The sequence below is a fragment of the Rathayibacter sp. AY1D1 genome (genome assembly GCF_002932635.1).
Classification (GTDB): Bacteria; Actinomycetota; Actinomycetes; order Actinomycetales; family Microbacteriaceae; genus Rathayibacter.
The window spans coordinates 1-56,555 of sequence record NZ_PSVY01000017.1; the positions used below are offsets into that span (position 1 = coordinate 1).

The window sequence follows — 56,555 nt, forward strand, 5'->3', positions numbered from 1 at the left end:
ACCCCGCCCCGTCACTCCTGATCCCCCCGCTCACGGGGTAGGCGCCCGCCGCCGCCCCGAGCTGACGCGGATCTCCGCGCGACGACCCCTGGTCGAGGGACGCCTCGACCTCCGGAGCATGGGTGAAGATCGGCGGATGACATCCGTGGGGGGCGTTCCGGAGCTCAGGCTGGCCGTCGTCGACGACCAGCCCCTCTACCGGCACATGCTGTCGTCGCTGCTGCGCGCGGTGCCGGGCGTGCGGAGCGTCGTGGAGGCCGGATCCGCCACGGAGGCGCGGTCGGTGCTGCGGCCCGCGGAGCTCGACGTGGCGATCCTCGACATCGAGCTCGGCGACGGGGACGGCATCGAGCTCGGGCGCCGGCTGCGGTCCACCGCGCCGGGGCTGGGCATCGTCCTGCTCTCGGCCGTCGACGCGATGCACCGCTTCCTCCGCCTCGACCGCGCCGAGGCCCGCGGCTGGAGCTACCTCTCGAAGACCTCCTCCCTCTCCGCCCCCGCGCTGCTCGCCTCCGTCCGCGCGACGGCGGACGGCCGCACCGTGCTCGATCCGGCGCTGGTCGCCGCCCGCGCGGCCCGCCGCGACTCCCCGGTCGCCGCGCTGAGCCCGCGCCAGTACGAGGTGCTCTCGGGTCTCGCATCGGGGCTGACCAACGCCGCGATCGGCGAGCGCCTCGGCATCGCGGTCCGCTCGGTCGACAACCACGTCAACGCCGTCTACGCGGGCCTCGGCGTGCGGTCGGACGGCGAGCGCAACCCGCGGGTCGACGCGACGCTCCTCTTCCTCGAGCACACCGGATGAGCGCCGGCCCGAGCGACACGCGCGAGGACAACCGCATCGTCCTCGGAGCGATGGCCCTCCTCGGCGGCGTCCTCTCGCTGCTGGCCGCGCTCCAGGCCGTCTTCGCGCTCGGGATGCTGTCGCGGACGCTGCGGAGCGTCGATCCGGGGCCGCTGCTCGACGTGACGACGCGCGTCCTGGTCAACGTGTCGACGATCGGGCTCGCGATCGCCCTGGTCGCGGTGCTGCGCCCCGAGCGCTCGACCGGCGGCGCCCGCGTGGCCCGGACGGCGGTCATCGCCGTGGGGATGGGACTCGTCCGCTGCTGCCTCCAGGTGCTGACCGGCGTCTACCCGCTCTCGGCACTCCCCGCTCTCGCGGTCGAGCTGGTCGTCGGATCCACGGTGATCGCGCTGATCACCGCCTACGGCTACCTGCTCGTGCGCGCGGCACGGCGCGTGCGCGAGAAGGAGCGGGAGCACGCCCGCGCCTCCGTGCAGGCGCTCGAGGCGGTGCAGGCCCTGCAGCGGGAGGAGCTGCGGGTGCGGCGCGACGTCGCGCAGAGCCTGCACGGCGGCCTCCAGAACGGACTCGTGGTGCTGACCGCCGAGCTGCACGCGGTCGCGAGCGCATCCGACGAGGCGGCCTCGGAGCGGCTGCTCGCCATCGCCGCCCGGCTCGACCGGCTCCGCGAGGACGAGGTGCGCGCGGTCGGCCACGCCCTCTACCCGGTCGAGATCGACCACGGCCTGGTCCCCGCCGTCCGCGACCTCGTCGCGCGACTCCCTCCCGAGATCGCCGTCGACCTCGACCTCGGCCGCATCCCGGCGCTCGCCGCCGAGGGCGCCGAGGCGCCGCTCGACCAGCGGATGCTCCTGGTCCGGTTCCTGGAGGAGGCGGTCACCAACGCGCTGAAGCACGGCGGCGCCTCCTCGCTGCGGGTGCGCGGCGACGAGGAGGCGGGCGTCGCGGTGCTCACCCTCGACGACGACGGCCGCGGACTCGTCGAGGGGTCGACGCGCTCGGGCCTGGCGCGGCTGGAGCGGCAGCTCGCGGTCTACGGGGGCTCGTTGGAGCTCTCGGACTCGCCCGTGCTGGCGGGGGCGCGGGTGAGGGCGCGGCTCCCGCTGTCCGGCGCGGCGCCCGGCGGGGCGGAGTAACGGGACGGGCGCTCCCGCCGTCCCTCGCGTCGAGCACAGGGCGGTCCGAGGGACGGATTCACACCGGATGGCGAGCAGTCTCCTCGTGCCCGCCCCTCACGCCGGGTAGACCAGCAGATCCTCCGGAGCGACGGTGAAGCCTGCCTCGCGGCCGGGCGCGAGGTCGAGGCGTGCCGCGTCGGCCGGCGGGACGTCGGCGGTCAGGAGCGCGCTGCGCACCCGCACCGCGTCTCCCCGCTGCTCCACATCGGTGATCACGGCGCGGAGGCCTCCCCCTCCGACGGAGACGGCGGAGGGACGGACCGCGGCGAGCACCGCGGCACCGACCGCGACCGGCTCGGCCGCGACTCCGGACAGCTCGTGCCCGCCGGCGGTGCGCAGACCCGTCGCGGTGCGGACGCCGTCGAGCAGCTCGAGCCCGGCGAGCTCGGCGGTGAACGCGGTGCGCGGGCGCGTGAGGACCCGGGCGGTCGGCCCCTCCTCCACCACACGGCCGCCGTGCAGCACCAGAACCCGGTCGGCGAGGGTCCAGGCGTCGAGCACGTCGTGGGTGACCACGATCGCCGAGCGGTCGGCGAGCACCTCGCGGAGCATCCGGCGGAGGACCGGGGCGGTCCGGGCGTCGACCGCGGCCAGCGGCTCGTCGAGCAGCAGGAGGCGCGGGTCGGTCGCGAGGGCCCGGGCGAGTGCGACCCGCTGAGCCTGGCCGCCGGAGAGACTCCCCGGGCGCCGGTCGGCCAGGTCGGCCACGCCCGCGGCGGCCAGCTCGCGCTCGGCCCGCTCGAGGGACCGCGCCCGTCCGGCGCCGGCGCTGCGCGGACCGAACGCCGCGTTCTCGCGCACGCTGAGGTGCGGGAACAGCAGCGGATCCTGCGCCAGCAGGGCGACGGGGCGCCGGTGCGGAGGAGTCCACCGGCGGTCGTCGAAGAGCAGCTCGCCGCCGGCGGTCGCCCGCCCGGAGTCGGCGCGGACGAGGCCGGCGATCAGCTCGAGCACGGTCGACTTGCCCGCGCCGTTGGGCCCGAGCAGCGCGATCGTCTCGCCCTCGGCCACGTCGATCCGCACGTCGATCCCGCGCGCCGCGAGCCGCGCCTCCAGCAGCAGGCTCACCGCGGCACCCCCCGGGCGGAGCGGCCGTGCGCGAGACCGATCACGAGCACCGCGACCACCACGAGCACCAGCGCGAGGGCGACCGCCGCGTCCGGATCGCTCTCGCGCTGCAGGTAGATCTCGAGCGGGAGGGTGCGCGTCGTGCCCTCGAGGCTGCCGGCGAAGGTCAGCGTCGCTCCGAACTCGCCGAGCGCCCGCGCGAACGAGAGGATCGCGCCCGAGGCGAGGCCCGGCAGGATCAGCGGCAGCGTGATCCGCCGGAGCACCGTACCGGGGGAGGCGCCGAGTGTCGCGGCGACCGACTCGTACCGCGCGCCGGCGCTGCGCAGCGCGCCCTCGAGCGTCAGCACCAGGAACGGCAGGGCCACGAAGGTCTGCGCGATCACGACGGCGGTGGTCGAGAACGCGATGCGGACGCCGAGGGCCTCCAGCGCGCCGCCGAGCAGGCCCATCCGCCCGAAGGCGAAGAGCAGCGCCAGCCCGCCGACCACCGGCGGGAGCACCAGCGGCAGCAGCACCAGCGAGCGGAGCAGGCGCTGGCCGGGGAAGGCCGTGCGGGCGAGCACGAGCGCCATCGGGGTGCCGAGCAGCAGGCACAGCAGGGTGGCGACGGCGGAGGTGCGCAGGCTCAGCAGGAGCGCGGCGACGGAGGAGTCGGAGGTGATCAGCGGCAGGAACTGCGGCCAGTCGACGCGGGCGAGGATCGCGGCGAGCGGGAGCAGCACCAGCAGGGCGCCGAGCGCGGCGACGGCCACGACCCAGCGCGGCAGGCCGGACCCGGTGCGCATCAGCCGCGGGCGAGCGGCGTCTCGACGATGACCGTGGTCGCCTTGACCACCGCCACCGCGGGAGACCCGGGCTCGAGCCCGAGCTCGCGGACCGCCTCGCTGCTCATCAGCGAGACCACGCGGTGCGGACCGCACTGCAGCTCGACCTGCGCCATCACGGTGTCCATCACGATGCCGGTGACGATCCCGACGAAGCGGTTGCGGGCCGAGCGCGCGACCGGGGACGGATCCTCCGGCAGCACGGCGTTCGCGCGGGCGAGCCGGGCGACCTCGAGGCCGTCGACGACGCGTCTCCCGGACGCGTCCTTCGCGCTCTCGAGCGTCCCGTTCTCGATCCAGCGCCGCAGCGTGTCGTCGCTCACGCCGAGCGCGGCGGCGGCGTCCCTGATCCGTATCTGCGGCATGGAGTCGATCCTACGTCCGCGGCTGAGCCTGTGCAGTGCCCGTCCCCTCTCCACGAGATGCCGCTCCGGTGCGCCTCCTGCGGCGTGCCGCGCATCCGGGTGGCATCTCGCGGAGAGGGAGGAGAGGAACGCGGAGGGACGGACGCTGGGGATCCCGGGCCGCGCGCGCAACCCCCTGGAGGACCGGCGGGAGCACGACGCACGCTGAAGAGACGACGACACAGGAGGCGGCATGCGCGCGATGGTCTACCGGGGCCCCTACAAGGTCCGCGTTGAGGAGAAGGACCGGCCGAGGATCGAGCACCCGAACGACGCGATCGTCCGGGTGACGATGGCGGCGATCTGCGGATCCGATCTGCACCTCTACCACGGACTGCTCCCGGACACCCGGATCGGCCACACCTTCGGCCACGAGTTCATCGGCGTGGTCGACGAGGTCGGCTCGTCGGTGCAGAACCTCAGCGTCGGCGACACGGTGATGGTCCCCTTCACCATCTACTGCGGCTCCTGCTGGTTCTGCTCCCGCGGCCTCTACTCCAACTGCCACAACGTGAATCCGAACGCCACCGCGATCGGCGGCATCTACGGCTACTCGCACTCGGCGGGCGGCTACGACGGCGGGCAGGCGGAGTACGTGCGCGTCCCGTTCGCCGACGTGGGTCCGACGAGGATCCCCGAGTGGCTGCCGCACGAGGACGCCCTGATGCTCACCGACGCCTTCTCGACCGGCTACTTCGGCGCGCAGCTCGGCGACATCGTCGAGGGCGACACGGTCGTGGTGCTCGGAGCCGGACCGGTCGGCCTGGCCGCCGCGCGCTCCGCCTGGCTGATGGGCGCCGGCCGCGTCATCGTCGTCGACCAGATCGACTACCGCCTCGCCAAGGCCCGCGACTTCGCCTTCGCCGAGACCATCGACTACACCGAGGAGGACGACCTCGTCGTCACCCTCAAGAAGACCACCGGCGGGCTCGGCGCCGACGTCGTGATCGACGCAGTCGGCGCGGAGGCCGACGGGAACCTCCTCCAGCACGTCACCGGCGCCAAGCTCAAGCTGCAGGGCGGCTCGCCGATCGCGCTCAACTGGGCGATCGACGGCGTCCGCAAGGGCGGCACCGTCTCGGTGATGGGCGCCTACGGTCCGCTCGCGAGCGCCGTCAAGTTCGGCGACGCCGTCAACAAGGGCCTCACGATGCGGATGAACCAGGCCCCCGTCACACGGCAGTGGCCGCGCCTGTTCGAGCACATCCGGGCCGGGCACATCACGCCCAGCGACCTGATCACGCACCGCATCCCGCTCGAGCACATCGCCGAGGGGTACCACCTGTTCTCGTCCAAGCTCGACGGCTGCATCAAGACCGTCGTCGTCCCGTAGGAGGATCCCGTGCCGTACACCGCCGACCGCCCCGTCCGCGTGCCGACCGCCGAGGAGCTGCGCGCCCGCATCCCGGGCTGGGGCGCCGACCTCGATCCCGCCGACCGGCCCGCCTTCCCCCGCGAGCGCAGCGACCTCGTGTCGGGCGCGCACTGGGAGCGCCCGGAGAGGATGCGGACGCACGGCCGTCGCGAGAAGAGCATCGAGCACCTCGAGCTGCCCGCCGTCTTCGGCACGGCGCAGCCCCTCCACGGCCTCTCGGGCGCGATCCGCCGCTACGCCTACGACCGGTTCAGCGAGGGGCGCCACGCGCACTGGCTGCTGCTCGTGCTGGGCGACCGGGTGGAGTCGACCGGGGCGCACCTCCGCTCGCTGCTCACGACACGGCCGGACGATCCGATCACCGAGACCGGTGTGCTGGCCGAGGCGCACGCGCACCCGATCGCCTCGCGCCGTGGCCGGTCCGACGTGCGCCACCAGATCCTCGACCCGCTGCTCGTCGGCGGTCCCTGGGTCCTCGCGGCCCTCGGCGCCGTGGCCGTCGCCCGCCGCCTCCTGCGCTGACGCCCGTTCCCCTCTCGCGAGAGGCCGCTCCGGTACGCCTCCGTCGGCGTGTCGCGGACCGGAGCGGCGTCCCGCGGAGGAGGACGGGGGTCAGCGGCTGCGGGGCGCGGCGCCCGCGGTCGGCGCGGTGCGGGTGTCGACGCTCGCCGTGAGTGCCGCGGAGTAGCCGGACGCCGGGCTGCCGGACATCGTCGCGAGCTGCAGGGCTCCGCCGTCGTCGCCGAAGACGGAGTCGGTGTCCAGGCCGACCCGGGCGAGGTTCGCGGCCGAGCCCGCGTACGCGTCGAGGGCGTAGACGGCGGTGCACGCCTCCACCTGCAGGGCGACCTGCGAGGTCGCGATCGCGTTCGACGCGTCGGCGATCGAGTCCACCCCCGGGTACACCTCGAAGTGGATGTGCGGCCAGCGGCCGGAGTAGCAGGCCGGGACGATCGAGGCGAAGGAGACGACGCCCGACGCGTCGGCGACCTGCACGCCGCGGAGGTACGTCTCGTCCTCGACGCCGCGGGAGTACATCGAGTAGTCCCCGTTCGCGTCGCAGTGCCAGACGTACACGGCGGCTCCGGCGAACGGCACGCCCCCGCTCGCCGCGTCGAGGATCGTCAGAGTGAGCGCCAGGGGGACCCCGTCGGCCGTCGCGCCGCCGCCGATGCTGGTGCGCAGGTCGCTGCGGACGATCCCAGAGCGCTCGAGGACGTCGACCCCGTTCGAGCCGTCGCCCGGGTAGGGGCCGGCCGTCTCGTCGGGGATCTCGCCGGCGACCGCGGTGCCGGCCCCGGCCGTGGCGGTCGCGGTGGGAGTCGCGGTGGCGGTCGCGGCGGCGGAGGAGGCGGATCCCGATCCTCCGGTGGCGCACGCCGCGAGCCCGAGGGTCGCCGCCCCCGCGCCGACCAGCGTCAGCACGCCGCGCCGCGAGAAGAGGGTCCCCACGTCGAACGGGAGGCCCTGGTCGACCACCTCCTCCTCGGGGCGGTCGAGCCGGCGGCCCTCGTAGGCCGGTCCGTCGGGCGTGCTGCGGGGCTGCGGGATGCGGGTCATGGTCGTGCTCCTCGTCGATCGTGGTGTCCGTCGCGGGCAACCCTGGCGGCCGGGGCTCTGCGCCTCCGATGACCGTCCTACGACCCTCCTATGACCGACCCGCGGCTCCCCGGCCGTCCTGCTGGCCGTCCTGCGACCCCGCACCGGCCGTCCGCCGACCCTCCTCCGACGCCGAGACGCCCCTCAGGGTGCTCCCAACCCGGGTATCCCGTGGCCTCTCACGGCGCTCCGAACCCGGCCGCCGCGAGCACCGCGCGCCCGGCGTCGGAGGCGACGTACGCGACGAAGGCCGCCGCCGTGGCCGGGTCGCCCGCTCCGGTCAGCGCCGCGATCGGGTACGTGTTCACCGCCTCCGAGGCCTCGGCGAAGGGGATGCCGGTGACCGAGCCCGCGGCCCCGCGGACGTCGGTCGCGTAGACGAGCCCGGCGTCCGCTTCGCCCGAGGACACCTTGCCGAGCACGTCGGTGACCGACGACTCCTCGCTCACGGGGGAGATGTCGACACCGGCGGCCTGCTCGACCGCGACGGCCGCTGCTCCGCACGGCACCTGCGGCGCGCAGACGACGGTGGCGGTCCCGGGCCGGGCGAGGTCGGCGAGCGAGGCGACCTGCGCCGGGTTGCCGGGAGGCACGGCGATCTCGAGCGTGTTCGTGGCGATGTCGACCGGGTCCCCGTCGACGAACCCGGCCTCGGCGACGGTGGACATCGTGCGCTCGTCGGCGGAGGCGAAGACGTCGGCCGGGGCGCCGTTGACGATCTGCGTCGCAAGATCGGAGGAGCCGGCGAAGGAGAGCTCGACCTCGGCTCCGGGCTCGGCGGCCTCGAACCCCGTGGCGAGCTCGGTGAACGCGCCCTTCAGCGAGGCGGCGGCGAAGACCGTGATGGAGCCGCCGACCGAGGACGTCGCGCCGCCGGTGGCCGCATCGCCGGCGGGGGTCGACGGAGCGGAGCAGCCCGCGAGCAGGAGGAGCGCGGCAGCGGCCGGGACGAGGGGGAGCAGTCGACGACGCACGGGGACCTCCGGATGTGGGCTCCGCAGATGCGGCGGACAGCTGATTCTAGAACCTCAGGTGCGGAGCCGGGCTGGGAGGAGGGCCTCACGTGCGGCGGAGAGACGATCCGAGGACCGGACCGGCCGGGCGATGCACCTGCGCGGGGAACGACCGCCCGCGCGACGCACAGCGGCGGGCGGACCGCAGCCCTCCGGCTCCGGCCCGCCCGCCGCTCGTCGCGGCCGCCTCGACGGCGGCCCTCCGCTCAGCTCTGCGGCGGCGAGTAGAACTGGAGGTCGTTGCCCTCCGAGTCCTTGAAGGGGAGGATGCGGCCCCACTCGTGGTCGCTGATCTCGCCCTCGATCGGCGCGCCCCGCGCCGTGAGGCGCTCCAGCTCGTCCTCGATCGAGCCCTCGGGCTGGAACGAGATGACCGCCCCGCCCTGCTCCGCGACCGTGGCCGACTCGCGGGCGTTCAGGCCGATCATCAGCCCGCCGGCGTCCAGCTCCGACCAGTCGTCCGAGGTGTCCTTGACCCCGAGGCCGAGCGTGTCGCGGTAGAAATCGACCGCCCGCTCAATGTCCGTGACGGGGACCCAGACCGTTGCGACTCCTGATGCCATGTCGTGCTCCTTCGCTCGATGATGCCGATCCTCCGACGCTAGGTCGGGGACGCCCGGAGCGGGGGCCCTTGCGCCGACGCGCGGAGGCTGCTCTCGCGCGGCGCCTCTCCGCCGAGCTGCCGTGCTCACGCGCCCGGCAGCGGTGAGGCGCCGGCTTCCCGCTGCCCGTCAGTGCCGAGACACCGCCCCGCGCCGAGACACCGCCCCTCGCCGGCGTCCCGGCGCGCAGCGGGACGTCTCGGCCCGGCCTCCGCGCGCGAGCGCTCCCCGCCGACGTCACCGACGACGCGGCCGCCGAGGCGGGCGTCGCCTGGATCGAGGAGGCGGTGGGCCCGCTGCGCATCCTGGTCAACAACGCCGGCGTCCAGCACCGCGTGCCCCTGCTCGAGCTCGAGGTCGCCGACTGGGAGCGGGTGCTGCGCACGAACCTCACCAGCGCCTTCGTGGTCGGCCGGGCGGCGGCGAAGCGGATGATCCCGCGCGGCGCCGGGAAGATCGTCAACGTCGCCTCGGTGCAGGCCGATCTCGCGCGGCCGACGATCGCGCCCTACACCGCCTCGAAGGGCGGGATCCGCAATCTCACCCGCGCGATGACGGCGGAGTGGGCGCAGCACGGCATCCAGGTCAACGCGATCGCTCCGGGCTACATCCACACCGAGATGACGCAGGGCCTCGTCGACGACGAGGCGTTCGACAGCTGGATCCTCGGCCGCACGCCCGCCGCGCGCTGGGGCCGCGTCGAGGACCTGATCGGCCCCGCCGTCTGGCTCGCCTCCGACGGCTCGGACTACGTCAACGGGCAGGTCGTCTTCATCGACGGCGGCATGACCGTCGTCGTCTGAGTCACCCCTCGACCCACCGAACGGAACCCGTATGACCGCGCTCGTCCCCGCCTCCACCACCCGCGTCGTCGTCCACGCCGCCGGCGACCTCCGCGTCGAGGAGGCGCCACTCGCGCCGCGCGGCCCCGGCGAGGCCCTCGTCGCCGTCGCGTAAGGCGGGATCTGCGGCTCCGATCTGCACTACTGGACGCACGGCGCCGCGGGCGAGTCGATCCTCCGCGAGCCGCTGACGCTCGGCCACGAGGTGGTCGGCACGGTCGTCGAGGTAGCGGTGGACGGCTCGGGACCCCCGGTCGGCGCGGCCGTCGCCGTGCACCCCGCGACCGCTCGCGGCGAGTGGCCCGACGGGCGCCCCAACCTCGCGACCGAGGGCACCTACCTGGGCAGCGCCGCGCGGATGCCGCACACCCAGGGCGCGTTCGCCCGCCACGCGGTGCTGCCGGCGCGCATGCTCCGCGAGCTGCCCGCCGGTCTCGGGCTCCGGGAGGCGGCGCTCGCGGAGCCGGCGAGCGTCGCCTGGCACGCGGTGTCGCGCGCGGGTGAAGTGTCGGGACGGCGCGCGCTGGTGATCGGCAGCGGCCCGATCGGGGCGCTGATCGTCGCCGTGCTGAAGCGGGCGGGGGCGGCCGAGATCGTCGCCGTCGACCTGGCCGAGGAGCCCCTCGCGATCGCCCGGGCGGTCGGCGCGACCCGGACGATCCGCGCGACCGACGCCGACGCGATCGCCGAGGTCGCGGCCGACGTCGTCTTCGAGTCCTCGGGCAGCCCGCGCGGCCTCGCCTCGGCCGTCCGGGGCGCCGCCCGCGGCGGCACTGTCGTGATGGTGGGACTCCTCCCCTCGGGCGAGCAGCCGACCCTGATCTCGCTCGCGATCACCCGGGAGCTGCGCCTGATCGGCTCCTTCCGCTTCGTCGACGAGATCGACGAGGTGCTGGCGGCGCTCGCCGACGGGAGCCTCGCGGTGGCGCCGGTGGTCACGCAGGTGCTGCCGCTGGAGCGCGCGCTCGAGGCCTTCGAGCTCGCCCGCGACGCCTCGCGCTCGAGCAAGGTGCTGCTCGACTTCACCCCGTGACGGGCGCTCGAGGCGCCTCCGGAGGGTCGGGATCGCCCGAGCGTTCGGAGTTCCCTCGGACGGCGGCGCCGCCGGAGCACTACCGTTGCACCATGGCGTCCACCGATACCCCCGATTCCGCCCCCGAAGCCGACACCGCTTCCGAGAGCGCCCCCACGCTCACCTTCTCCGACCTCGGTCTCTCCGACCCGGTCCTCAAGGCCCTCAAGGAGGTCGGCTACGAGACGCCCTCGGCCATCCAGGCCGCGACGATCCCGTCCCTCCTCTCCGGCCGCGACGTCCTCGGCGTCGCCCAGACCGGCACCGGCAAGACCGCGGCGTTCGCGCTGCCGATCCTCTCGCGCCTCGACGTCTCGCAGAAGACGCCGCAGGCCCTCGTGCTGGCCCCGACCCGCGAGCTCGCGCTGCAGGTGTGCGAGGCGTTCGAGCGCTACGCGTCCGGCCTCCGCGGCGTCCACGTCCTCCCCGTCTACGGCGGCCAGGGATACGGCACCCAGCTCTCCGCGCTCCGCCGCGGCGTCCACGTCGTCGTCGGCACGCCCGGCCGCATCATGGACCACCTCGAGAAGGGCACCCTCGACCTCTCGCAGCTGAAGTTCCTGGTTCTCGACGAGGCCGACGAGATGCTCAAGATGGGCTTCGCGGAGGACGTCGAGACGATCCTCGCCGACACCCCCGTCGAGAAGCAGATCGCGCTGTTCTCGGCGACGATGCCCGCGCAGATCCGCCGCATCTCCGGCAAGTACCTGAAGGAGCCGGAGGAGATCACGGTCAAGAACAAGACCACGACCTCCGTCAACACCACGCAGCGCTACCTGATGGTGTCGTACCCGCAGAAGGTCGACGCCCTCACCCGCATCCTCGAGGTCGAGAACTTCGAGGGCATGATCGTGTTCGTCCGCACGAAGAGCGAGACGGAGACGCTGGCCGAGAAGCTGCGCGCCCGCGGCTACACCGCGGCGGCGATCAGCGGAGACGTGGCCCAGGCCCAGCGCGAGCGCACGGTCGAGCAGCTGAAGTCGGGCAAGCTCGACATCCTCGTCGCGACCGATGTCGCCGCCCGCGGCCTCGACGTCGAGCGCATCAGCCACGTCGTCAACTACGACATCCCGATCGACACCGAGTCGTACGTCCACCGCATCGGCCGCACCGGTCGCGCGGGGCGCAGCGGAGCGGCGATCAGCTTCGTCACGCCGCGCGAGCGCCGCCTCCTCGCCGCCATCGAGAAGGCCACCCGCCAGCCGCTGACCGAGATGCGGATGCCGAGCGTCGAGGACGTCAACGTCACCCGCCTCTCGCGCTTCGACGACGCGATCACCGCGGCGCTCGCCGACACCGAGCGCCTGCAGCGCTTCCGCGACATCATCGGCCACTACGTCGAGCACCACGACGTGGTCGAGTCGGACGTCGCCGCCGCGCTGGCCATCGTCGCGCAGGGCGAGGAGCCGCTGCTGCTCTCGCCCGACGACCCCCGCTTCGCCCGTCGCGAGCGCGAGGACCGCGACTCCCGGCCCGACCGCGGCGACCGTCCCGAGCGCGGCGACCGCTTCGACCGCGGCGGCGACCGGGGCGAGCGTCCCGAGCGCCGTCAGCGCCCGGCGAACAGCAACCTCGCCTCGTACCGGATCGAGGTCGGCCGCCGCCAGCGCGTCGAGCCCCGCCAGATCGTGGGCGCGCTCGCGAACGAGGGCGGCCTCAACCGCGGCGACTTCGGGCACATCGACATCCGCCCGGACTTCTCGATCGTGGAGCTGCCGGCCGACCTGCCCCAGGACGTGCTCGACCGCCTCGCCGACACCCGCATCAGCGGCCAGCTGATCGAGCTGAAGCCGGACCGCCGTCCGAGCCGCGCCGGCGCCGACCGCGGCGCACGCCCCAGCGGCCCGAGCCGCTCGAGCGAGCGCCCGGAGCGCAAGCCGCGCTACTGACGCCTCCCGCCCCGGCGGACGGGCCTCCACGAGACGCCGCTCCGGTACAGCGACCCTTGCGTGTCGCGTACCGGAGTGGCGTCTCGCGTTCGTGCGGGGGGCGGCCTCAGCGGCGCAGGACGCGCCGGGCCAGCACGTTGCCGAGCAGCTGCACCAGCTGCACGATCACGATGATCACGAGCACCGCGGCCCAGGTGACGACCGGCTCGAACTGCCGGTAGCCGTACTGGATCGCGAAGTTGCCGAGCCCGCCGGCGCCGATGTAGCCGGCGACCGCCGACATGTCGATCACGGCGACGAACACGAACGTGTAGCCGAGGATCAGCGGACCGAGCGCCTCCGGCAGCAGCACCGTGCGGACGATCCGGAACCGGCTCGCTCCGACCGACCGCGCCGCCTCGATCACGCCGGGCTGCACGGTCAGCAGGTTCTGCTCCACGATCCGCCCGATGCCGAAGGCGGCGCCGAGCGAGAGGGTGAAGACGATCGCGTCCGTGCCGATGCCGGAGCCGACCACCAGCCGGGCCAGCGGCTGGGCCGCGGCGATGAAGATGATGAACGGGATCGGCCGGAACACGTTCACGATCACGTTGAGCAGTCCGTAGACCACCCGGTTCGCGTAGAGGGCGCCGCCGCGGGTGAGCGCGAGGCCCAGTCCGATCAGCAGTCCGCCGAGCCCGCCGAAGAGGAGGCTCAGCGCGACGATGTAGAGCGTCTCGCCGGTCGCCTGGACGAGCTTGGGCAGGAGCGGGATCAGCTCGTTCATCGGGGCACCTCCGTGAGGGCGACGCGTCCGCCGAGGCGGGCGAGGAGGGGGTCGACGACGCCGTCCGGCGCGTCGAGGGCGACCGTGAGGTGGCCGAATGCCCGTCCGCGGACGTCGGTGATGCCGCCGTAGACGAGCTCGAGCGGCACGCCGGCGGCCGCGACCTCGGCGAAGACGTCGCCCTGGGAGGCGGAGTCGTCCGAGAACGAGAGCGTGACCAGCCGACCGCGGTGGCGCGCGCGCAGGACGGCCGCCTCCGCGGGCGAGGGCACCGAGCGGACGACCGTGGAGACGAAGCGGCGGGTGACCGGCTCGCGCGGGGCCGAGAACACGTCGAAGACGGGCCCGCGCTCCACGATGCGGCCCGACTCCATCACCGCGACCTTCGTCGCGAGCTGCTGGACCACGTCCATCTCGTGGGTGATCACGACGATGGTGACGCCCAGCTCCTCGTTGATGCGGCGGAGGAGGGCGAGCACCTCGCCTGTCGTGTCCGGGTCGAGCGCGCTGGTGGCCTCGTCGGCCAGCAGGATGCGCGGGGAGGCGGCGAGGGCGCGGGCGATGCCGACGCGCTGCTTCTGCCCGCCCGAGAGCTGCTCCGGGTGGCTGCGCGCCTTGTCGCTCAGGCCGACGAAGCGGAGCATCTCGTCGACGCGGGCGCGCTGCTCCGCCCGCGGGACGCCCGCGACCTGCAGCGGGTAGGCGACGTTCTGCCCCACGGTCTTCGAGCCGAACAGGTTGAACTGCTGGAAGATCATCCCGATCCCCAGGCGCAGCCGGCGCAGCTCGCGCTCGGGCAGGCCCACGGTCTCGCGGCCGTCGATCTCGATGCTGCCGCTGGTCGCGGGCTCCAGAGCGTTGACGAGGCGCGCGAGCGTGCTCTTGCCGGCGCCGGAGTAGCCGATCACGCCGTAGACGTCGCCCGCCTCGATCTCGAGGCTCACGCCGTCGACGGCCGCGGTCGGGGCGGCGCCGCGCCCTGCGCCGGGGTACACCTTGCGCACGTCGGTCATGCGGATGAGCGGCACGGGGCGCCCTTTCTGTTGCGGGGGAGGCGCGGGACCGCGCCGGAGGGGAGCTCCGCGAGCGGAGGACCCGACCGGCGCGGTGCCGCGGGTGCCGGAGTCAGGAGGCGGCGGAGATGTCGGTCTCGGCGGACTCGAGCGAGGTCTCCAGCTCGGAGGCCGGGGTCTTCAGGAAGACCGCGGTGCCGCCGGACTGCTCCGAGACGCCGTCGAGCACGTCCTGGCTGTCCTGGTAGATCGAGACGAGCTTCGTGTAGGTCTCGTTCTCGGCGTCGTCGGCCCGGGCGGCGAAGATGTTCGTGTAGAGCAGGGAGGCGGGGTCGCTCGGGTCGTCCTGGGCGATCGCGTCCGAGGCCTTCAGGCCCGCGTTCTCGATGAAGTCGTTGTTGATGATCGCGGCGGCCACGTCCGGGAGCGACGTCGGGGTGAGGGAGGCCTCCAGCGCGGTGACCTCCACCTTCGAGGAGGACTCGACGTCGTCGACGTTCGAGAGCACTCCGCCGCCGTCCTTCAGCTCGACGAGCCCGGCCGACTGCAGCACCAGCAGCGCGCGCGCCTGGTTGGTCTCGTCGTTGGGGATCGCGACGGTGGAGCCGGCGGGGATGTCCGCGACGTCGTCGTACTGCGAGGAGTAGAGGCCGAGCGGGTAGATCGCGGTCGCGCCGATCGGCACGAGGTCGGCGTCGGCCGAGGTGTTGTACTGCGCCAGGTAGGCGATGTGCTGGAACTGGTTGAGGTCGATCTCGCCCTCGGTGAGGGCGGGGTTGGGCTGGTTGTAGTCGCTGAAGTCGACGATCTCGACGTCGATCCCGGCGTCGGCGGCGGCCTTCTCGTAGGTGGCCCAGTAGGGGTCGCTCGCGCCGACCACGCCGATGCGGACGGTGTCGTCGCCGCCGCCCGCGCCGGAGCAGCCGGCGAGGAGGAGGGCGGCGGAGGCGGCGATCGCGGAGGTCGCGAGGAGTCGGGTGCGCAGGGTCATGGCTGTGGGGATCCTTCCGTGGAGAGGATCCGGGCACTCGGCGCTGACCGAGCGGTGCTGGTCACCGCCGGCGCTGCGACCGGCCTCCGGTCGCTCGGCGCCGCGACTGCGCGGATCCCGGGGATCACCTTACGAAGGCGGTCGGACCCGCGCGGAACCCGCGCGTAACACGGCGACTCGGAGGCAGCGGAGGCGCGCGCTCACCGCCTGAGCGCGCCGTGGCGGCCGCTCAGCTCGCGAGCGCGCCGTCCTCGCCCGCCGACGCCTCGTGCTTGGCGATCCGCTTCGCGATCGCGTCGCGCTCGGCCCGGAGCGACGCGATGGTCGGCTTGTCCAGGCGGGGGTCGGCCAGGTCGGCGAAGGGGCTCGCGGCGCCGGTGCGCGCGGACACGAGCGCGGCGTACGCCTTCGTCGCGGCGCGGAGCTCGGCTCCGGCCCGTTCGACCTTCCGCGGCTTCGACTCCTTGTCCGAGACGAGTCGGGCGTGCTTGTCGAGGGCGTCTACCAGCGCGCGATGCGCGGCGTCAATCTTCTTGCTCATAGGCGCATTATGGCGCAGGATCGGCGCACGGCGCCGACTGTGACTCCCCGCGCCCGTCGCCACCTTCCGTGAGACGCCGCTTCGGCACGCGACACGCCGGGGGAGGCGTACCGGAGCGGCACCTCGCGGGGAGGGGACGGGCGGGTCAGCGGGCGACCGGCGTGGAGACGGACGACGCGCCGGCGCTGGTGGCGACCGCGTCGAGGACGCGCTGCACGTCGAGGGCGTCGGCGAATGTGGGCGTGACCGCCGTGCCTCCGGCGATCGCCTCGACGAGGTCGACGACCTGGTGCGTGAAGAGGTGCTCGTAGCCGATGCCGTGCCCGGTCGGCCACCAGGCCGCCATGTACGGGTGCGCCGGCTCGGTGACCTGGATGCGCCGGAAGCCCTGCGCCTCCTCGGGGTCGCGGGCGTCGTAGTACTCGAGCTCGTTCATCCGCTCGAAGTCGAACGCGATCGAGCCGAGCTCGCCGTTCACCTCGATCCGGTTGGCGTTGCGGCGGCCGGTCGCGACGCGGGTCGCCTCGAAGACGCCCAGGGCGCCGCCCTCGAAGGAGGCGGTGAAGGCCGCGGCGTCGTCGACGGTCACGGCGCCGCGCGGGGCGTCGGCACCGGCGCGGCCGCCGAGGCCGACCTGCTCGCTGAGCACGGGGCGCTCGGTGGTGAAGGTGCGCAGCGTCGCCGAGACCGAGGTGATGCCGCGGCCGGTCAGCCACTGGGCGGTGTCGATGCTGTGCGCGCCGATGTCGCCGAGGGCGCCCGAGCCGGCGCGCTCCTTCTGCAGGCGCCAGGTCAGCGGCGCCTCGGAGTCGGACAGCCAGTCCTGCAGGTACTGGGCGCGCACATGGCGGATGTCGCCGAGGCGGCCCTCCTCGATGAAGCGCTTCGCGAGGGCGAGGGCCGGGGTGCGGCGGTAGCTGAAGCCGCACATCGCCACCTTGCCGGAGGCGGCGGCCGCGGCGACCATCCGCTCCGCCTCCTCGACGGAGTTGGCGAGGGGCTTCTCGCACAGCACGTGCTTGCCGGCCTCGAGGGCCGCGATGGCGATCTCGGCGTGGGTGTCGCCCGGCGTGCAGATGTCGACGAGGTCGATGTCGTCGCGGGCGATGACGGCCCGCCAGTCGGTGGAGGCCTCGCTCCAGCCCAGCCGCTCGGCGCGCTCGGCGGTCGAGTCGGGGTTGCTCCCCACGAGCACGGCGAGCTCGGGGCGGAGGGGGAGGGGGAAGAAGCGGGAGGCGGTGCGCCAGGCGTGCGAGTGGGTGCGGCCCATGAAGGCGGTCCCCACCATCGCGACGCGCAGGGCTCGGTCGTTCGACATCGTCGTCCTTTCGTCGGCCGTACGACCCTGCCACGGGTCGGGGCGCGGGCGCTACCGCGCTCGGCGAGGCCGCCTCCGGGGCGACGCGCCCGGGCTGCACGGACATGAGCGCGTTCATAGGGTTCGGAGAGCGCTCTATCACGGACGGAATGTCTCAACCGCCGCCGTCAGATGTCGCGTAATCCCGCGGATCCCAGCCCTGACGCGGTAGCAGGAAGCCGTTGGGGCGACTGGGCGATCACTCGAACCGCCTTCGAATCGGTTCAGAACTTTTGCTTGACCCGCGACGTAAGTGGAAGTAGCTTCATCCGCATGGTCACCGCAGACCCCCGCAGCACTGCTGCACAGCCTCTTCCCCGCACCTCCGACGAGTCTCAGCAGCTGCTTCTGCAGATGCGCGGCATCGTGAAGGTCTTCCCCGGCGCCCGTGCTCTCGACGGCGTCGACCTCGATGTCCGACCCGGTGAGGTGCACTGCCTCCTCGGCCAGAACGGCGCCGGCAAGTCCACCCTCATCAAGACCCTCGCCGGGGCCCACCAGCCCACCGAGGGCGAGATCCTCGTCGACGGGAACGTCGTCACGATCCCGTCCCCGACGGCGGCCCTCGCCCTGGGCATCGCGACGATGTACCAGGAGCTCGACGTCGTCGACGGCCTCTCCGTCGCCGAGAACATCTTCCTCGGCCACGAGCTCTCCCGCGGCGGCTTCACCGCCCGGGCGAAGGCCACGAGGATCACCCGCGAGCTGATGGAGCGCCTCGGCCACTCCGAGATCTCGCCGAACCGCGAGGTCGGCACGCTCTCCGCCGCCGGCAAGCAGATCGTGCAGATGGCCCGTGCCCTCTCGCACGACGCGCGGGTCATCATCATGGACGAGCCCTCCGCGGTGCTCGACTCCGAGGAGGTGGAGAACCTCTTCCACGTGGTGCGCCAGCTCACCGCCTCCGGCGTCGCCATCGTCTACATCTCGCACCGCCTCGACGAGATCCGCGCCATCGGCGACCGGATCACCGTGATCAAGGACGGCGCGACCGTCGCGCAGAACCTCGCGGTCGCCGACACCCCCACCTCGAAGCTCATCACCCTGATGACCGGCCGCGCCGTCGAGTACGTCTTCCCGGACCGCCAGGAGCTCGACGTCGAGGCCGAGACGCTGCTGAAGGTCGAGAAGCTGGGCCTGCAGGGCTCCTTCTCGGACGTCTCCCTCGAGATCCGCGCCGGCGAGGTCGTCGGCCTCGCGGGGCTGGTCGGCTCCGGCCGCTCCGAGATCCTCGAGACCATCTACGGGGCGCGCCGCGCCAGCACCGGGACGGTCAGCGTGGCGGGCAAGCGCCTGCGCGCCGGATCCGTCACCTCGGCGGTCGACGCCGGCATCGGCCTCTGCCCGGAGGAGCGCAAGAGCCAGGGCCTGCTCCTGGACGAGCCGGTCTACCGCAACATCACCCTCTCGACCTTCGACCGCTTCGCCAAGCGCGGCTTCCTCGACGAGCGCTCCGAGCGCGCGGCGGCGGCCGAGCAGGCGGTCTCCCTCGACCTGCGGCCCTCCGGGGTCGACCGCGACGCCCGCACCCTCTCCGGAGGCAACCAGCAGAAGGCGCTCCTCGCCCGCTGGCTCGTGCGCGGCTGCCGCGTCCTGCTGCTCGACGAGCCGACCCGCGGGGTCGACGTCGGCGCACGGGCCGAGATCTACACCCTGATCAGGGACCTCGCGACCAACGGCGCCGCCGTGCTCGTGGTCTCCAGCGAGATCGGCGAGGTCCTCGGACTCTCCGACCGAGTGCTCGTGATCTCCGACGGCGCCGTGGTCCACGAGGGCCCGGCCGATTCGATCGACGAGCACCGCGTGCTCGATCTCGTCATGGAAGGAAGTGCAGCGTGAGCGGACAGCTCGACACCGCGTCGCCGTCGATCGGCGGTCCGCAGGAGGACGCCGCCCGTCACGCGTCGGCCGCGACGGGAGGCTCCTCCGGGGGCGTGCCCTCGAAGGACTCCCGCTCCGGGATCGCCCGCCTCATGCAGGGCTCCCTCGGCCGCAACGTCGGGCTGCTGCTCGCGCTGGTGATCCTCTGCATCGTCGGATTCGCGACCGCGGGGGAGCGCTTCGCCAGCGTCGACAACGTGCTCACGATCCTCCGCCTCGCCGCCGTCATCGGCGTGCTGAGCATCGGCATGACCTTCGTCATCACCTCCGGCGGCATCGACCTCTCGGTCGGCTCCGTGATGGGGCTCGCGACGGTCTGGGCGAGCACGGTCTCGACCCAGTACTACGCGGCCAACACCTCCTGGCTGGTGATCGTGCTCACCGCGGTCGTCGTCGGCCTCGTCTGCGGCCTGATCAACGGCGCGCTGATCGCCTACGGCCGGGTCGTCGCGTTCATGGCCACGCTGGCGATGCTCGTCGCCGCCCGCGGCTTCGCCGAGCTGATCTCGAACCGCCAGACGCAGGTCGTCACGGTCACGCCGTTCCTCGACTTCTTCCGCGCCGACGTGCTCGGCATCCCGGTGCTCGTGCTGATCTTCGTGGTCGTCGCCGTCGCCGGCTGGATCCTGCTCAACCGCACCACCTTCGGCCGTCGCACCATCGCGGTCGGCGGCAACCCGGAGGCCGCCCGCCTCGCCGGCATCAAGGTCCGCCGCCACACCATGTACGTCTACGGCCTCGCCGGGCTCACCGCCGGCATCGCCGCCGTCATGATGCTCGCCCGCACCACCGCCGGCAGCTCGACCAACGGCCTCCTCTACGAGCTCGACGCCATCGCGGCGGTCGTCGTCGGAGGCACGCTGCTGGCCGGCGGCCGCGGCACCATCGTCGGCACCGTGTTCGGCGTCCTCATCTTCACGACCCTGACCAACGTGTTCACGCAGAACAACATGTCGACCTCGACTCAGGCCGTCGCGAAGGGCGCGATCATCGTCGCCGCCGTCCTGCTGCAGCAGCGGTTCGCCGCCCGCGGCAGGAAGTCCTGACCCCGGGGCTCCGGCCCCGCTCCTCCACACACAGCAACCCACCCGACCACTCAGGTCACCTCTCCGCAGGACACGTGTGCCCTCGGACCCCTCGGATCGATCGAAGGAGATCACTTCCATGCCCGCACGCCCCTTCACCCGCAGCCGCCTCTCCCGCACCGCCCGACTCGGCTCGGCCGGCGTCGCCTTCGGCGCCGTCGCGCTGATGCTCACCGGCTGCATCTCGAACGCCCCGGTCGAGACCGGCAACGCCGCCTCCGGCGGGACCGCCGCCGCCGTGGCCGCCTCGGACAACGACGCCTCCGGCGACAACGTCGTCATCGGCTTCACCGCTCCCGCCGCCGACCACGGCTGGATGGGCGCGGTCAGCCGCGCCGCCATCGCCGAGGCCGAGAAGTACGACGACGTGGAGCTCCGCACCGCGGAGGGCACCAACGACGTCAACCTCCAGATCAGCCAGGTCGAGACCTTCATCAACGACGGCGTCGACGCGATCGTGCTCCTGCCGATCGACGGAGCGGCGCTCACGCAGGTCGCCACCCAGGCGATGGAGGCGGGCATCACCGTCATCAACGTGGACCGCGAGTTCTCCAGCCCCTTCGCCGCCCGGTCGACCATCCTCGGCGACAACTACGGCATGGGCGTCAGCGCCGGCACCTACATCTGCGAGGAGCTCGGCGACAACCCCGACGCCGTCGTCGCCGAGATCGCCGGCATCGACTCCCTCCCGCTGACCCAGGAGCGCAGCCAGGGCTTCTCGGACGCGCTCGAGGGCTGCGGACTCGACGTGGACAACCGCGTCGCCGCCGACTTCACCGTCCAGGGCGGAGAGCAGGCCGCGGCCAACCTCCTCCAGGCCGCGCCGAAGATCGACGCCATCTGGAACCACGACGACGACCAGGGCGTCGGCGTCCTCGCGGCGATCGACACCGCCGGACGCGACGAGTTCCTCTTCGTCGGCGGCGCCGGCTCGGCCAACGTGATGCGCGCGATCGAGGCCGACGACTCCGTCGTCAAGGCCACGGTCGTCTACCCCTCGACCCAGGCCGCGGACGGCATCAAGCTCGCCCGCCTCGTCGAGCAGAACAAGTCGATGGCCGACACCAGCTCGCTCGGCGTCCCGCGCCAGATCCAGCTCTTCGCGCCGGTCGTCACCAAGGACAACGTCTCCGAGTACCTGCCCTCGGCCTTCGAGTCCTGATCGGCCCCACCAGCCCGGGTCGGCGCGGGAACCATCCCGCGCCGGCCCCCACCTCGGCGCCGCCCCGGGATCACTGACGACCCGCAGCGCAGCGCCACCGGCATCCGCGAGAGGAGGAGGAGTGCAAGACACCGGCCCCAGGGCCGGACAGGAGGAGACCGGATCCGCTCAGTCGTGCGGACAGCGACGGACCCGGCCTCTGCGATGAACACCTCATTGAAGGAATCACATCACGCATGAATGGTAAGCGATCCTCGAGAAGAAGCATCAGGCGTCTTCTCGCACTCGGCATCGCCGGGATGGTGACGGTCTCCGGACTCACCGCCCTCGGCCTGCCCGCCTCGGCCCACGACGGAGTGGACCACGGTTCCGAGGGCGGAGCATCCGCTCTCGACTGGAGCAACTACGAGAAGGTCCTGCTGACGAAGAACGTCGGCGAGCCCCTCGACCTGGCCGTCCTCCCGGACAAGTCGGTCCTCCACACCGCTCGGAACGGCGAGATCCGCCACACCGACCCCAGGACCGGCACCACCCGTGTCGTCAACACGATCCCCGTGTACCAGAACTCGGAGGACGGACTGCAGTCCGTCGGCATCGACCCCGACTTCGCCGAGAACAAGTGGGTCTACCTCGTCTATGCGCCCCCCGGGAACACCCCGACCGGCGCGGCCCCGAACATGCTGCCCGAGGGCGCGACCGACAGCTACTGGGACCAGTGGAAGGGCATCAACCGCCTCTCCCGGTTCAAGTGGACCGGCTCGGGCCTCGACCTCGCGAGCGAGCAGAAGATCATCGACATCGAGACCCAGCGCGGGCAGTGCTGCCACGTGGGTGCCGACTTCGACTGGGACGCCGACGGCAACCTGTACCTCTCCACCGGCGACAACACGCCGGCGAGCGCTCCGGGTGCCGCGGGCTTCGCGCCGAACAACGACGCGCCCCGCATGAACCCGGGCTTCGACTCGCGTCGCGGCGCCGGCAACACGAACGACCTCCGCGGCAAGATCCTCCGGATCACCGTGCAGGAGGACGGCTCGTACACGATCCCCGACGGCAACCTCTTCCCGGTGGGAACCGAGAAGACCCGCCCCGAGATCTTCGTGATGGGCGTCCGCAACCCGTTCAAGATCGACGTCGACGCCGAGACGAACACCCTCTCCTGGGGCGACTACGGCCCCGACGCCACGAAGGCCGCTGCGGCCGACGGCGTCCGCGGCCCGATGGGCCTCGTCGAGTGGAACGCGACCGGACTGGACGAGCCGCACAACTCCGGCTGGCCCTACGTCCACGGACCCAACGCGCCGTACAACGAGTGGAACTTCGAGACGTCGACGCCCCGCGGCTTCTTCGACCCGGAGAACCTGAAGAACAACTCGCGCTGGAACACCGGCCTCGTCGACATCCCGGACGCCAAGGCGGCGACCGTCTACTACGGCGACAACCCCGGCGACCAGCCGTTCGACGAGCTCGTCAACTTCGGGACCAGCACCGGCCAGGGCCCCATGGGCGGACCGGTGTACCACTTCGACGCGGAGAACACCTCGACGTCGAAGTTCCCGGAGTACTGGGACAAGAAGACCTTCTTCGGCGAGTTCTCGCAGGACTACATCGCGGCGTTCACGCTCGATGAGGACCGCGCGGTCACGCACATCGAGGACTTCCTCCCCAACGCGGCGCTCAGCCAGGCCGCGCAGCCGATCCACGACAACCCGATGGACATGGAGTTCGGCCCCGACGGGTCGATGTACGTGATCGAGTACGGCGACGGATTCTTCCGCGCCAACCCCGACGCGGGCCTGTACCGGATCGACTACGCCGAGGGCAACAAGGCGCCGCAGGCCCGCTTCACCGCGACCCCCCTGTCCGCCTCGCAGACCCCGCTCGAGGTCACGTTCGACGCCAAGGGATCGACCGACCCCGAGGGCGACGCGCTCACCTACGACTGGGACTTCGACGGCGACGGCACCTTCGACGCCACCGGAGTGACCGTCAAGAAGACCTACACCGAGCTCGGACAGTTCACGGCCCGTCTGCGCGTCACCGACGCCAAGGGCAAGTTCAGCCTGACCTCGCGGGTCATCTCGGTCGGCAACCAGGCGCCGCAGATCCAGATCCAGACGCCCGGCAACGGCTCGTTCTTCAGCTGGGGCGACGCGATCCCCTACCAGGTGACCGGCAAGGACGCTGAGGACGGCGACCAGATCGTCAGCAGCCGCGTGGGCTGGACCTACGGCCTCGGCCACGACGAGCACGCCCACCCCGAGGTCACCGGCACCGGTGCCAAGGGAGCGTTCCCGACGTCCAAGGACTCGCCCGAGCACGGCCCCGGCGCGCTGCTGTACGGCACCGTCGTCGTGACCTACACGGACGGCGGCTTCAACGGCCTGCCCCCGGCTGCGGCCGAGGCGACGCTGCGGCTGAACCCGAAGACGCAGGAGGCGGAGCACGCCGCCCGTGAGGGCGTCCTGCCCTACGCGGACACCACCGCCAGCGGCGGCAACGCCGTCAGCGGACTCGGTGCGGGATCCTTCCTGCGCTGGGACCCGGTGAACTTCGCCAACCTGACCGGCGTCGTGGTCCGCGCCACCGGTGAGGGCACCGTCGACCTCCGCTGGAACGCTGCCGACGCAGCGCCCTTCGGAACGGCGACCATCCCCGCGGGAGCCGGCTGGAAGGACGTCCTCGTCCCCTTCGGCACCAACGTCCCCCGCGGCACCGGCTCGCTCTACGTGACCTCGCCCAGCGGCCTGTCGCTCGACTCCCTCACCTTCCAGGGTGTCGGCGCCGGTGACAAGACGGCTCCGACCGTCGCGGCGACCCTCGACCCGGCAGCGCCTGCGGGCGTCGGCGGCGTCTACAACAAGCCCGTGACCCTCGGCCTCACCGCCACGGACAACGGAGCGCTCTCCACCGTCCAGTACTCCGCCGACAACGGCACGACGTGGACCACGGTCCGCGCCGTCAACGGCGCGTACACGGTCCCGTTCACCACGAACGGCGCCCGGACGATCCAGTACCGCGCCACCGACACCGGCGGCAACGTCTCGGCGGTCGGCACGGTGAAGTTCACGATCGACCTGGCCGCGGCGAACGCCCCGACCGCCGCGTCGACCACCACCGTGGCGCTCTCGGCTCCCCGCGTGACCTTCGGGGCACCGGGCGAGGCGACCGTCACGGTCACCGGTCAGGGGGGGAACCCCGGCGGAGAGGTCGTCCTCTACGAGGGCGCCACCGAGCTGGGCCGCGCGACGCTGAACGACGGCAAGGCGACCTTCGCCCTGCCGAAGACCCTCGGCGCCGGCACCCACACCCTCCGTGCGGCGTACGGCTCGGACGCCACCTTCAAGGCCTCGGAGGGCACCGCCCGCCTGATCGTCTCGAAGGCCGCCTCGGAGCTCACCGCGACCGTCTCGCCCAACCCGGTCAAGCCGGGCGCCAGCGCGCAGGTCACGGTCGACGCGAAGTCCTCGACGGGTGTCGCCGGCACCGGTCAGGTGAGCGTGATGGTGAAGAGGAACCTCTCCACCGTCGCGATGCTCACCGGGACCCTCGACGAGAACGGGCACGTCGTGGTGACGCTCCCGAAGCTCGCGGCGGGCAGCTACAAGCTGACCGTCACCCACACCGCCACGGCGGACACCAACGCCGCGTCGGCGCTGCTGAACCTCACCGTCCAGCAGTAGCCCCCGCGCAGGGGCCGGCCGGATCGACTGGGCCGGCCGGCCCCCCACCCCCTGCACCATCTGCCATTTCGAAGGAGAAATGATGCACCACCACCACGCATCCATCACGGCCAAGCCGATGAGCCGGCGCTCGCTGATGACGGCCCTGGCCGCATCGACCGTCGCGGTCGGCGTCGGAGCGGGAGCCCTCGCGGCACCCGCCACGGCCGCCCCCGCGCCCTCGTCCGGATCCACGCGCCTGGTCCCGATCAACCGCATCGGCATCCAGCTCTTCAGCGTCCGCGACAAGGTCTCGTCGCTCGGCTTCCGGGCCGTCTTCGAGGAGCTCGGCCGCATCGGCTACAGCGAGATCGAGTTCGCCGGGTACACCCAGGGCAACGTCGGAGCGATCACCCCGCAGCAGATCCGCCAGCTGCTCGACGACAACGGCCTCCGCGCCGTCGGCTCGCACGTCGGCACCAACCTCCTCCGCTCGGAGCTGGGCAAGCAGATCGAGATCGCGCAGATCCTCGGCACGCCGCACCTCGGCACCGGCAACGCGCCCACCAACGTCAACACCAAGGCGGGCTACCTCGCCGCGGCGGAGGAGTGGAACAAGTGGGGCCAGCAGGTCTCGGCCGCGGGCATGAAGCTCTACCAGCACAACCACGCCGGTGAGTTCGGGTTCGCCACGGACGACCCCAAGACCCGCCTGTACGACCTCTTCTACGACAACACCGACCCGCGTCACGTGTACCTCGAGATGGACGTCTACTGGGCGTACGTCGGCAAGAAGCTCTACCCGGGCTTCGAGCCGCTCGACTACATCAAGCGCAACCCGCGCCGCTACCCGATCCTGCACCTCAAGGACGGCAAGACGAACAACGCCAACACCAACGGCTACGACATCGTCGAGTTCGGCGCGGGCAACCTGCCCTACCAGGCGTTCCTCTCGGAGCTGCGCGACCGCGGCCAGCGCTTCGGCGTCTGGGAGCAGGACACCGCTCCCACGCTGGCGACGCCGCCGAGCACGGGGAACTCCCTCGAGGCCGCTTCCCGCAGCTACTCCGCGATCGCTGCGCTCCGTGGCTGAGCGCACCTCGCGCCGCGCGCGCCGCACCGACAGCACCACCACCAGCACGACGCGCACGAGCGCACCGAGGAGAACCCCCATGAAGTGGAAGACGTCCACGGCGGTCCTCGCGGCCGCCTCCCTCGCGATGGTCGCCGCACCGTCCGCCTTCGCGGCGACGACGGACTGCACCACCGAGCTCGGGAACCAGACGATCACCGGAGACCTCAACGTCGGCGCGGGCCAGACCTGCGTGCTCGGCAACGTGACCGTCACCGGCAACGTCATCGTCGGCGACGACGCCTGGCTGGACGCCACCTCGGCGACCATCGGCGGCGACGTCATCGGCACCGACGCGTACGGCATCTCGATCGACGGCACCAGCGTCGGCGGAGACGTCGTGTCGTTCTCGGACGGCAGCCGCAACGGCTTCCTCTACCTGCGCGACCTCACGGTCGGCGGCATGGTCGAGGCCGGCGGGATCGACGTCGAGTTCAGCGACCTCTCGGTCGACGGCTCGGTCAGCACCGACGCGGCGAACTACGTCGACGTCGATCGCACCAGCGTCGGCGGCGACGCCACCTTCGCCGGCAGCGACTTCGGCGTGAACGTGCAGGGCGCCATCGTCGGCGGCTCGCTCGCCGTCACCGGCTCCTCGCGCGGCGTCCTCCTGGGCGCGAACGAGGACGGCTCGGCCTCGGCCCTCGGCAACACGGTGGGCGGGAACCTCACGCTCTCGGGCAACTCCGGCAACGTCCAGCTCGCGGGCTCGACGGTCGGCGGGCGCATCGCGCTCGCCGACAACGCGCCGGCGGTCAACTTCGGCGCGGGCAACACCGCCGCCGGAGTCGACGGCACCTTCACGGGAACGGCGGCGGGCGCTGCGGCGGCCGGCGACCAGGCCGTGGCCGTCATCGTCCCCGAGGCCAACAAGGGCGAGCTGACCTGGACGCTCGAGGGCACCAGCAACCTGGTGAACCTCGGCGTCGCCGAGGAGCAGGGCGACCACTTCGCCGCCTCCGGTGAGCTCGTGCCGGTCCGCGTGACCGACACCCGCCTCAACGGCCCGGCCTGGTCGGTCACCGGCCAGCTGAGCGACTTCCGCTCCGGCGAGAAGACGTTCTCGGGCAAGCACCTCGGCTGGACCCCCGAGGTCCTGGAGAACACGGGCGGTGCCGTCGCCGGCGCAGCCGTCCCCTCCGGGTTCGACTCGGGCAACGGCCTCGCCACGCCCCGCGTCCTCGGCTCCGCCGCGGCGCAGCACCCGACCGGATCCTCGGTCCTGGGCGCCGACCTCGACTTGAAGCTCCCGCTCTCGGTCGGAACCGGCACCTACACCGCGACGCTGACGCTCACCGCGCTCGGCTAGCACCGGTGGGGCGGCCTCCGGGCCGCCCCACCCTCCCCCGTCTCCCCGCGAGACGCCACTCCGGTCCGCCCCGCTCGGCGTGCCGCGTACCGGAGCGGCGTCCCGCGGGGAGGCATCCCCCCTTGCAACGGAAGCCTGATCGATGTCGCTCATGCCACGCACCTCCCGCACCACCGCCGCCCTGCTGCTGATGACGCTCCTCGCAGCCGGCGGCCTCTCGGCTCAGGCGGGTGCCCAGGAGGCGGACCCCGCCTCCACGCCGGTCACCTGGGGGGTGCGCCCCGCCGACACCGAGCAGGGCAGCGAGCGGCCGAACTACGCGTACGCCCTCGATCCCGGCGGCCGCCTCAGCGACGCCCTGATCGTCTCCAACTACGACGACGAGGAGCAGACGTTCCGCGTCTACGGCTCCGACGGCTTCATCACCGAGGCCGGCCAGCTCGACCTGCTCCCCGCCGCGGAGCCCTCGACGCAGCTCGGCAGCTGGATCGCGTTCCCCGAGCCCGAGGTCACCGTGCCCGCCGGCGAGAGCGTGCAGGTCCCGTTCGAGGTCGTCGTCCCCGACGACGTGACCCCGGGCGACTACGCCGCGGGCGTCGTCTCCTCGATCCTGGTGCAGGGCGAGACCGGAGTCTCGGTCGACCGGCGCCTGGGCTCGCGCATGTACCTCCGCGTCGGCGGCGAGCTCGCCCCGCGCCTGTCGATCGACGGCCTCGCCGTCTCGTACCAGGGCGGCTGGAACCCCTTCGCCCCCGGCTCCGCGACCGTCGACTACACCGTGACCAACGCGGGCAACACCCGCATCGCGCCGGGCGCCGAGATCAGCGTCGCCGGCCTCTTCGGCCTCGCGCCGGTGTCCGCGACCGACCCGGAGCCGCTGCCCGAGCTCCTCCCCGGAACCTCCGTCTCGCGCACCGTGACCGTCGCCGGAGTCTGGCCGCTCTTCGTCGCGACCGCCCGCGCCGCGCTCTCGGGCACCGTCGTCACCGCCGACCAGGCCGCGCAGGCCGACTCCGCCGTCGTCGTCCCCGACGTGCCGGTCGCCACCGCCGAGACCTCGGCCGCGGCCGTGCCGTGGAGCGCCGTGCTCCTCCTCGCCCTGCTCATCGGGCTCATCGTGCTGACCGTCGTCCGCCGCCGCCACCGGGCCGCGGGGGAGCAGGCGCGCATCGACGCCGCCGTCGCCGCCGCTCTCGGCGCCCAGCCGGAGGACGCCGACCGCGCGGAGGTCCGCTCCTGACCGGGTGCGGCCGACGCGGTCCGCGGGGGATCGCGCCGGCGCGGCCCGCCGCCTCCGAGCGCGCGGCCGCCGCTCTAGCGGACCGCCCGCCCCTCGGCGCGCAGCTGCTCGAGGAAGCCGTCCACCACGGCGGGGCTGAGCAGGTGCCCGCGCAGCATCAGCGCGGCACCGCGCACGCCCCCGCTGCCGCCCAGCTCGGCGGTCACCACGTCGAGCCGCTGCGTCGCGAGGGGGAGGGAGCGCTCGTCGATCACCGAGCGCACGGCCGTCAGGATCTCCGGGCTGGCGAGGGCGACCGCGCCGCCCAGCACGATGACGGACGGGTTGAGCAGGCTCACGCAGGTGGCCAGTACCTCGCCGAGCTGGAGGCCCGCGATCCGCGCCGCCTCGACGGCCTCGGGATCGCGCGCCTTCAGCAGGTCGATCAGCTCGCGCACCGACTGCACGTCGCGGCCCGCCCGGGCGAGCCCGGCGGCCAGAGCGGAGCCGCCCGCGACCGCCTCGAGGTCCCCCTCCTGACCGCCCGCCGCGGCCGGGGCCGTGCGCGGCACCTGGACGTGGCCGAGATCACCCGCGGAGCCGAGGGCTCCGCGCTGGAGCAGCCCGGAGGAGACGATGCCCGCGCCGATGCCGGTGCCGACCTTCACGAACATCAGGTCGAGGGCGTGCGGGAAGCGCGAGGCCCGCTCACCGAGCGCCAGCAGGTTCACGTCGTTGTCGACGAGCACCGTGGTGTCGTAGCGCCGGCGCACGAAGGCGGGGATGTCGAAGCCGTCCCAGCCGGGCATGATCGGCGGGCGCACCGGGCGGCCGCTCGCGTGCTCCACCGGGCCGGGCACGCCGACCCCGATGCCCGCGAGGGCGGTGCGGTCGACCCCGGCCGCGGCGAGGATCCCGTCGCAGACGTCGAGCGCGTGCCCGAGCACCGCCACGGGGCCCTGCGCGATGTCGAGCTCCTCGCGGCGCTCGGCGATGATGCGGCCGTCGAAGTCGGTCAGCGCGATGGTCGAGTGCGCCGCGCCCAGGTCGATGGCCAGGAGCGAGCGGACGGCCGGGTCGAAGACGAGGCGCGCGGACGGACGGCCGCCGGTCGACGGAGCGCGGTCGAGGTGCGCGATCAGTCCGAGCTCGAAGAACTGCTCCAGGCGCGTCATCACTGCCGTCCGCGCGAGACCCGTCTCCTCGACCAGCTCGGCGCGGGTGCGCGGTCGACCGTCGGCGAACAGCCTCAGCATGTCGCCGGTCGCGGTACCCGCGCGCTCGGCCACGCTCAGCTCCTTCTCTCGGCCCGGAGGACGGGTTCGGGGGACAGCACACCTGAGGAAACCAGTCGACGCTCGGTCGCGCAATCTCGGCGGGCCCTGCGTGCGGGTCCTGCGCAACACGGCCGGCCGGAGGCGCGACGCGCGCCCGGCCGCGGCCCCTCCCCACTCCGATCGCCCGGGTGCGCCCCGACGATCGCCGCTCAGCCAGCCCTTCCAGACAGGAGAGAACGATGACCTCGTCCGACACCACCACCATAGGCGCCCCCCGATCGAGCGGGCGCATCGGCCTCTGGCTGATCGGGGCCCGGGGCAGCGTCGCCACCACGGCCGCCGTGGGCCTGCACGCCATCGCCGCCGGAGCCGCGCCCAGCTCGGGCTGCGCCACCGCGACCCCCGCCTTCGAGGACGTCCCGCTCGCCGGGTTCGCCGACATCGTCATCGGCGGCCACGACGTCTCGCCGACCCCGCTGCTCGAGAAGGCCACGGGCCTCGCGGCCGGCGGCATGTTCCCGACCTCGGTCGTCGCCGAGGTGGCCGACCGGATCGACGCGACCGACGCCGAGATCCGCCTCGCCCCCTCCGACGCCGCGTCGCAGCAGGAGGAGATCGACCGCCGGGCCGCCGACATCGTCGCCTTCCGCGAGCGCCACGGCCTCGCCCGGGTCGTCGTGATCGACGTCGCCTCGACCGAGGTGCTGCCGGCCGACCGTCCCGAGTTCCACGACCTCGCCGCTCTGCGCGCCGCCCTGGCGCGTCCGGGCGAGCGCCTCCTGCCGCCGAGCTCGATCGCCGCCCTCTCGGCCGTCGTCGCGGGCGCGGCCTACGCCTGCTTCACTCCCTCGACCGCGCTGGCTCTGCCGGCCCTGGAGGAGTGGGCCGCCGAGGCCGGGATCCCGATCGCCGGCCAGGACGGCAAGACGGGGGAGACCCTGCTCCGCAGCGTGCTCGCGCCGATGTTCACGGCGCGCGGGATGCGCGTGCTCTCGTGGGCGGGCGCGAACCTCCTCGGCGGCGGCGACGGGCAGACCCTCGCCGACCCGGAGGCGGTGCGCTCGAAGCTCGTCTCGAAGAACCGCGGACTCCGCAGCCTCCTCGGCGACGACGTCGTCACTCCGCTCCACATCGACAACGTCCCGGACCTCGGCGACGTCAAGACCGCCTGGGACCACGTGCACGCGGAGGGCTTCCTCGGCTCGCGGATCACGGTGCAGACGATCTGGTCGGCGTACGACTCGGCCCTCGCGGCGCCGCTGATCCTCGACCTCGCCCGCCTGCTGGCGCTCGCGGACGAGGCCGGCGTCTCGGGCCCGGTCGGCGAGCTCGGCTTCTTCTTCAAGGACCCGTGGGGCAGCGACGTGCACGGGTTCGCCGAGCAGACCGCGGAGCTGGTGGCCTGGTCCGCCCGCACCGGCGCGCTCGTCGCCGAGCGCCGCACCCCGGTGACGAGCGGGACGCGGAGCGATGGCTGAGCTGCGCGACTACCTCGAGCTCGTCCGCGCGAAGGCCGCGCTGACCGTGATCGGCGACACCGTCGCGGGCGGAGCGTGGGCGGGCCGCGGAGTGGGAGCGCGCACGGTCGCGCTCCCGCTGTCCTCGGCGCTGCTCTACTCGGCGGGCATGGCGCTCAACGACTACGCGGACGCCGAGCTCGACGCCCGGGAGCGGCCCGAGCGGCCGATCCCCTCGGGGCGCATCCGGCGCTCGGCGGCGCTGGGCGCGGCGGCCGCGCTGACCGCGGCGGGGATCGCCGTGGCGGCCGTCGTGGACGGGCGGCGCTCGCTCGCACTCTCGCTGCCGCTCGCGGCCGGGATCTGGTCGTACGACCTGCTCGCGAAGCCGACTCCGCTGGGCCCGGTCGTGATGGCGGCCTGCCGCGGTCTCGACGTGCTGCTCGGCGCGGGCGTCGACGGCGTGCGCGCGGCGGCCCCCGCCTCCGCCGCCGTGGCCGCGCACACGCTCGGCGTCACCGTGCTTTCGCGCGGCGAGGTGCACGGCACCACCCCGGTCGCGGCGGGAGCGGTCTCGGCCGGGACCGTGGCCATCGCGCTGTCCACCGCGGCCGGCGCTCTGGCCGAGCGCCGGGCCGCCCCCGCCGCGGTCGTCGCCGCGGGCCTCGGGCGCTGGCTCCTGCTCGTGCTCACCGCGCAGCTGCAGGCCGTGCGGACGCCGACGGCCGCGGCCGCGCGGACGGCGACCCGCGCAGGCATCACCGGGATGATCCCGCTGCAGGCCGCGCTCGCCGGTCTGAAGCGTCCCGAGCTGGGGGCGGCGCTGCTCGCGCTCGACGCGCTCGGCTCCCTCCTGCTCCGCCGCCCGCGGACGGCGGACATCACATGAGCGCCACCGGACCCGTCCTCGGCTACGGCACCAACGGCTTCGCCGACCACACCCTCGACGACGCGCTCACGGTGATCCACGCCGCGGGGTACCGCGCCGTCGCGCTCACCCTCGGGCACCCGCACCTCGATCCCTTCGCGGCCGACTGGCGCGAGCGGACGCTGGCGCTCCGGTCGCGGCTCGACGAGCTGGGCCTGCGCGTGGTCGTCGAGACGGGCGCGCGGTACCTGCTCGACCCGTTCGCGAAGCACCGCCCCACGCTGGTCGACGAGGAGGCCGGCCTCCGGGTCCGCTTCCTCGAGCGCGCGATCGAGATCGCCGCGCTGCTGGGCGCCGACGCCGTCTCCCTCTGGTCGGGGGTCGTGCCGGAGGGCGCCGATGCGGCCGCGGCCTGGCGGCTGCTCGTCGAGCGGATGCGCGGCGTCGTCGCGACGGCCGAGCGCCACGGCGTGCGGCTGGCCGTCGAGCCCGAGCCGGGGATGCTGGTGGAGACGGTCGCCGACGCGCTGCTGCTGCGCCGCGAGCTCGGCGACCCGGAGTCGGTCGGTCTGACGGTCGACCTCGGCCACTGCGTCGTGGTGGAGCCGGACGGCGTGGTCGGAGCCCTCCGCAGCGCCGGGGACCTGCTCCTGAACGTGCAGGTCGACGACATGCTCCCGGAGCGGCACGAGCACCTCGAGCTCGGCACCGGATCGCTCGACCTCGCGGACGCCTTCGCGACCCTCGCCGAGATCGGCTACCGCGGGATCGCCGCCGTCGAGCTGCCCCGGCACTCGCACGACGCGCCCCGCCTGGCCGTGGCGAGCCTCGCGGCGATGGAGGAGGCGCTCGGCGGCGCCTCGTCGCACGCCGAGCACCCGTGGACCGCGGCCGCCCGTTCCGCCGTCCTCGAGCGCCCGTCGCGGATCGAGCGCTTCTTCCCCGCCGCGGGCCGCGAGGCCGGACGCGAGCCGCTCCGGCCCGCCGAGGACCCGCACGGCCTCGTCCACGGCACGCACGACGACGCGGCCCGCGCCGCCCTGGTGCAGGCCGCGGCGCAGGCGCTCGGCGACGACGACCTGGCCGCTCTCCTCCTCCGCCTCTACCGCGGCGGGGACGGCGCCGAGCGCCGCGGAGTGCTGGCCGGGCTGAACGCCCTCGGCGACCCGGGACCGGCGACGACCCTCGCCGGCCTCGAGCTGACCGCCGACGCCCTGCGCGCCAACGACACCCGGCTCGTCGCCGCGGCGATGGGCTCCTTCGCCCGCCGCCACCTCGACCCGCACGCCTGGCGGCACGGGGTGCTCAAGCTCGTCTTCCTCGGCGTCCCGCTCGCGGCGGTCGCCGGGCTGGAGGAGCGCAGCGACGCCGAGCTGCGCGCGATGGCCGGCCGCTTCGCCGACGAGCGCCGCGCGGCCGGGCGCCCGCTCCCGGACGATCTGGCGGTGCTCCTGCCGAGCTGACCGCCCCCGAACGCCGCCCCGACCGCGGGGCACCACCACCGATGAGAAAGGCGCGACGATGCGCATCTTCGACCCGCACATCCACATGACCTCCCGCACCACCGACGACTACCAGGCGATGTTCGACGCCGGCGTCCGCGCGGTCGTCGAACCCTCCTTCTGGCTCGGCCAGCCGCGCACGAACGTCGGCTCGTTCACGGACTACTTCGACGCCCTGATCGGCTGGGAGCGCTTCCGCGCCGCGCAGTTCGGCATCCGCCACCACTGCACCATCGGGCTCAACCCGAAGGAGGCGAACGACCCGCGCTGCCGGGCCGTCCTGCCCGAGCTCGACCGCTACCTCGCCAAGGACGGCGTCGTCGCGGTCGGCGAGACCGGCTACGACTCGCTCACCCCCGAGGAGGACCAGGTCTTCCGCCAGCAGCTCGAGCTCGCCGGCGAGCACGGCCTCCCCGCGATGGTGCACACCCCGCACCGCGACAAGGAGTCGGGCACCCGCCGCACCCTCGAGGTCGTCGCCGACTCGGGGCTCGAGCCCGGGCGGGTCCTCGTCGACCACCTCAACGAGGTCACCGTCGACGCGGTCCGCGACTCCGGCTGCTGGATGGGATTCTCCATCTACCCCGACACGAAGATGGACGAGACGCGCCTGGTGACGCTGGTCGAGCGGATCGGGCTGGACCGCGTGCTGGTCAACTCCGCCGCCGACTGGGGCCGCTCCGACCCGCTCACAACCGCGAAGACCGGCCGCCTCCTCCTCGTCGCCGGTTTCAGCGCGGGAGACGTGGACCGGCTGCTCTGGCAGAACCCGGTCGAGTTCTACGGGCAGAGCGGACGCCTGGACCTCTCGCCCGTCGCGGGCTTCGACGTGCAGGAGTCGGCCGGCCGCACCTTCGAGGGCAACTCCGTGCTCCGGGGCGCGCCGCGCGTGGCGGAGGTCGTGTGATGCACCTCTCCTACTGCACCAACGTCCATCCCGCCGAGGACCTGGCCGGAGTCGTCCGCCAGCTCGACGTCTACGCCGGACCCGCGCGCGTGGCCGCCGGGCTCGCCCTGGTCGGAGTCGGCCTGTGGATCCCGCGTGACCTCGCGGCCCGCCTGGTCGCCAGCGCCGAGGACCGCGCCGTCCTCCGCGCGGCCCTGCAGCGCAACGGCCTGGAGGTGCGCACGCTCAACGCGTTCCCGTACGCCGCGTTCCACGCCGAGGTCGTGAAGCTCGACGTCTACCGCCCCGACTGGACCACGCCGGAGCGCCTGCAGTACACGATCGACTGCGCGCGGATCCTGGCCGACCTGCTGCCCGCCGGCGCCGACGGCAGCATCTCGACGCTGCCGCTGGGCTGGCGCGAGGGCTGGGGGCGGGAGCAGGACGAGGCCGCCTGCCGGAACCTCGCCCGGCTCGTCGAGGAGCTGCGCGACCTGCGCCGCTCCACGGGCCACGCGATCCGCCTGGCGATCGAGCCCGAGCCCGGCTGCATCCTCGACACCGTGGACGACGTCGTCGACTGGCTGCACCCGCGCATCGGAGTGGTCGACCCGGCGTACGTGGGCGTGTGCCTCGACACCTGCCACCTCGCCGTCTCCTTCGCCGACCCGGCCTCGGCCGTCCGCCGCATCCGCGACGCGGGCCTGCGCGTGGTCAAGGTGCAGGCCTCGGCCGCGCTCCACCTGGAGGACCCCTCGGGCCGCGCCGCGCTCACCCCGTTCGTCGAGAAGCGCTACCTGCACCAGACCCGCGAGAACGGGATCGACGGAGTGCTCCGCGTCGACGACCTGCCCGAGGCGCTGGACACGCTCCCCGGCACCGGCCCGTGGCGCGTGCACTTCCACGTGCCGCTGCACCACCGGCCGGAGGCGCCGCTCTCGGCGACCACTGCCGTTCTGGCGGAGGCGGTCTCGGCGGTGGACGCCGCCTGGCCGTACGACGAGATCCACCTCGACGTCGAGACCTACACCTGGTCGGTGCTCGCCGACGCCCCGAGCGACCTCTCGACGGGCATCGGCGCCGAGCTCGCCTGGGCGGCCGCGCACCTGCTCACGCCCGCCTCCCGAGAGGCGCTGCTGGCGCCCCTCCTCCCGCAGGCGGCGGCGCTGTGAGGCCCGTGCTGCTGCTCGACGTGGTCGGGCTGACCTCGACGGCGCTCGCCGACATGCCCCGCCTCTCGCGGCTGGCCCGCGGGGGCGGGCGCCTGCCGCTGGACACGGTCCTGCCCGCGGTCACCTGCAGCGTGCAGTCGACCATGCTCACCGGCACGATGCCCGCGCAGCACGGGATCGTCGGCAACGGCTGGTACTTCCGCGACCTCGGCGAGGTGCACCTGTGGCGCCAGCACAACCGCCTGGTCACGGGGGAGAAGGTCTGGGAGACCGCACGCCGGCTGAGCGGGGAGCCGTACCGCGCGGCCAACATCGGCTGGTGGTACGCGATGGGGGCGTCGACCGACGTCACCGTCACTCCGCGCCCGATCTACCACGCCGACGGCCGCAAGTCGCCGGACGCGTACGTGCGCCCGCCGGCGCTGCACGACGAGCTGGTCTCGCGCTTCGGCGCCTTCCCGCTGTTCCAGTACTGGGGGCCGACCGCGTCGCTCCGCTCGACCCAGTGGATGGTCGACGCGACCCGGCACGTGCTGGCGGGCGACGGCTCCGGCCCGCCCGAGCTGACCACGGCGTACCTGCCGCACCTCGACTACGACCTCCAGCGCTTCGGACCGGACTCGCCCGAGGCGCGCCGGGCCGCGTCGGAGCTCGACGTGGTGCTCGCTCCGCTGCTCGACGACGCGGAGGCGCTGGGCGCGTCGGTGATCGTGGTCGCCGAGTACGGGATCGCCGACGCCGACACCCCGGTCGACGTGAACCGGGCGCTCCGCCGCGAGGGCCTGCTCGAGGTCTACGTGCAGGACGGCCGGGAGCAGCTGGACCCGTGGACGTCGCGCGCGTTCGCCGTCGCCGACCACCAGGTCGCGCACGTCTACGTGCAGGACGCGGCGGACCTGCCGCGGGTGCGCTCGATCCTCGAGGGGCTCGACGGCGTCGACGAGGTGCTCGACCGGGAGGCGCAGGCCCGCTACGGCCTCGACCACGAGCGCTCGGGCGAGTTCGTCGTGGTCGCCCGGCCGGGGGCGTGGTTCACCTACTACTACTGGCTCGACGACGACCGCGCGCCCGACTTCGCCCGCGGCGTCGACATCCACCGCAAGCCCGGCTACGACCCGGCCGAGCTCTTCTTCGATCCGGCCGACCCGCTGGTGAAGGCGAAGGCGGCGGGCAACCTGGCCAAGAAGGCACTGGGGCTGCGCTACGCGATGAACCTGGTGCCCCTGGACGCGTCGCTCGTGCGCGGCACGCACGGGAGGCTGCCGTCCTCGTCGTCGGACACTCCGCTCGTGCTGGCCTCGGACGCGGACCTGCTGCCGGCCGGAGCCGCGTCGCTCCCGGCCACCGCGGTGCGCGACCTGGTGCTCGCGGCGCACGGCCCGGCCCTCGCGAAGGAGGCGTCGGCGCTCGCGCGCTGAGGGAGGGGACGCCCGGCGGCCCGTGCGCGGGCCGTCGGGTGCCGGGGGCTCAGCCGGGGTCGCCGCGGCCCGACGCGGGCTCAGGCGAGCTCGCCGCGGGCCGCAGCGGGCTTCGTCCGGGCCGCCGGGGGCTCAGCGCGGCACGAGCCCGGTGAGCCGCGCCGTCAGCCGCTCGACGGGGCCGGCACCGAGGAACCGCCACCACAGCACGGCGGCCGTGCACAAACCGAGCACGAGGGCGAGAGCGGCGAGCGGAGTGTCGGCGGAGTAGCCGAGGCCCGCCCGCGCGAGCGCTGCGACGAGAGCCACCTGCAGCACGTAGATCGAGAGCGCGAGCGTGCCGATCGCCCGGAGCGGCACCAGCAGCCGCTGGACAGCGGGGGAGCGCGACGTGGTCGACAGCACCACCGCGACGTAGGCCAGGAGCACGAGCCCGAGGTCGTGCAGGGTGTCCGGGAGGCTGCCGGAGGGCGACTCCACGCCGAGCAGGAGCGCGACCAGCGGCCGCACCGGGTACGCGACGACCGCGACCGCCGCGAGCACCGGCAGCAGCCGGTCGCGCTGCGCGCCGTGCCGCAGCAGCAGGGCTCCGAGGAGGAAGAAGGGGAGCAGGTTGGTCGCGCGGTAGCTCGGCCCGGTGAAGAGCCAGACGGCGAGCGGAGAGCCGGGTGCGGCGGCGGCGACCGCGGCGTTCACGGGCCCGGCGGCGAGCGCGAGCACGGCGGCCAGCGCGGCGATGATCCGGGAGCGGAGGAGCAGCAGCGGCGTGCCGAGCACGAGCACGACGCCGAGGTACTGCAGCACGATCGCGATCCAGCTGCCCCAGGTCTCGAGCCAGACGCCGAGCGCCACGAGCACCGCGCCGCGGATCGCGTTCCGCAGCAGCACCCGCCCGGGGGAGGCACCGGGCCGCGCGAGCACCAGGGCCGCCGACATCCCCATCACCAGCGCGAACAGCGGTGACGCGAGATCGTTGACGTTCCACGCCAGGAACCCGACGACCCCCGTGCGGGCGCTCGGCACGAGCGGCATCGCGTGCGCGACGAGCATGGCCGCCACCGCCACTCCGCGCAGCACGTCGGGGGCGACCAGTCGGTCGTGCCGGAGTCGCGGAGCCGTCGCAGTCATCCCGCGAGAGTAGGCGCGCCCCCGCCGCCGCGCCCCGCGCGAGCGCACCTCGCGCCACCGGCCGCCCGCCGGGCCGTCGGCCGGGCCGTCCGCCGGGGCGCCACCCGCTCCGCCGACGTGCGCTGCTGTCCGCTCCCCTCCGTCGGCCGCGGCGCCGCCCGCCCCGCCCGCGGGCGCCGGGCTGACCGGCCGCGGCGTCGCCCGCTCCGCCGACGTGCGCTGCTGTCCGCTCCGCTCCGTCGGTCCGGGCCTCCGGCGGCCCGCTCCCACCCGTCGCTGACCGGCCGCGGCGCCGCCCGCTCCGCCGACGGGCGCTGCTGTCCGCTCCGCTCCGTCGGCCCGGCCTCCGGCCGCCCGCTCCGATCCGTCGCTGACGGCCCGTCCTGCGCTCCTCCGCGGGCCGTGAGCGACGGATCAGCGCCCGCCCGCGCCGCCGCCTCGCGCGGATCCCCGCCGCGATGCCCCGGCCTCGCCCCGGCCTGCTCCGATGCGTCACGAACGGCTCCTTCCGTCCTCCCGAAGCGACCGTTCGTGACCCCTCGGTGCCCGCTCGTCCGTACGCCCGCCCGCGCCGCCGCCTCGCGCGGATCCCCGCCGCGATGCCCCGGCCTCGCCTCGGCCTGCTCAGATGCGTCACGAACGGCTCCTTCCTCCCTCCCGAAGCGACCGTTCGTGACCCTTCGACGCCCGCTCGTCCGCACGCGCGCCCGCGCCGCCGCCTCGCGCTCGGCGCCGGGATGTCCCGGCCGTGCCCCCGGCCCGCTCCGATGCGTCGATAACGGTCCCCTCCGCCCGTCGGAAGCAACCGTTCGTGACCCCTCGGCGCCCACTCGTCCGTACGCGCGCCCGCGCCGCCGCCTCGCGCTCGGCACCGCCGCGACGTCCCGGCCTCGCATCGGCCTGCTCCGATGCGTCACGAACGGCTCCTTCCTCCCTCCCGAAGCGACCGATCGTGACCCCTCGGCGCCCGCCCGCGAGCGGCCTGCACTCGGCCCGCACCGAGCACGACCGGGCATGCTGGACGGATGACCGACGCCGCCCCGTCCCCCGACCGCCCGCGCCGTGCCCGCAGCCAGCACGTGCTCACCGTGCTGCGGACCGAGCGCCTCACCGGCCACCTGATCCGCGTGCACCTCGGCGGCGACGGGCTCGACGCGTTCCTCGCCGAGTCCGACCCCGAGCGCCTCGCCGCGACCGACCGCTACGCGAAGCTCCTGCTCCCGCCGCGCGGCTCCGACCTCCAGCCGCCCTTCGACCTCGACGCGCTCCGGGCCAGCGTCGCCCCCGAGCAGCTGCCCGTGCGCCGCACCTACACCGTCCGCTCGGTCGACCTCGAGCGGCGCTCGATCGCCGTCGACTTCGTCGTGCACGGCGACGAAGGGGTGGCGGGGCCGTGGGCGCTCGCCGCGGCACCCGGCGACCGTATCGCCCTCTCCGCGCCCGGTGGCGCCTGGTCGCCGAGCGCCGACCCCGAGGCCGTGCACCTGCTGCTCGGCGACGACTCCGCTCTGCCGGCGATCGCCTCCGCCCTCGAGGGGATGCCCGCGCACGCCCGCGGCCTGGTCCTGATCGAGGTCGACTCGGCCGCCGACGAGCTCGATCTTCCCGCCCCGGCCGGAGTGGAGGTGCGCTGGCTGCACCGCGGCGGTCTCGAGGCCGGCCGGGCGCTGGTCGCGGCCGTCCGGGCCGAGCCGAGGCCCGAGTGCGTGCTCGAGGTCTTCGCGCACGGCGAGCGCACCGCGATGAAGCAGCTGCGCGCCCTCCTGCAGGACGAGTGGGGCGTGGAGCGCCGGGCGCTCTCGCTCTCGGCCTATTGGGCTCTCGGCCGCGCCGAGGACCGCTTCCAGGCCGAGAAGCGCGAGCCGGTCGGCGCCATCTTCGCCGACTGACGCGGGAGCGCACTCCGTCCGCGCACCTCCGGGAAGGGACCAGCCTCGGACCCACCTCTACTCCGGTCCCCACGACCGGACCGTCCGATGGCGGTCCGGCCCTGCGAGCCTCGCGCCCGCCGCCCCCGCCGTTCTGCGGGCTGCTCGACCGACACGATGAGGAGAGCCCCCGTGGGAGTGCTGATCTTCGGCGCCTGGCGGCGCCGGATCGAGTTCGAGGGCCGGACGCTCGCGAACGTGCGGATCGCCGTGCGCGCGCGGATGGAGCAGGGGCAGCCGTTCCGCTTGACCTGGAGGACGCTGCAGGAGTCGGAGCCGCGCTCGCACGCGATCCTCGTGCAGCCGAACGCGGTGCTGGAATACCGCTTCGATCATCCCCGTCTGCACGCCGTGAACCGCCTCTGGCTGCGCGAGCTCCTCACCCCCGCGTCCGGGCGCGACATGGTCGTCGCCGCTGAGCCCGAGCAGGCGCCGCTCCTCGGTGACGACCGTCCGTCCCCGGTTCCCGAGGGAGGGCTCGCGGCCCAGTCGGAGCGGAGCCCCTCACTGCCGAGCGAGGCCGACCGGGAGCCCGCCCGCGAGGGCGGCGGCGGATCCGAAGAGCAGCGCCCCCACCCCGCCCAGGGCGGTGGCGACGACGGTGTTCAGCACGGCTCCGACGAGCGCGAAGCCCAGCACGTTCGGCAGCGAGAGGATCGCGTCGAGGTCGATCTGATCGCCGACGACCTGCCCGAGGAGCGTGTCGGCCTGGGTGAAGAGGTCCGAGTGCACGAGCAGCGGATGGGCGACCAGGACGGCGACGAGGCCGAGTACCGCGAGCGCGAGGCCGAGCAGGAACGAGAGCTTCACGGCCGACCAGAAGTCGACGTGCACGAGCGTGAGGCGGAGCGGAGCCTGATCGCCGGCCGGCTTCCCGGAGCCGGTCATCGGGCGTCAGCGGCGTGCTGGACGACATCGACGACCACGAGGGCTGAGGCGGCGGCGAGGGCGAGGGCGCGGTTCACGAGGGTCTCCTGGGGCGGGACGGGCGCCGGGAGCAGAGGCTCGGCGGCGTTCTGCAGAGTCCCGGGCCGGAGGAGTCCGGTGCGTCGTCCGGGAGTCGCGTCCGGTGCGCCTCGGGGATGACCGCGCGTCCGCTGCTCCCTCCGACAGCCCGCCACCCGCCGAGGGCCCCTCCTCTCCGGCGTGCGGTCGACACGGATCGCCGCCTGCCGCTCGCAGGACCTCCCCCGCGCGGTGGATCCTGCCCGGACACGGAGCGCCGCGCAGGACGCCGCGGCCACCGCCCCAGCGGGACTCCCGCCGACACGGATGTTGCACCGCCGCCGCAGCCGGACATGTACCTGTGACTCCGCGAAAGGGGAACCATGAGCATCCGCTCCCGAGACGACTTCTCCGAGCTGTACCGCGCCCACTACGACGACCTGCCCCGCTTCGTCCGCCGCCGCGCTCCCGCCGCGACGGTCGACGACATCGTCGGCGAGACCTTCCTCGCCGCCTGGCGTCGCCGGCAGGACCTGCCGGAGAACGTGCGGCCCTGGCTGTTCGGCACGGCCCGGCACGCGATCCTCAACGCCGCCCGCGGCGAGAACCGCCGGCAGGCGCTGGCCGTGCGGATCGGGACCCTCGCCGCGGAGGAGCAGGCCGACCCGTCGGTCGGCGACCGCCTCGACCTGGAGAGCGCGTGGAAGCGGCTGCCCCTCGTCGAGCAGGAGGCTCTGGCCCTCCACGTGTGGGAGGACCTCCCGCAGGCCGAGGCGGCGCAGGTGCTCGGCTGCTCCCGGACCGCCTACGCGATGCGGCTCACCCGCGCGAAGCGGCGGCTGGCGGCGCTGCTCGCCCCCCTCGACTCCACCATCCTCTCCGGCACGGCAGAACGGACCCTCTCATGACCGACCAGCTCCTCGACCTGCTCCGCGCCCACGACGCCGAGCCCCGCACCTCCCTCACCGCTGCCGAGGCCGCACGTCGGGACGCGCTCCTCGGCGAGATCCTGGTCAGCGAGGACGCGGCCGCTCCCCGTTTCTTCCGCCCCCGCGACTGGGCCGTCGCCGGCGCGGCGACCGTGCTCCTGGCCGCCGCAGCCGCAGCCGCGGTGGTCGTCGTGGTCCCGGGTCTCATCCCCGGCACCGGCTCCGTCGGGCTGAACCGCGCGGTGCTCGCCTCCTGGACCGCGATCCCCGAGCGCATCCTGCCGAGCTCCGAGCTCGGGCAGTCGGCGACGCAGTGGTGCGCGACGAACCTGCAGAGCCCCAACGGCGAGGCCGGGCCGGCGGAGGTCTCGCACCTCGACGCGCGCGGCGACGCCGCCTCGATGATCTACCGCTTCGACGACTCCCTCTACTACTGCCTCAGCGCCGGGAACGGCGCGGGGATGTGGGAGGTGGCGGACGCCGCACCGGTCGGCCCCCTCGCCGCGGACGCCGTCCAGCTCAGCTCGGCCGGAACCGTCGGAGAGGGGGACGCCGCTCTGATCTACGCGGTCGGCTTCGCGGGCGCGGACGTGGAATCGGTGGTGCTGAACGAGGCCGGCGTCGAGCCGGTCGTCGCGACCCTCGAGGGCGGCTCCTGGACCGCCTGGTGGCCCTCGTCCGACGGTCTCGCCGCCGGGCCCGCCGGCACGGTCACGATCACCACCCGGGACGGCTCGAGCCGCGAGGTCCCCGTCGACTCCCTCTACCGCCCGTGAGCGGGCCGCGGCACTCCCGTTCGGACGGGCCGGAGCAGGAGGGGACAGGTGCGCGCGTCCTGTCCACGCGCTTCACCGACATCCACTACCTCGACGAGGGACCGGTGGACGGCACTCCGCTCGTGCTCGTGCACGGCTTCCCCGACGTCCCCGCCACCTGGGACGACGTCCTGGAGCTGCTTCCCCCCGGGCTCCGGGTGGTGCGCCCCTTCCTGCGCGGGGTCGGGCGGACTCGCGTCGTCGACCCCGGGGCGCGGTCCGGGCAGGTGGCCGCGCTGGCCACCGACCTGCTCGATCTCCTCGAGGCGCTCGACCTCGGGCCTGTCGTGCTCGTCGGCCACGACTGGGGAGCACGGAGCGCTCACGCCGTCGCGGCGCTCGCGCCCGAGCGGGTCGGCGCACTGGTCACCCTCGCCACCGCGTACGGACCGTCGAGCGAGCTGAGCGGCGGCGAGGTCCTCGACGACGCCGCCGCGGCCTGGTACCGCTACTGGCTCTGCACGGCCGCGGGAGCGGAGGCGTTCCGGGGCGACCCGGCGCAGCTCGTCCGCTGGGCCTGGCGGGAGTGGTCGCCTCCGGGCTCCCTCCCGTCGGAGGCCCTGGAGGAGGTCCTCGCGGCGACGGCGACCAGCGGCTTCGCCGACACCGTCGTCGACTACTACCGGCACGGCGCCGGGGAGGCGCCCGGCCGGGCCGTGTACCGCGCCGCGCAGGAGGCCCTCGACGCCTGGCCGCGCCTCGACGCGCCGACGACCTTCCTCCTCGGGACGGCCGACGGCTGCGAGACGCCCGCCCTCGCACGGGCGAACGGCCGGTACTTCTCCGCAGGCCGGGAGCTGATCGAGCTCGACGGCGTCGGCCACTTCGTGCAGCGCGAGGCCCCCGGGGCGGTCGCGGCCGCGATTCTCCGACACCTCCGACCGGTCGTCCCCTCACCCGCGCCTCCCGGGACGCGCTAGAGCGTCTGCGGCCGCGGACGGTCCGTGCCCACCCCGCGGACGCTCCTGCTGGAGGCCGCGAGGAGCGAGGCGACGAGGACGACCGCGGCGCAGCCGAGCAGGGTGCGGTCGAGCCCGACGAGGTCGGCGAGCGGGCCCACGAGCGCCTCCCCGAGCGGCACGGCGAGGAAGGAGCCGACCATGTCGTAGGAGTAAACCCGGGCGAGCGCCTCGCGCGGGACGTGGGTCTGCAGCGACTGGTCCCAGGCGATGGCGAAGATCTCGAGCGCGACTCCGCCGAGGGCGAAGGCGAGGAGGAGGGCGGGGAGCGCCGGGAGGATCCCGAGGGCGGCGACCGGGACGGCCGTCACCGCCATGAGGGCGACGCCCGCCCCGAGCGCCCGGCGGGGCCGCCAGCGCAGCGCGATCACGGCCCCGATCACCAGGCCGACGGTCTGCGCGGCGATCACGAGTCCCCATGCCGCTCGGCCGAAGGACCGGTCGGCGACGACCGGGCCGAGGACCGTGGTCGCGCCGACGAACGCGGCGTTGACGGCGGTGAACTGCGCCACGACGATCCACACCCAGCGCCGGCTCGTGAACTCCCGCCACCCCTCGCGGAGGTCGGCGAGGACGGAGGCGCCCGGGCCCGAGCGGACCGTCCGCGGCAGCCGCACACGGGAGTAGAGGACCGCGGCCAGGGCGAAGCCAGCGGCGTCGACCGCCAGCCCCCACCCGGGACCCACCAGTGCGACGAGCGCGGCTCCGCCCGAGGCGCCGACGATGCTCCCGGCGTTCAGGCCCAGGCGGAGCAGGGCGTTGGCCGGGCGGAGCTCGCCGACCGGCACCGTCTCGGGGACGAGGGCGGCCGCGGCGGGCAGGCTCATCGCCGCGACGGCGCCGTTGAGCACGCTGAGCACGACCAGGGCCGCGACGGTCGCCGTCCCCGTGATCACCGTCACGGCGACCGCGGCCTGAGTGGCTGCTGCCGCGAGCGAGGTGCCGACGAGGATCACGGAGCGGGGGAGCCGGTCGGCGAGGACGCCGCCGAGCAGCAGGACGGCGACGTTGGCGAGGGAGCGCGCGGCGACGACGAGTCCGAGGTCCGTCGGCGAGCCCGTCAGGTCCAGCACGGCGAAGGCCAGGGCGATCGGAGCGACGGCGTTGCCGAGGACGCCGGTCGTGCGGGCGGCGAGGAGCCAGCGGAAGGGGCCGTGCGCAAGAGGACCGTGCGCCAGCGGCCCCCGCCCGTCGCGGGTCACGGCCGGCGGAGCGGGAACATCGCGGTCGTCATCGACACCGGCGCGGTACCGGGCGTCCTCGGCGGCCGGGCCGCCGCGTGCAGCAGCGCGGACGCCTCCCCGACGTGCCGCACGACCCGCCGCCAGACCTCGGGGTCGACCCAGAGCTCCGCGTCCGTCGAGAGCTGAGGACCGTCCGCCCGGCTCGACGAGCGCCGCCGGAGCTCCTCGATCAGGGCCTCGAGGTGCAGGTCCCGCTCCTCCTCCGGCCCGGCGTCCACTGACGCGGTCACGTCGAAGGGCCTTCCGGAGGCCTCGTGCCGGTACCTCTTCGCCTCGCCGCCCCGCAGGCGCACGGTCTCGACGACGGCCACGAGCCCGGCGCGCTCCAGCACGCGGAAGTGGTAGCTCGCCGTCGCCTGCGACAGCTGCAGCTCGCGGGCGGCCTCCGCGGCGCTCATCGCCGCTCCCGTCACCAGGGACAGCAGGCGGAGGCGGATCGGATGCGCGGTGGCGCGCAGCTCGTCGAGAGAGGACATGCGGCCATGGTGACCGGCGGCTCCCGCACCGTCAAACAGGGCTTTGGGGGTGGGGCGGCGCTCACCGGGCCGCTCCGGTGCACATCGGGCGGCGCTCGCCGGGCCGCTCTGACGAGCGATCCGGAGGGCCCACCGCTCTCCCCAGCGATCAGGGAGCGGGGCCCGGAGTCGTCCTCCGGGCCCCGTCGCTCAGACCTGGGCGGTGCCGCTGTCCTCGACCGGGCCGGACGCGTCCGACTCCTCGGTGATCTCGGTGTCGGTCTCGTCGGCGCGGTCGCGGAGCGCGTCGGCCATCGCGCCGGCGCCCTCGGCTCCGTGGTCGTGCTCGACCTGGTCGATCAGGCCGCCGAGCTTCTCGTCGTTGCTGGCGTCCTCGGCTCCGTCCATCACGGGGCTGTTCTGCTCGTTGTCGCTCATGGCGCTCCTCCTGGGTCGACCGGCCTCTGCGCCGGTGGTCCGACGCTACGCGCGCGGCCCGTGCGGTGCAGGTGATCGACGGGAATCGGCCGGTCCGCTATCGGGGTGCCGAGCGACGTTCCCGGCCATCCCCGAATCGAGCGGATATCGCTTTCCACCCTACGGAGAAGTGAGCGGATATCGCCTGTCGAATGAGCCCCTATCGCTTTCCGGCGAGGTGAACAGTTCTCTCAGAGAAGTGCCCCTCGGAGACCCTCCCTGCTATGATCGGGCGACTTCTGCACCAGGGACCGGGGGGTCGTTCTCGGCGGACGATCGATCATCCACACGCCTGTTATCTCGATCATCACCAGTGAAGGCGCGTATGGCTTCGTATCTCTTCGTCTGCTCCGGCGGCGGGCATCTCAAGGAGATGTTCGCGCTCTCGGGGCTCCTCGGAGTCGACCCGGAGGAGCAGCACTGGGCGACCGTCGACAGCGCCCTCAGCCGCACCCTCCTCGCCGACCGGCGCGTGACCCACCTCGCCGATCCGCCGCCCCGCGCCGTGGTGCCGGTGCTCCGCAACGCGATGATCGGCCGCTCCCTGCTGGCCCGCGGGTCCTTCGACGCCGTCTTCAGCACCGGCGCCAGCCCCGCCCTCTCCTTCCTGCCGCTCGCGGCCTCGCGCGGCATCCCCGCGCACTACATCGAGAGCGCCGCCCGCGTGCTCGGCCCGTCGATGACCGGTCGGATCCTCGCCCGGGTCCCCGCCGTCTCGACCTACACCCAGTACCGCTCCTGGGCCGACGACCGCTGGAGCTTCGGCGGCTCGATCTTCGACACCTACCGCGTCGAGGACGTCGTCCCGCAGCCGATCCGCCGCGCCGTGGTCTCGGTCGGCACGCAGGACGGCTACCCGTTCCCCCGCTTCTTCGCCGCGCTCGCGCCGCTGCTCGAGGGCGTGGAGGTGCTCTGGCAGACCGGAGCGAACGACGTCTCCGGGCTCGGGATCGACGGCCGCCACTCCGTGCCGCACGACGAGCTCAACGCCGCGATGAAGGCGGCCGACGTCGTCATCGCGCACGGGGGAGTGGGCACCGCGCTCAGCGCCATCGAGCAGGGCCGGGTGCCGATCCTGGTCCCGCGCCGCGCCTCGTTCGGCGAGCACGTCGACGACCACCAGGTGCAGATCGCCACGCGCCTGGCCGACTCCGGCCTCGCGGTCACCGTCGACATCGAGGGCCTCTCCCGCGAGACGCTCGAACTCGCCGCGGCGAGGCGGGTCGTCTCCGCCGATTCCGCCGTGCCCTTCGTGGTGCACGAGACGGCCGAGAAGTCCTCGGGCCTCTCCCGCCGTCTCTTCCCCTCCTCCCGCTGATCCCCGCCCGAGCGACCAGACGTGATGAGAACGACATCCACGCGTCATCCGCGGCCCGTACACTCTCGAATGGGTTGGGGGGCCGGACGTCACTTCATGTGCGTCGAATTCGGAATGGTCGGCCGACTCGACACTGATGGCGAAAGCTCCGAAGGATTCTCGATATGACTGACACCCCGCGCGGCCTCTCGCGCCGCCTCCTGCTCGCCGCCTCCGCTGTCGGAGCCGCCGCGACCGCCTCCGCGCTGGTGGCGACCCCGGCGCTCGCTGCGCCGAACTACAGCGTGATCCCGAGGCTCCCGGGCGAGGTCTCGCGCCTCGACACCAAGTTCTCGAAGAGCGGCAACAAGCCCTACGAGATCATCGATGTCAAGATCGGCAGCGACTCCACCCGCCTCTTCGTCCCGCACTCGGCGAAGCCGAAATCAGGCTCCTCGGTGCCGGTCGCCTGGTTCTACCACGCCAGCGGCAGCAGCTTCAGGGCCCTCGACAAGGCCTACTTCTACTCGGCCGATCCGCTCGTCGACCTGGGCTTCGTCAGCATCTGCCCGGACTTCGGCGGCCCGAGCAACTACACCAACCCCACGGCGCTCGCCGTGCAGACGGCCGCCACAGCCTGGGTGCAGAGCCTCTGGAACGTCCGCGGGAGCTTCCTCCGCTCGAACTCCGGCGGCGGCGCGATGATGTGCTGGGCCTACGCGAAGAAGATGGTGCCGAACATCTACGGGGCCTACCACGCCAGCAGCGTCTTCGACGTCGAGGACCTCGCGGCGCGCGACGACAGCCAGCCGAACCGCGTCCTCGCGGTGTACGGCGGAGACCGGGCGCTGATGCGCGCGACCAACCCCGCCCGGCTGCCGCAGTCCGCCTGGCAGGGCATGCGTCTGCGCGTCAGCGCCGGCACGGCCGACCAGCTCGCTCCCGCCGAGCTGCACGGCGGACGCCTCCGCCGCCTCGCGCTCCCCGTCGCCAAGGAGGCGACGATCGCCTACCACAACAGCGCCGGCTACGAGGGCGGCCATGTCGTCCCGGACTTCACCAACAAGGACTCGGTCGGGACCTTCCGCCGCTGGCTCCAGGAGGGCCCCGCCTGATCCGCGGCAGGACCGACGCGACCCCTCCTCCCCGGGGGTCGGCGCCAGGGTCGAGCAGTGGAGGAGGAGGGCACGGCATCGCAGGCGTCCCAGCCGCCGAGAGGCGGCTCGCGAGGGCATCGCGATCCTCATCGAGGCCGACGGGACCACTCCCGTGAGTGCCGCACCGCCCGCCCCCTCCTCCACCACTCCGCTCCGACGCCAGAAGGACTCCCTGACGTGATCGACATCCTCCCGCGACGACTCCTCGTCGGCGCGCTCTTCTCGGTCGCCCTGGTGATCGTCCTCGGGATGGGGTACATCTTCTCGACCCGGGAGCCGGGCACCGGCCTCCTGGTGATCGCCGCCGGAGTCGGCGGCATCGTCGGAGCCTACGTGCTGCTGCGGGTCCCCGCGCACTGGCTGCCGGCGATGGCGCTCGCGTTCTTCGCGCTCGTCCCGACGCCGCTGACCCCCTCGACCCTGACGTTCCGCATGACGCTCTGGGCCGTCATCCTCGTGATCTGGGCGATCCGGCGCGGGCTCGCTCCCGAGCTGTGGCGCGCCCCCGTCAAGGCCTGGACCCGCGAGCTCGTGCTCTCCCCGTGGCGGGCCGTGGTGATCCTCGCGTTCATCGCCCTCATGCTCTGGTCGGCCCTGGCGACGGTGCGCAGCTCCTACGCGACCGAGGGCGTCTCGTGGATGTTCAGCTTCGCGATCTGCGTGGGCGTGCCGATGCTCGTCTTCGACGCCCAGCGCGAGGCCGTGCTGCTGCGCAAGACGTGGGTGATCCTCTCGGGGCTGCTCGCCCTCTACGCCGCCCTCGAGCTGGTCGCGCAGAGCTCCCCGATCCTCGGTGCCGTCTACGGCGCCCTCGGCTACGAGCAGGACCAGCACTGGTCGCTCTACCGCGCCGAGATCACCTTCGGCCACCCGCTGCTCGCCGGCACCTTCCTCACGGTGGGCGCCGGTCTCGCGTTCGGCTCCTGGCTCCAGGGCTCCCGCAAGTCGGACCTGCTGCTGGGCATCCTGGCCTCGGGCGGCGTCGTCGCGACCGTCTCGCGCGGACCGATGGCGGCCATCGCCGTCGCGGTCATCGTCGCGCTCGTCGCCGTGGGCTTCCTCAACCCGAACCGCTCGCTGCTCCGGCCCGGCTCGATCCTGATCGCCGGGCTCGTCGCGGGTGTCGGAGTCCTGAACTTCGAGCCCGTCACCGCCCGCAACAACAACCTCGACGCCTCCATCTCGGCCGGCGCCCGCGACCTCGCGGTGACCGTGTCGCTGAAGGCGGCCGAGCTCACGCACTGGCTCGGCTCCGGAGCGGCGACGTCCGGCATCAGCGGCAGGCGGTTCTCGGACGTCGTCATCGAGAACTCTTTCCTGCAGCTGCTGATCAGCGTCGGCATCCCCGGCCTGCTGCTCTTCGTGATCATGGTGGCCGCGATGTTCGGCGCCACGCTCAGCCGTCGCGACGTCGGTCCTGCGGCGGGCCTGCTCGGCTTCATGGTCTGCCTCGCCGGCTACAACGCCATCGACGCGGTCCGCCCCAGCCACCTGCTCCTGGGATTCCTCGTCATCATCTGCCTCAACCCGGTGCACGTCCCCGACTTCTCGAAGGGCATCCGGATGCGCCAGCCCCTCGGGGCGAGGATCTTCGACGCGCCGATGGCCGTCGGGATGCGGGGCGAGCGATGAGCCGCCTCGCCCGCAGGAACGACTCGTCGCCGGCCGCGCTCGTCGTCCAGCAGTCGCTCGCGCCGCCGGACTCGACCACGCAGTACGTCGACTCGATCGTCGACGGCCTGGCGCCCGGCGTCGAGCTGCTGTTCTTCTCCTGGCGCAGCGCCCTGCTCGCCGACTACGACGTGCTGCACGTGCACTGGCCCGAGCTGATGATCCGCGGCCGCAGCCCGCTGCACCGCTTCCTCCGCCGCCGCGCCCTCGACGTGCTGCTGGTGCGCCTCGCGCTCCAGCGCATCCCGCTCGTGCGGACGGTGCACAACCTGCACCCGCACGAGCTCGGTCCCGCCGCCGAGCGCCGCTCGCTGGCCCGGGTCGACCGCGCGACCGACCTGTTCGTCCGCCTGAACCCGACGACCGTCGCTCCCGGCCGGGCGCCCGCCGTCACCGTGCTGCACGGCCACTACCGCGACCAGTTCGCGCAGCACCCGCTGCCCGAGCGCGAGCACGGCCGCGTCCTCTACTTCGGCATCATCCGCCCGTACAAGGGCGTCGTCGAGCTGATGGACGTGTTCCGCGGCGTGGAGGACGACTCCCTCTCCCTGCACGTGGTCGGCAGCCCCAGCACGGGCCAGCGCGAGCTGGTCGAGGAGCGGGCCGCCCGCGACACCCGGGTGCGCACCACGCTCCGCCGGGTCGACGACGCCGAGATGGTCGACGAGATCGGCCGGGCCGAGCTGATCGTCCTTCCCTACCGCGAGATGCACAACTCCGGCTCGATCCTGGTCGCCCTGTCGCTCGGCCGGCCGATCCTGGTGCCTCGCACGCCCACCAACACGGCCCTGGCCGAGGAGGTCGGCAGCGACTGGGTGATCGAGTACGACGGCGAGCTCACCCCCGAGCTGATCACCGCCGCTCTCGAGCGCACGCGCACCCGGCCGCCGGAGGGGCTCCCCGCCCTCTCCGGTCGAGACTGGGACGTGCTCGGACTCCAGCTCAAGAAGGCCTACGAGGGCGCGATCGCCACCAAGAAGGGCTCGACCCGATGACCGGGACCACGCAGAAGCCGTCACCGAGCCTCAGCCGCTCGGCGAGCCGCGGCGCCGCCGTCACCATCGGCGGGCAGGCGATCCGCATCGCCGTCCAGCTGGGCGGCATCGTCGTCCTCGCGCGCCTGCTCTCGCCGGCCGACTACGGCCTGCTCGCGATGGTCACGGCGATCATCGGCATCGGCGAGATCTTCCGCGACTTCGGCCTCTCCTCCGCCGCCATCCAGGCGAAGGAGATCACGCCGGGCCAGAAGAGCAACCTGTTCTGGATGAACTCGGGCATCGGCCTCACCCTCACCCTGGTGGTCATCGCGGCCTCCTGGCCGATCGCCGCCCTCTACGGCGACGACCGGCTCCAGCTGCTGACCGTCGTGCTCTCCTCGACGTTCCTCCTCAACGGGATCTCGACGCAGTTCCGCGCCGACCTCGCCCGTCACCTCCGCTTCGTGAAGATCACCCTGGTCGACATCGTCGCCCAGGTGCTGGGCCTCGTGGTCGGCGTGCTGATGGCGCTCGGCGGCGCCGGCTACTGGGCGCTGGCCGGGAGCCAGATCGTGCAGCCGCTCATCAGCGTGCTGATGCTGGTCTTCATCACGGGCTGGCGTCCCGGCCGCTACCGCCGCGGCGAGGCGATGGGCCACTTCCTCCGCTACGGAGGTGGGGTCTTCGCGACCCAGGCGCTGACCTACGTGAGCAAGAACGTCGACTCCGTCATCATCGGCGCGCGCTTCGGCCCGGTCGACCTCGGCCTCTACAACCGCGCGTTCCAGCTGATGATGCTGCCGCTGCAGCAGTTGAACTCTCCGGTGCAGCGCGTGGCACTGCCCGTGCTGTCCAAGCTGCAGGACGAGCGCGAGCGGTTCCGCACGTTCATCCTCTTCGGCCAGTCGGCGATGCTGACGGCGATGGGCCTCGTGCTCGCCGTCCTCGGCTCCCAGTCCGACTCGGTCATCCGGATCCTGGTGGGGGAGCGCTGGCTCGCCTCGGTCCCGATCTTCCAGATCCTGCTCGTGGCCGGGTTCTTCCAGGCCACGGCGTACTGCTCCAACTGGGTGTTCCTCGCCAAGGGTCTCGTGCGCCAGAGCGTCTGGTACAGCCTGGCGACCCGCCCGCTGATGGTCGTCCTGATCCTGCTCGGCTCCAACTGGGGAGTGACGGGCGTCGCGGTCGCGTACGCCGGCTCGCTCGCCCTCACCTGGCCGACCGCGCTGATCTGGATCGGCCGCACCTCCGATGCCCCCGTCCGCGAGATGTTCACCAACGGCCTCCGCAGCGGCATCACGTTCGGCTCGATCACGGTGGGCGCCTACTTCTCCACCGTCTGGATCGCCGCCGACCAGCCCGTCCTCCGCCTCCTCCTGGGCGGCGCCGCCGTCCTGGTCGGGGTCGGGCTCTGGATGCTGATCCTCCCCGCGTTCCGCCGCCAGATCCTCAGCCTCGCCGACCTGCGCCGCCACTTCCGCCGCAGCCGCCCGGCCGCCGCTCCGGCCCCGGCCACGGTCGACGCCATCAGCCCCACCGGCGACAGCGCGCTGGTCGACGGAGCCGTCACGGCCGGCATCTCCGACTCCGAGCGGCCTCCCGCCGCCGTTCCTCCCACCGAAAGAGATCGATGAAACTCAAGCTCGGCGTCGTCAAGTCCTGGAAGAAGGACTTCGTCACGACGACCCGCCTGCCCGCCCGACGCGACGCGGCGGTGCTCCGCGCCGCCCTCGCGGACCTCCGACCCGAGCCCGAGTCTCACCTCGTGATCGCCGCTCCCGGCAGCGGCAACATCGGCGACCAGGCCATGCTGGAGGCGTTCCTCGAGAACACCACCGGCCCCGTCGTGGTCGTCCAGCGCTACGCCGGCGACGTCGTGATCCCCGAGGAGCAGGCCGACCGGGTCGAGGTCGTCGAGCTCCCGCACCTGGTCTACGGAGTGGGCGACGCGCACGCCGCCGATCTCCGCGCCTACGCCGCGCTGATCCGCCGCGCCCGCTCGGTCTCGGTCGTCGGCGCCGACATGATGGACGGCAAGTACAGCCTCCGCGGCTCGGTCCGCCGCTCCCTGCTCGCGCAGGCCGCCGCCGAGGCAGGGGTGCCCACGCGCGTCCTCGGCTTCTCCTGGAACGCGGCGGCCCGCCTCGCCGCCCGCCGCTCCCTGATCGCCGCCTCCCGCGCCGGCGTCGTCCCGATGCTCCGCGACCCGCTCTCGGCGGAGCGCGCCCGGAGCATCGGCGTGCAGCGCGTCGAGGAGGTCACCGACATCGTCTTCTCGGCGCGCACCCGCGACCGCAGCTTCCGCGAGGATCTGGGACTGCCCGAGGGCGTCCCCTTCGCGCTCGTGAACGCGAGCGCCCTCGTCGCCGGCATGGTCGACCAGGTGCCGGAGTACGAGCGCATCGTCGACCGCCTGCGCGCGGCCGGCGTTCACGTCGTGCTCCTCCCGCACGTCTCCCGCCCCATCGGCGACGACAAGGTGGCCGTCCGCGCGGTCGCCGAGCGCGTGGGAACCGAGGGCGTCACCGTCGTCGACCGTGTGCTCATGCCCGCCGAGATCCGCGGCCTCGCCGAGGACGCCCTGCTGACCGTCACCGGGCGGATGCACCTCGCGATCATGTCGCTCTCGCTCGGCGTCCCCGCGATCACCCTCGCCACCCAGGGCAAGGTCGAGGGCATCATGCGCCTCATCGGCCTGCCGCAGCTGTGCGTCGAGCCGGTCCCCGGCTTCGCCGACCGCGTCCTCCCGGTGATCGACCGCATCCTCGCGGAGCCGGGCGACGGCGGCGTGCGCGCCACCATCGACGCGGCCATGCCCGAGGTGCGCCGCCTCTCGGCGCTCAACACCCGCGGCCTCGGCGCGGAGGTCGTGCGATGAGCGCGGCGCAGGAGAAGGGACCGCGCATGCGGATCATGTTCGTCGTCACGTCGCTGCACGGCGGCGGGGCCGAGTTCGTCGCCCGCACCTGGATGGGCTGGCTCCTCGAGCAGGGCCACTACGTCGACGTGGTCACCACCTCGGTGAAGGGCACGGACGAGTACCTCCCCGAGGGCGCGGTGCTGCACCGCATCGGCGAGGGCAAGGGCCACGTCGGCAAGGCGCGGATGCTCAAGGAGCTGTTCCGCCGCCGCACCCCCGACGTCGCGGTCGCCCTGCAGGGCTACCCGAACATCGTGCTCCTGGCCTCGGCCGAGATGACCGCGAAGGCGGACCGCCCGAAGACCATCGTGAGCGAGCGCAACCTCGTCTCGCTCGGCATCCCGGGCTTCTCGAGGACCCAGAAGGTGCAGCTCGGGCTCGCCAAGACGCTCTACCGCCGCGCCGACCACGTCATCGCGATCTCGCACCCCGTCGCGGGCGAGCTCGTCGCCGGCTTCGGCGTCTCGGGCGAGCGCTGCACCGTCGTGCCGAACCCGGCGACCGCCAAGGTCGACCGCTCCCGCCAGGTCTCGCGCACCCCCGGCACTGCGGCGGGCCTGCAGATCGTGCTGCCCTGCCGCCTCGTCGTCCAGAAGCGCCCCGAGCTCGCGATCCTCGCGGCCGAGGAGCTGGAGCGCCGCGGCATCCCCGCGAAGGTCGTCTCCTTCGGCGGCGGCCCGCTGCTCGGCAGCATGAAGGCGGAGGCGACCGCGCGCGGCGTGGACTTCCAGGACATGGGCTGGGTCGAGGACTGGTTCCACCACTTCGACGAGAACGCCGTCGTGCTGCTCCCGTCGCTGCGCGAGGGCTTCGGCAACGTGCTGGTCGAGGCGGCCGCCGCCGGCGTCCCCTCGGTCGCCGTGTCCGGGGCGCTCGGAGTCGCGGACGCGATCGTCCCCGGCCTGACCGGCGAGCTCGCGCTCACCCCCTCCGCCTCCGACCTCGCCGACGCGCTGATCCGCGCGAGCGAGCTCGAGATCACCGGCATCGACCGCTGGCTCGACCGCTTCTCGCTGGAGTCCAGCGGCCGCGACCTCGAGACGGTGCTCCGCCGGGTCGTGGGGCAGAAGTGACCCTCGTCTCGGTGGTGGTCCCGGCGCACCAGGAGGAGGCGCACCTCGCCTCCGCCCTGGAGCGCCTGCTGCGGCAGACCCACGCCGAGCTCGAGATCCTCGTGGTCGACGACGCCTCGACCGACGGGACCGAGGCGATCGGCCGCGCGTTCGCCGAGGAGCACGAGCGGATCCGCTACCTGCGCCAGGACGAGAACCAGGGCGTCGCCGCCGCTCGCGAGCGCGCCGTCGGCGAGGCCGCCGGCGAATGGGTCTGGCTGGTCGACGCCGACGACGAGTGGCCGGAGACCGCGGTCGAGGCCATGCTCACCGCGGGGGAGGCGGGCCGCGCCGACGTGGTGGTCGCCCAGGCGGTCACGGTCGACGCCACCGGATCCACGCCCGTCGGCTCCCTGCGCGGCCCGCTCGCGCTCTCGGGCCGGGGCGCCTTCACCGCGCTCCTGGTCGGGGAGCTGACCGGGCACCTCTGGAACAAGCTGTTCCGCCGCGAGCTCTTCGACGGCATCGACTTCACTCGGATCCGCCAGCACTCGGACCAGGCGCAGGTCGCGCAGCTGCTCGCCGCGGCCGACGAGGTCGTCGTCGTCCCCGACTCCGTCTACGAGTACCGCCTCCGCTCGGGCTCGATCATCCGCTCGGGCGCGAAGCGCGCCGACTCGCTCGCCGGGCTCGCCGCCGTGATCGAGCGGACGGCCCGCGGGCTCGACCCGCGCCTCCTCGACTCGCAGGACTACTCCTACTACCGCGCGCGCTTCTCCCTGCTCTCCCGCTTCAAGGACGCCACCTCGGGCGCGCACAGCCCCGAGGAGGCGGACCGGCTCTGGCGGGCCGCGCACGACGAGGCGGGACTCCGGCACCTGGTCGCGCTCGTGCGCCGGCGCGACCTCAAGCGCTCCGTCCTCTTCGGGCTCGCCGCCGCGGCGCCCGCGCTCTACCGAGCGGCGATGAGCGCCGGGAACGGACGCCGGTGACCGTCGTCTCCATGGTGAGCGGAGAGGCCGGAGTGCGCTTCCCGGCAATCGAGTCCTCGTCACTATTCCGTCGAATGTGCGGCGCGGACGATACACCCTTAGTCTTGATCCTCGGTCGCATTCTGCGACCGAGCCTGCGTCCTTCTCTGAGCCTTGTTCACCTCGGATGGAATTCACGAGCGGTACGACCGGGCACAAGGGGGAGAGAATGAAGCTGCTGAAGCCTGCGGGCGGGGC

Annotated in this window: 49 protein-coding genes and 1 pseudogene (1 of these 50 running past the window's edge); 33 read left to right on the forward strand and 17 right to left on the reverse strand. The window is 73.5% G+C overall.

The genetic code is table 11. From position 1 onward, the window contains the following. Positions 1-136: 136 nt before the first annotated feature. Both C5C56_RS11375 and C5C56_RS11380 read left to right on the forward strand, forming a co-directional pair. Positions 137-802, forward strand: a complete 666-nt coding sequence (locus tag C5C56_RS11375; protein WP_104247673.1) for a response regulator transcription factor — start codon at positions 137-139, stop codon at positions 800-802. Next, positions 799-1,941 carry a sensor histidine kinase gene (locus tag C5C56_RS11380; RefSeq protein WP_104319618.1) on the forward strand — a complete coding sequence of 381 codons (1,143 nt, stop codon included), beginning with the start codon at positions 799-801 and terminating at the stop codon, positions 1,939-1,941. Before C5C56_RS11375 ends, C5C56_RS11380 begins: the two co-directional genes overlap by 4 nt. A gap of 96 nt (positions 1,942-2,037) precedes the next feature. Here C5C56_RS11380 and C5C56_RS11385 read toward each other — a convergent pair whose 3' ends face one another. Genes C5C56_RS11385 through C5C56_RS11395 form a run of 3 tightly spaced genes read right to left on the reverse strand, consistent with a single transcriptional unit; the run spans position 2,038 to position 4,243 of the window. Beyond that, positions 2,038-3,051 carry a sulfate/molybdate ABC transporter ATP-binding protein gene (locus C5C56_RS11385; protein WP_104319619.1) on the reverse strand — a complete coding sequence of 338 codons (1,014 nt, stop codon included), beginning with the start codon at positions 3,049-3,051 and terminating at the stop codon, positions 2,038-2,040. Beyond that, positions 3,048-3,839, reverse strand: coding sequence for an ABC transporter permease (locus tag C5C56_RS11390; RefSeq protein WP_104319620.1), 792 nt, complete (start codon positions 3,837-3,839; stop codon positions 3,048-3,050). Before C5C56_RS11390 ends, C5C56_RS11385 begins: the two co-directional genes overlap by 4 nt. Continuing rightward, positions 3,839-4,243, reverse strand: coding sequence for a molybdopterin-binding protein (locus C5C56_RS11395; protein ID WP_104222447.1), 405 nt, complete (start codon positions 4,241-4,243; stop codon positions 3,839-3,841). The genes C5C56_RS11390 and C5C56_RS11395 overlap by 1 nt, the downstream gene beginning before the upstream one ends. A 232-nt stretch (positions 4,244-4,475) precedes the next feature. Here C5C56_RS11395 and C5C56_RS11400 point away from each other — a divergent pair, with 232 nt between their 5' ends. Both C5C56_RS11400 and C5C56_RS11405 read left to right on the forward strand, forming a co-directional pair. Further along, entirely contained in the window at positions 4,476-5,615 is a 1,140-nt protein-coding gene (locus tag C5C56_RS11400) for a zinc-dependent alcohol dehydrogenase (RefSeq protein WP_104319621.1), read from the forward strand. Between the two features lie 9 nt (positions 5,616-5,624). Beyond that, a complete protein-coding gene (locus C5C56_RS11405; protein WP_104319622.1) occupies positions 5,625-6,179 on the forward strand; it encodes a hypothetical protein in 555 nt (184 codons plus the stop codon). 90 nt (positions 6,180-6,269) lie between these two features. On the opposite strand, the gene C5C56_RS11410 is transcribed toward C5C56_RS11405, so the two are convergent. The 3 genes from C5C56_RS11410 to C5C56_RS11420 form a co-directional block, all read right to left on the reverse strand. Then, positions 6,270-7,217, reverse strand: coding sequence for a 3,4-dioxygenase subunit beta (locus C5C56_RS11410; protein ID WP_104319623.1), 948 nt, complete (start codon positions 7,215-7,217; stop codon positions 6,270-6,272). 218 nt (positions 7,218-7,435) lie between these two features. Next, positions 7,436-8,230: a molybdate ABC transporter substrate-binding protein gene (modA, locus tag C5C56_RS11415; protein WP_104319624.1), complete on the reverse strand. Its 795-nt coding sequence runs from the start codon at positions 8,228-8,230 to the stop codon at positions 7,436-7,438. A 245-nt stretch (positions 8,231-8,475) separates the two neighbouring features. Beyond that, positions 8,476-8,832, reverse strand: coding sequence for a VOC family protein (locus C5C56_RS11420; RefSeq protein WP_104319625.1), 357 nt, complete (start codon positions 8,830-8,832; stop codon positions 8,476-8,478). Positions 8,833-8,993: 161 nt separating this feature from the next. On the opposite strand from C5C56_RS11420, the gene C5C56_RS11425 reads away from it, so the two are divergent. From C5C56_RS11425 to C5C56_RS11435, 3 genes and pseudogenes are all read left to right on the forward strand, one after another. Continuing rightward, positions 8,994-9,674 carry an SDR family oxidoreductase gene (locus C5C56_RS11425; RefSeq protein ID WP_104222453.1) on the forward strand — a complete coding sequence of 227 codons (681 nt, stop codon included), beginning with the start codon at positions 8,994-8,996 and terminating at the stop codon, positions 9,672-9,674. Positions 9,675-9,705: 31 nt separating this feature from the next. Continuing rightward, a pseudogene (locus C5C56_RS11430) lies at positions 9,706-10,746 on the forward strand (L-idonate 5-dehydrogenase). Positions 10,747-10,838: 92 nt separating this feature from the next. Continuing rightward, positions 10,839-12,674 (forward strand): DEAD/DEAH box helicase, encoded by a 1,836-nt coding sequence (locus C5C56_RS11435; RefSeq protein ID WP_104237941.1) that lies wholly within the window; start codon positions 10,839-10,841, stop codon positions 12,672-12,674. 106 nt (positions 12,675-12,780) lie between these two features. Here the strand turns inward: C5C56_RS11435 and C5C56_RS11440 are convergent, their stop codons facing one another. The 5 genes from C5C56_RS11440 to C5C56_RS11460 form a co-directional block, all read right to left on the reverse strand. Next, positions 12,781-13,440, reverse strand: a complete 660-nt coding sequence (locus C5C56_RS11440; protein ID WP_104237942.1) for a methionine ABC transporter permease — start codon at positions 13,438-13,440, stop codon at positions 12,781-12,783. Continuing rightward, the gene (locus C5C56_RS11445; protein WP_104292642.1) at positions 13,437-14,453 is read right to left on the reverse strand and encodes a methionine ABC transporter ATP-binding protein; all 1,017 of its coding nucleotides are present in this window, start codon (positions 14,451-14,453) and stop codon (positions 13,437-13,439) included. The genes C5C56_RS11440 and C5C56_RS11445 overlap by 4 nt, the downstream gene beginning before the upstream one ends. 112 nt (positions 14,454-14,565) lie before the next feature. Continuing rightward, a complete protein-coding gene (locus C5C56_RS11450; RefSeq protein WP_104237943.1) occupies positions 14,566-15,444 on the reverse strand; it encodes a MetQ/NlpA family ABC transporter substrate-binding protein in 879 nt (292 codons plus the stop codon). 229 nt (positions 15,445-15,673) lie between these two features. Further along, on the reverse strand, positions 15,674-15,985 hold the full coding sequence (locus tag C5C56_RS11455) for a hypothetical protein (RefSeq protein WP_104233529.1): 312 nt from the start codon (positions 15,983-15,985) through the stop codon (positions 15,674-15,676). Between the two features lie 145 nt (positions 15,986-16,130). Continuing rightward, a complete protein-coding gene (locus tag C5C56_RS11460; protein ID WP_104226598.1) occupies positions 16,131-17,303 on the reverse strand; it encodes a Gfo/Idh/MocA family protein in 1,173 nt (390 codons plus the stop codon). 393 nt (positions 17,304-17,696) lie between these two features. On the opposite strand from C5C56_RS11460, the gene C5C56_RS11465 reads away from it, so the two are divergent. The 7 genes from C5C56_RS11465 (at position 17,697) to C5C56_RS11495 (ending at position 28,813) form a co-directional block, all read left to right on the forward strand. Further along, positions 17,697-19,181 carry a sugar ABC transporter ATP-binding protein gene (locus C5C56_RS11465; RefSeq protein ID WP_208543410.1) on the forward strand — a complete coding sequence of 495 codons (1,485 nt, stop codon included), beginning with the start codon at positions 17,697-17,699 and terminating at the stop codon, positions 19,179-19,181. A gap of 134 nt (positions 19,182-19,315) precedes the next feature. Continuing rightward, the gene (locus tag C5C56_RS11470; RefSeq protein ID WP_068256795.1) at positions 19,316-20,269 is read left to right on the forward strand and encodes an ABC transporter permease; all 954 of its coding nucleotides are present in this window, start codon (positions 19,316-19,318) and stop codon (positions 20,267-20,269) included. Positions 20,270-20,387: 118 nt separating this feature from the next. Continuing rightward, the gene (locus C5C56_RS11475; RefSeq protein ID WP_104222461.1) at positions 20,388-21,470 is read left to right on the forward strand and encodes a substrate-binding domain-containing protein; all 1,083 of its coding nucleotides are present in this window, start codon (positions 20,388-20,390) and stop codon (positions 21,468-21,470) included. Between the two features lie 236 nt (positions 21,471-21,706). Further along, positions 21,707-25,153, forward strand: a complete 3,447-nt coding sequence (locus C5C56_RS11480; protein WP_181137588.1) for a PQQ-dependent sugar dehydrogenase — start codon at positions 21,707-21,709, stop codon at positions 25,151-25,153. A gap of 82 nt (positions 25,154-25,235) precedes the next feature. Beyond that, on the forward strand, positions 25,236-26,225 hold the full coding sequence (locus C5C56_RS11485; protein WP_219813837.1) for a sugar phosphate isomerase/epimerase: 990 nt from the start codon (positions 25,236-25,238) through the stop codon (positions 26,223-26,225). A 79-nt stretch (positions 26,226-26,304) separates the two neighbouring features. After that, positions 26,305-27,573: a hypothetical protein gene (locus C5C56_RS11490; RefSeq protein WP_104319626.1), complete on the forward strand. Its 1,269-nt coding sequence runs from the start codon at positions 26,305-26,307 to the stop codon at positions 27,571-27,573. Positions 27,574-27,724: 151 nt separating this feature from the next. Then, positions 27,725-28,813, forward strand: a complete 1,089-nt coding sequence (locus C5C56_RS11495; RefSeq protein WP_146086480.1) for a hypothetical protein — start codon at positions 27,725-27,727, stop codon at positions 28,811-28,813. A gap of 74 nt (positions 28,814-28,887) precedes the next feature. On the opposite strand, the gene C5C56_RS11500 is transcribed toward C5C56_RS11495, so the two are convergent. After that, complete coding sequence (locus tag C5C56_RS11500) at positions 28,888-30,081, reverse strand: ROK family protein (protein ID WP_258062157.1); 1,194 nt, start codon at positions 30,079-30,081, stop codon at positions 28,888-28,890. Between the two features lie 227 nt (positions 30,082-30,308). On the opposite strand from C5C56_RS11500, the gene C5C56_RS11505 reads away from it, so the two are divergent. Genes C5C56_RS11505 through C5C56_RS11530 form a run of 6 tightly spaced genes read left to right on the forward strand, consistent with a single transcriptional unit; the run spans position 30,309 to position 37,372 of the window. Beyond that, positions 30,309-31,547 (forward strand): inositol-3-phosphate synthase, encoded by a 1,239-nt coding sequence (locus C5C56_RS11505; RefSeq protein ID WP_104319628.1) that lies wholly within the window; start codon positions 30,309-30,311, stop codon positions 31,545-31,547. After that, entirely contained in the window at positions 31,540-32,415 is an 876-nt protein-coding gene (locus C5C56_RS11510) for an SCO3242 family prenyltransferase (RefSeq protein ID WP_219813887.1), read from the forward strand. Before C5C56_RS11505 ends, C5C56_RS11510 begins: the two co-directional genes overlap by 8 nt. Beyond that, a complete protein-coding gene (locus tag C5C56_RS18320; RefSeq protein ID WP_104247661.1) occupies positions 32,412-33,857 on the forward strand; it encodes an EboA domain-containing protein in 1,446 nt (481 codons plus the stop codon). The genes C5C56_RS11510 and C5C56_RS18320 overlap by 4 nt, the downstream gene beginning before the upstream one ends. A 58-nt stretch (positions 33,858-33,915) precedes the next feature. Further along, on the forward strand, positions 33,916-34,803 hold the full coding sequence (locus C5C56_RS11520; RefSeq protein WP_104222466.1) for a TatD family hydrolase: 888 nt from the start codon (positions 33,916-33,918) through the stop codon (positions 34,801-34,803). Beyond that, positions 34,803-35,954 carry a metabolite traffic protein EboE gene (gene eboE / locus C5C56_RS11525; RefSeq protein WP_104226604.1) on the forward strand — a complete coding sequence of 384 codons (1,152 nt, stop codon included), beginning with the start codon at positions 34,803-34,805 and terminating at the stop codon, positions 35,952-35,954. Before C5C56_RS11520 ends, eboE begins: the two co-directional genes overlap by 1 nt. After that, entirely contained in the window at positions 35,951-37,372 is a 1,422-nt protein-coding gene (locus C5C56_RS11530; protein ID WP_104319629.1) for an alkaline phosphatase family protein, read from the forward strand. Before eboE ends, C5C56_RS11530 begins: the two co-directional genes overlap by 4 nt. A 132-nt stretch (positions 37,373-37,504) precedes the next feature. Here C5C56_RS11530 and C5C56_RS11535 read toward each other — a convergent pair whose 3' ends face one another. Next, positions 37,505-38,500, reverse strand: coding sequence for a DUF418 domain-containing protein (locus C5C56_RS11535; protein ID WP_104267454.1), 996 nt, complete (start codon positions 38,498-38,500; stop codon positions 37,505-37,507). A gap of 1,025 nt (positions 38,501-39,525) precedes the next feature. Here C5C56_RS11535 and C5C56_RS11540 point away from each other — a divergent pair. Beyond that, entirely contained in the window at positions 39,526-40,389 is an 864-nt protein-coding gene (locus C5C56_RS11540; RefSeq protein WP_104319631.1) for a siderophore-interacting protein, read from the forward strand. Between the two features lie 543 nt (positions 40,390-40,932). On the opposite strand, the gene C5C56_RS11545 is transcribed toward C5C56_RS11540, so the two are convergent. Continuing rightward, complete coding sequence (locus C5C56_RS11545) at positions 40,933-41,316, reverse strand: DUF3566 domain-containing protein (protein ID WP_104319632.1); 384 nt, start codon at positions 41,314-41,316, stop codon at positions 40,933-40,935. A 440-nt stretch (positions 41,317-41,756) separates the two neighbouring features. Here C5C56_RS11545 and C5C56_RS11550 point away from each other — a divergent pair, with 440 nt between their 5' ends. The 3 genes from C5C56_RS11550 to C5C56_RS11555 are packed head-to-tail and all read left to right on the forward strand — an operon-like array spanning position 41,757 to position 44,037. Further along, positions 41,757-42,281, forward strand: coding sequence for an RNA polymerase sigma factor (locus C5C56_RS11550; protein WP_104319633.1), 525 nt, complete (start codon positions 41,757-41,759; stop codon positions 42,279-42,281). Further along, positions 42,278-43,078: a hypothetical protein gene (locus tag C5C56_RS17900; RefSeq protein WP_181137589.1), complete on the forward strand. Its 801-nt coding sequence runs from the start codon at positions 42,278-42,280 to the stop codon at positions 43,076-43,078. The genes C5C56_RS11550 and C5C56_RS17900 overlap by 4 nt, the downstream gene beginning before the upstream one ends. Then, entirely contained in the window at positions 43,075-44,037 is a 963-nt protein-coding gene (locus tag C5C56_RS11555; protein WP_181137590.1) for an alpha/beta fold hydrolase, read from the forward strand. Before C5C56_RS17900 ends, C5C56_RS11555 begins: the two co-directional genes overlap by 4 nt. Here the strand turns inward: C5C56_RS11555 and C5C56_RS11560 are convergent. From C5C56_RS11560 to C5C56_RS11570, 3 genes are all read right to left on the reverse strand, one after another. Beyond that, complete coding sequence (locus C5C56_RS11560) at positions 44,034-45,278, reverse strand: MFS transporter (RefSeq protein ID WP_258065665.1); 1,245 nt, start codon at positions 45,276-45,278, stop codon at positions 44,034-44,036. The two genes, C5C56_RS11555 and C5C56_RS11560, sit on opposite strands and share 4 nt — an antisense overlap. Next, positions 45,275-45,796, reverse strand: coding sequence for a helix-turn-helix domain-containing protein (locus tag C5C56_RS11565; RefSeq protein ID WP_104222473.1), 522 nt, complete (start codon positions 45,794-45,796; stop codon positions 45,275-45,277). Before C5C56_RS11565 ends, C5C56_RS11560 begins: the two co-directional genes overlap by 4 nt. Positions 45,797-45,985: 189 nt before the next feature. After that, positions 45,986-46,213, reverse strand: coding sequence for a hypothetical protein (locus tag C5C56_RS11570; RefSeq protein ID WP_104222474.1), 228 nt, complete (start codon positions 46,211-46,213; stop codon positions 45,986-45,988). A 364-nt stretch (positions 46,214-46,577) separates the two neighbouring features. On the opposite strand from C5C56_RS11570, the gene C5C56_RS11575 reads away from it, so the two are divergent. The 9 genes from C5C56_RS11575 to C5C56_RS11615 all read left to right on the forward strand — a co-directional run. Beyond that, on the forward strand, positions 46,578-47,570 hold the full coding sequence (locus C5C56_RS11575) for a glycosyltransferase (RefSeq protein ID WP_104260670.1): 993 nt from the start codon (positions 46,578-46,580) through the stop codon (positions 47,568-47,570). A gap of 164 nt (positions 47,571-47,734) precedes the next feature. Continuing rightward, positions 47,735-48,664, forward strand: coding sequence for a S9 family peptidase (locus tag C5C56_RS11580; RefSeq protein ID WP_104226614.1), 930 nt, complete (start codon positions 47,735-47,737; stop codon positions 48,662-48,664). Between the two features lie 219 nt (positions 48,665-48,883). Further along, complete coding sequence (locus C5C56_RS11585; RefSeq protein ID WP_104319636.1) at positions 48,884-50,338, forward strand: O-antigen ligase; 1,455 nt, start codon at positions 48,884-48,886, stop codon at positions 50,336-50,338. Continuing rightward, positions 50,335-51,372 carry a glycosyltransferase gene (locus C5C56_RS11590; protein ID WP_104226616.1) on the forward strand — a complete coding sequence of 346 codons (1,038 nt, stop codon included), beginning with the start codon at positions 50,335-50,337 and terminating at the stop codon, positions 51,370-51,372. The genes C5C56_RS11585 and C5C56_RS11590 overlap by 4 nt, the downstream gene beginning before the upstream one ends. Then, positions 51,369-52,988, forward strand: a complete 1,620-nt coding sequence (locus C5C56_RS11595) for a lipopolysaccharide biosynthesis protein (protein WP_104319637.1) — start codon at positions 51,369-51,371, stop codon at positions 52,986-52,988. The genes C5C56_RS11590 and C5C56_RS11595 overlap by 4 nt, the downstream gene beginning before the upstream one ends. Next, positions 52,985-54,232 carry a polysaccharide pyruvyl transferase family protein gene (locus C5C56_RS11600; RefSeq protein WP_104288120.1) on the forward strand — a complete coding sequence of 416 codons (1,248 nt, stop codon included), beginning with the start codon at positions 52,985-52,987 and terminating at the stop codon, positions 54,230-54,232. Before C5C56_RS11595 ends, C5C56_RS11600 begins: the two co-directional genes overlap by 4 nt. Beyond that, positions 54,229-55,347: a glycosyltransferase gene (locus C5C56_RS11605; RefSeq protein WP_104263235.1), complete on the forward strand. Its 1,119-nt coding sequence runs from the start codon at positions 54,229-54,231 to the stop codon at positions 55,345-55,347. The genes C5C56_RS11600 and C5C56_RS11605 overlap by 4 nt, the downstream gene beginning before the upstream one ends. Next, the gene (locus C5C56_RS11610; protein ID WP_104263236.1) at positions 55,344-56,318 is read left to right on the forward strand and encodes a glycosyltransferase family 2 protein; all 975 of its coding nucleotides are present in this window, start codon (positions 55,344-55,346) and stop codon (positions 56,316-56,318) included. Before C5C56_RS11605 ends, C5C56_RS11610 begins: the two co-directional genes overlap by 4 nt. 208 nt (positions 56,319-56,526) lie before the next feature. Further along, a protein-coding gene (locus C5C56_RS11615; protein ID WP_181027202.1) for an acyltransferase family protein crosses the window boundary here: on the forward strand, positions 56,527-56,555 show its 5' portion. Its footprint extends 1,132 nt past the window's final position; the window shows 29 of its 1,161 coding nt (coding positions 1-29); its start codon is at positions 56,527-56,529; the stop codon falls past the right edge of the window.

Excerpts from the sequence above, each read along its gene's own strand:
- C5C56_RS11375 (WP_104247673.1), top strand. The coding sequence starts at position 137 with ATGACATCCGTGGGGGGCGTTCCGGAGCTCAGGCTGGCCGTCGTCGAC.
- C5C56_RS11380 (WP_104319618.1), top strand. The coding sequence starts at position 799 with ATGAGCGCCGGCCCGAGCGACACGCGCGAGGACAACCGCATCGTCCTC.
- C5C56_RS11390 (WP_104319620.1), bottom strand. The coding sequence starts at position 3,839 with ATGCGCACCGGGTCCGGCCTGCCGCGCTGGGTCGTGGCCGTCGCCGCG.
- C5C56_RS11395 (WP_104222447.1), bottom strand. The coding sequence starts at position 4,243 with ATGCCGCAGATACGGATCAGGGACGCCGCCGCCGCGCTCGGCGTGAGC.
- C5C56_RS11400 (WP_104319621.1), top strand. The coding sequence starts at position 4,476 with ATGCGCGCGATGGTCTACCGGGGCCCCTACAAGGTCCGCGTTGAGGAG.
- C5C56_RS11410 (WP_104319623.1), bottom strand. The coding sequence starts at position 7,217 with ATGACCCGCATCCCGCAGCCCCGCAGCACGCCCGACGGACCGGCCTAC.
- C5C56_RS11420 (WP_104319625.1), bottom strand. The coding sequence starts at position 8,832 with ATGGCATCAGGAGTCGCAACGGTCTGGGTCCCCGTCACGGACATTGAG.
- C5C56_RS11435 (WP_104237941.1), top strand. The coding sequence starts at position 10,839 with ATGGCGTCCACCGATACCCCCGATTCCGCCCCCGAAGCCGACACCGCT.
- C5C56_RS11440 (WP_104237942.1), bottom strand. The coding sequence starts at position 13,440 with ATGAACGAGCTGATCCCGCTCCTGCCCAAGCTCGTCCAGGCGACCGGC.
- C5C56_RS11445 (WP_104292642.1), bottom strand. The coding sequence starts at position 14,453 with ATGACCGACGTGCGCAAGGTGTACCCCGGCGCAGGGCGCGGCGCCGCC.
- C5C56_RS11450 (WP_104237943.1), bottom strand. The coding sequence starts at position 15,444 with ATGACCCTGCGCACCCGACTCCTCGCGACCTCCGCGATCGCCGCCTCC.
- C5C56_RS11455 (WP_104233529.1), bottom strand. The coding sequence starts at position 15,985 with ATGAGCAAGAAGATTGACGCCGCGCATCGCGCGCTGGTAGACGCCCTC.
- C5C56_RS11460 (WP_104226598.1), bottom strand. The coding sequence starts at position 17,303 with ATGTCGAACGACCGAGCCCTGCGCGTCGCGATGGTGGGGACCGCCTTC.
- C5C56_RS11465 (WP_208543410.1), top strand. The coding sequence starts at position 17,697 with ATGCGCGGCATCGTGAAGGTCTTCCCCGGCGCCCGTGCTCTCGACGGC.
- C5C56_RS11470 (WP_068256795.1), top strand. The coding sequence starts at position 19,316 with ATGCAGGGCTCCCTCGGCCGCAACGTCGGGCTGCTGCTCGCGCTGGTG.
- C5C56_RS11475 (WP_104222461.1), top strand. The coding sequence starts at position 20,388 with ATGCCCGCACGCCCCTTCACCCGCAGCCGCCTCTCCCGCACCGCCCGA.
- C5C56_RS11480 (WP_181137588.1), top strand. The coding sequence starts at position 21,707 with ATGAATGGTAAGCGATCCTCGAGAAGAAGCATCAGGCGTCTTCTCGCA.
- C5C56_RS11485 (WP_219813837.1), top strand. The coding sequence starts at position 25,236 with ATGCACCACCACCACGCATCCATCACGGCCAAGCCGATGAGCCGGCGC.
- C5C56_RS11490 (WP_104319626.1), top strand. The coding sequence starts at position 26,305 with ATGAAGTGGAAGACGTCCACGGCGGTCCTCGCGGCCGCCTCCCTCGCG.
- C5C56_RS11495 (WP_146086480.1), top strand. The coding sequence starts at position 27,725 with ATGCCACGCACCTCCCGCACCACCGCCGCCCTGCTGCTGATGACGCTC.
- C5C56_RS11505 (WP_104319628.1), top strand. The coding sequence starts at position 30,309 with ATGACCTCGTCCGACACCACCACCATAGGCGCCCCCCGATCGAGCGGG.
- C5C56_RS11510 (WP_219813887.1), top strand. The coding sequence starts at position 31,540 with ATGGCTGAGCTGCGCGACTACCTCGAGCTCGTCCGCGCGAAGGCCGCG.
- C5C56_RS18320 (WP_104247661.1), top strand. The coding sequence starts at position 32,412 with ATGAGCGCCACCGGACCCGTCCTCGGCTACGGCACCAACGGCTTCGCC.
- C5C56_RS11520 (WP_104222466.1), top strand. The coding sequence starts at position 33,916 with ATGCGCATCTTCGACCCGCACATCCACATGACCTCCCGCACCACCGAC.
- eboE (WP_104226604.1), top strand. The coding sequence starts at position 34,803 with ATGCACCTCTCCTACTGCACCAACGTCCATCCCGCCGAGGACCTGGCC.
- C5C56_RS11535 (WP_104267454.1), bottom strand. The coding sequence starts at position 38,500 with ATGACTGCGACGGCTCCGCGACTCCGGCACGACCGACTGGTCGCCCCC.
- C5C56_RS11540 (WP_104319631.1), top strand. The coding sequence starts at position 39,526 with ATGACCGACGCCGCCCCGTCCCCCGACCGCCCGCGCCGTGCCCGCAGC.
- C5C56_RS11545 (WP_104319632.1), bottom strand. The coding sequence starts at position 41,316 with ATGACCGGCTCCGGGAAGCCGGCCGGCGATCAGGCTCCGCTCCGCCTC.
- C5C56_RS11550 (WP_104319633.1), top strand. The coding sequence starts at position 41,757 with ATGAGCATCCGCTCCCGAGACGACTTCTCCGAGCTGTACCGCGCCCAC.
- C5C56_RS17900 (WP_181137589.1), top strand. The coding sequence starts at position 42,278 with ATGACCGACCAGCTCCTCGACCTGCTCCGCGCCCACGACGCCGAGCCC.
- C5C56_RS11565 (WP_104222473.1), bottom strand. The coding sequence starts at position 45,796 with ATGTCCTCTCTCGACGAGCTGCGCGCCACCGCGCATCCGATCCGCCTC.
- C5C56_RS11570 (WP_104222474.1), bottom strand. The coding sequence starts at position 46,213 with ATGAGCGACAACGAGCAGAACAGCCCCGTGATGGACGGAGCCGAGGAC.
- C5C56_RS11575 (WP_104260670.1), top strand. The coding sequence starts at position 46,578 with ATGGCTTCGTATCTCTTCGTCTGCTCCGGCGGCGGGCATCTCAAGGAG.
- C5C56_RS11580 (WP_104226614.1), top strand. The coding sequence starts at position 47,735 with ATGACTGACACCCCGCGCGGCCTCTCGCGCCGCCTCCTGCTCGCCGCC.
- C5C56_RS11590 (WP_104226616.1), top strand. The coding sequence starts at position 50,335 with ATGAGCCGCCTCGCCCGCAGGAACGACTCGTCGCCGGCCGCGCTCGTC.
- C5C56_RS11595 (WP_104319637.1), top strand. The coding sequence starts at position 51,369 with ATGACCGGGACCACGCAGAAGCCGTCACCGAGCCTCAGCCGCTCGGCG.
- C5C56_RS11600 (WP_104288120.1), top strand. The coding sequence starts at position 52,985 with ATGAAACTCAAGCTCGGCGTCGTCAAGTCCTGGAAGAAGGACTTCGTC.
- C5C56_RS11605 (WP_104263235.1), top strand. The coding sequence starts at position 54,229 with ATGAGCGCGGCGCAGGAGAAGGGACCGCGCATGCGGATCATGTTCGTC.